Raw genomic sequence first — 57,153 nt, 5'->3', positions numbered from 1 at the left:
ACGCGCTGCACAAGGCCGATCCGTATGCCAAGGCATTGCATGCGCGCATGCCGATGATCGCCATCTGGGATGACCATGAATTCGCCAACAATGCCTGGATGGATGGCGCCGAAAACCACAACCCGCTCACCCAGGGCAGCTGGGCTGCGCGCAAGGCGATTGCCAGCAGCGTGTACCACGAATGGATGCCGATCCGCTCGCCGGATCCCGCCAACCTGTTGAAAATTTACCGCTCCTTCGACTTTGGCAACCTGCTCTCGCTGCACATGCTCGACACCCGCATCATCGGCCGCGAGCACCAGCCCGACCGCAGCTTCGATGCCCAGGGCCGCGACATCGCCGACCCCGCCTTCCTGCCGTATGCCTTCAACCGCAGCAAGCAAATGATGGGCAGCACCCAGCAGAGCTGGCTGGACGCGCAAATGACCGCCTCGAAGGCGACCTGGCAAATTCTCGGCAATCAGACCGTGATGGCGCGCATCGTGCTGCCAGCGTCGGTACTGGCAGCGAACCTGAGCACAGCGTCCGTCAGCGCCTATCTGACCGCCAAGGGCACCCCGGCGCAGCTTCGCACCAGTACCCAGAACGACTTGCTCGACCCGGCCAAGAATCCGAAAATTTCGTACAACTTCGACAGCTGGGAAGGCTACACCGACCAGCGCGAGCAGGTGCTCGCCTCGGCAGCCAAGCAAAAGGCGGCCGGCAAGAAATTTGCCGTGCTGTCGGGCGACAGCCACAACGCCTGGTTCAACAAGCTGACCCTGCGCGACGGCACCCAGGTGGGCGCTGAATTTGCCGGCATGTCGGTCACCTCGTCCGGCTTCGAAGGGGTGTTTCCACCGTCGGTGTTTCCACCAGCGACGCTGGCGGCCACCATCAAGTCGATGGTCGATGACATCAGTTATTTCGACAGCTCGCGGCGCGGTTACATGCTCATCACGGTGACGCCGGCGCAGGTCAAGGGCGACTATATCTATGTCAGTTCGGTGACCAGTTCGAGTTACACGACGGCGGTCGATACGCTCAGTTACGCGGGCTAAGGCCACCTGCTGCACTGCTGAGGAAACTTGGGACAGGCACGGGTGCCTGTCCCATTTTTCTCAACGGCAGAACGCGCGCTTACTTGTTCTTGTTATACACATCCAAAAACACCGCCGCCAGCAACACCAGTCCCTTGATCACCTGCTGGTAATCGATGCCGATGCCCATGATCGACATGCCGTTATTCATCACCCCCATGATGAAGGCGCCGATCACCGCCCCCATCACCTTGCCAACCCCGCCCGAAGCGGAGGCGCCGCCGATAAAGCAGGCGGCAATCACGTCGAGCTCGAATCCGGTGCCCGCTTTTGGCGTGGCGGTGTTGAGCCGCGCGGCAAAGATCAGCCCCGCCAGCGCCGCCAGCACGCCCATGTTCACAAACGTGGCAAACGTCACGCGCTCGGTCTTGATGCCGGAGAGCTTGCTGGCCTTTTCGTTGCCACCGACGGCGTACACGCGGCGGCCGATGACGGTGCGGTTGGCCACAAAACTGTAGGCGACGATCAGCACCGCCATCACGATCAGCACGTTCGGCATGCCGCGGTAAGTCGCCAGCAGATAACTAAAGTAGACGATGACGGCAGCGAGCAGCGCATTCTTGCCGAGAAAAACGGCGAGCGGCTCATCCACCATGCCGTGCCGCGCCTGCTTGGCGCGCGCGCGGATATGCATGACGATAAACACGCACACCAGCGCCACGCCCACCAGTAGCGAGGTCAGGCGCAGGTCGCCCATGTTGATGGGATCGGCAATAAAGCCTGAACTCAAGCGCTGAAAGCCGGCCGGGAAGGGCCCCACCGACTGCCCCTGCAACAGCGCCAAGGTCAAGCCCTTGAACACCAGCATGCCGGCCAGGGTGACGATGAAGGAGGGGATGTGAAAGAAGGCCACAAAGTACCCCTGGGCGCCGCCGATGACGGCGCCAGCGAGCAGGCAGACGGCGCCGGCGGCGAGAAAATTCATGTCGTAGTTGACGATCAAGACGGCGGCGAGGGCGCCAATAAAACCGACCACCGAGCCGACCGACAGGTCGATGTGGCCAGCGACGATCACCATCAGCATGCCCAGCGCCATGATGACGACGTAACTGTTTTGCAAAATCAGATTGGTCAGATTGAGCGGCTGCATCAAGGTGCCATCGGTCATGAACTGGAAGAAGCCCATGATGATGACCAGCGAGAGCAGCATGCCGTAGTCGCGCAGGTGGTCCTTCAGAAAACTGGCGTTGCTGCGCGCAGGCGGCGTCGGTGGTGTGGCAGCGGCGAGTTCGACCGCATGCAAGTCTGCTTGCTTGTGTTTACCCATGATGCACTTCTCCATTCTTTACAATTGCCCGCATAATTTTTTCCTGGGTCGCCTCGGCGGCGCTGAACTGCGCCACCCAGCGCCCTTCGTTCATCACGTAGATGCGATCGCACATGCCCAGCAGCTCCGGCATCTCCGACGAAATCATCAGGATCCCTTTGCCTTCGGCGGCCAGCTCATTGATGATGGTGTAGATCTCGTACTTGGCACCCACATCGATGCCGCGGCTCGGTTCATCGAGGATCAGCAGGTCCGGTTTGGAGAACAGCCATTTGGCGATCACCACTTTTTGCTGGTTGCCGCCCGACAGGTTAACGGTCTTTTGCAGCACGCCGGCACTGCGGATGCGCAGCCGCGTGCGAAAGTCGCTGGCCACGCCCGCTTCGCGCTGCTCGTCGATCACCAGGCGCGTCGACACCCCAGGCAGATTGGCCAGGCTGACGTTTTTCTTGATGTCTTCATCGAGCACCAGGCCGAGCCCCTTGCGGTCTTCGGTGACGTAAGCAATGCCGTGAGCAATGGCTTTTTGCACGCTGCTGACGTCGATTTCCACGCCGTTTTTGAGCACCGTGCCGGTAATTTTCCGGCCGTACGAGCGGCCGAACAGGCTCATCGCCAGCTCGGTGCGGCCGGCGCCCATCAAGCCGGCAATGCCGACAATTTCTCCCTTGCCGACGTGCAGGTCGATACCCTTGATGACTTCGCGCCCGGCAATCTCGGGATGCTGCACGCGCCAGTTGCGCACGGCAAAAATGGTGTCGCCCACGGTGGAGACGCGGGGCGGATAGCGGTCGGCCATTTCGCGGCCCACCATGTGGGCAATGATGACGTCTTCGCTGATGGGGTGCTGGCGGCAGTCGAAGCTGTTGACCGTGTTGCCGTCGCGTAGCACGGTGATCGCATCGGCGACCTTGGCAATCTCGTTGAGCTTGTGGGAAATGAGGATCGAGGTGATCCCTTGCGCCTTCAAGTCCAGCAGCAGCTTGAGCAGGGCATCGCTGTCGCTCTCGTTGAGGCTGGCGGTCGGTTCGTCGAGGATCAGCAGTTTGACTTCTTTCGACAGCGCCTTGGCAATTTCGACCAGCTGCTGCTTGCCCACGCCCAGTTTGCTGACGATGGTGGCGGGCGCCTCCGCCAGGCCCACCTTGCGCAACAGTGCGCGGGTGCGCGCATTGGCCTGCTCCCAATCGATCACGCCGTGGCGGCTTTGCTCGTTTCCCAAAAAAATATTTTCAGCGATGGACAGCAGCGGCACCAGCGCCAGTTCCTGGTGGATGATGATGATGCCGACCGCTTCACTGTCGCTGATATCGCGGAAGTGCCGCTGTTCTCCCTGAAACAGGATCTCGCCCGAGTAGCTGCCGTGCGGATAGACGCCGCTGAGGACCTTCATCAGCGTCGACTTGCCGGCGCCATTCTCGCCGACGATGGCATGGATGTCGCCACTGCGTACCTGTAAATTGACCCGGTCGAGCGCGACGACGCCGGGAAAGGTCTTGCGTATCCCGCGCATGTCCAGGATGGTGTTGCCCATATCAACCTCGTCATTCTTGGCGCCGCCGGGCGATCGCCGCGAGGCTGCTAGGCGCGCCGTGTTGTGCAGGGGCGGCCGCGGCCCGGCCCCTTGTCAGGCGGCCAGGCCGTCGATGCTGCCCACCCCGTCAAAAATTACTTGAACTGTGCTTCGGTGTAATAGCCACTGTCGGTGACCAGCACTTTTTTCCAGTTGGAGATGTCCACGCTGACCGGTTTGAGCAGGTAGGATGGGACCACCTTGACGCCATTGTTATAGGTCTTGGTGTCGTTCACCGGCACTTGCTTGCCGGTCATCATGGCGTCGACCATATTGGCGGTGACCTTGGCCAGTTCGCGGGTGTCCTTGAAGATGGTCGAGCGCTGCTCGCCGCGCAGGATCGATTTGACCGAAGCGACTTCCGCATCCTGGCCCGTCACCACTGGCATCGGCATTTTCGGGGTGCCGTAGCCGACCCCTTTCAGCGACGACAGGATGCCGATCGACAAGCCGTCATACGGCGACAGTACGGCATCGACGCGGGCGCTGCCGTAGTTGGCGCTGAGCAGGTTGTCCATGCGGGCCTGGGCAACGGCGCCGTCCCAGCGCAGGGTGGCGACCTTGTCCATGCCCAGCTGCTTGCTGCGCACCACCAACTTGCCTTTGTCCATATACGGTTTGAGTACCGACATGGCGCCGTTATAGAAGAAGAAAGCGTTGTTGTCGTCGCCCGAGCCGCCGAACAGCTCGATGTTGAAGGGGCCCTTGCCCGCTTTCAGGTCGAGCGCTTTTTCGATGTACGACGCTTGCAGCACGCCGACCTGGAAGTTGTCGAAGGTGGCGTAGTAGTCGACGTTTTTCGAATTGCGGATGAGGCGGTCATACGAAATGATCTTGATGCCCTTGTCGTGGGCTTTTTGCAGCGCATCCGACAAGGTGGTGCCATCGATGGCGGCAATCACCAGCACCTTGACGCCCTTGGTGATCATGTTTTCAATCTGCGCCAGCTGGTTCGGGATGTCGTCGTCAGCGTATTGGAGGTCGGGCCTGTAACCCTTTTCCTTGAATACCTTGACCATATTGTTGCCATCATCAATCCAGCGCGCCGACGCCTTGGTGGGCATGGAAATGCCGATCTGGCCTTTGTCCTGCGCCAGCGCGGTGGCGCTGGCGCCCAGTGCGCCGACGGTCAACAGGCTTACCAACAGTGTCTTTATCTTCATCCTTCGTCTCCAGATCGTTGTTTGATTTTTTAAAGGCGTACGCCTGCGTCCGCTAAGGAGCTACCTGGCAGTGATGCCAGGACCCACATGCTGCTGGCAATATTAAAGTGGCTAAACATATCTAACTAATCACTTTTTTAAGTCATTTGATATTGAAATGCGTATGCAACGTAGCTGCACATCAGCAAACCATTCAAAATCACAATATTATGAGGCTCGCAACATCATGCCGTCCACCGGCGCCCTGATAGCTAGCTGCCGTATGTCAAAACGGATATCAAAGACCAAAAAAAATTGATTAGAAAGATATCGAGGCCGCATTTAGTATTCGTCAATTATTGCTGTAACGCTAAGGCACCTCGCCTGGCGACAAGTGGTACGTAGAGGAAGTGGCATGCAAGACGACAACAAAAAAAGGGCATTGCGTTCGACGCAATGGTTTGGCGCGCACGACAAAAATGGCTTCATGTACCGCAGCTGGATGAAGAACCAGGGCATCCCCGATCACGAGTTCGATGGCCGCCCCATCATCGGCATTTGCAATACCTGGTCGGAACTAACCCCGTGCAACGCCCACTTCCGCAAGATTGCCGAACACGTCAGGCGCGGCGTGCTCGAAGCCGGCGGTTTTCCTCTGGAGTTTCCGGTATTTTCCAGCGGCGAATCGAATCTGCGGCCCACCGCCATGCTCACGCGCAATCTGGCCAGCATGGATGTCGAAGAGTCGATTCGCGGCAATCCCATCGATGCGGTGGTGTTGCTGGTCGGCTGCGACAAGACCACCCCCGCCTTGTTGATGGGCGCGGCCAGCTGCGACGTGCCGACCATCGTCGTCAGTGGCGGCCCCATGCTCAATGGCAAGCACGAAGGCAAGGATATCGGTTCCGGCACCGCCGTCTGGCGGTTACACGAGCAGGTCAAGGCGGGCACCATCAGCATCCACCAGTTCATGTCGGCCGAGTCCGGCATGTCGCGATCGGCCGGCACCTGCAACACCATGGGCACCGCCTCGACCATGGCTTGCATGGCTGAAGCGCTCGGTACGTCGCTGCCGCACAACGCCGCCATTCCCGCCGTCGATGCGCGCCGTTACGTGCTGGCGCACATGTCGGGCATTCGCATCGTCGAGATGGTGCGCGAAGACTTGCGCCTGTCCAGGGTACTCACGCGCGCCGCCTTTGAAAACGCCATCCGCGTCAATGCCGCCATTGGCGGCTCGACCAATGCGGTGATCCATTTGAAGGCGATCGCCGGCCGCATCGGCGTCGAGCTGGCGCTGGAAGACTGGACGGCGATCGGCCGCGGCACCCCCACCATCGTCGACCTGATGCCGTCGGGACGCTTTTTGATGGAAGAATTTTATTACGCGGGCGGCTTGCCGGCGGTGCTGCGGCGGCTCGGCGAAGGCGACCTGCTGCCGCACAAGGATGCGCTGACCGTCAATGGCCGCAGCCTGTGGGACAACTGCCGCGAGGCGCCGTCGTACAACGATGACGTCATCCGCCCGCTCGAGCAGCCGCTGGTGGCCGATGGCGGCATGTGCATCTTGCGCGGCAACCTGGCGCCCCGTGGCGCCGTGCTCAAGCCATCGGCGGCCACGCCGGCGCTGATGCGCCATCGGGGGCGCGCGGTGGTGTTCGAAGATTTCGATGACTACAAGCGGCGCATCGTCGATCCGGCACTCGACGTCGATGCCAGTTGCGTGCTGGTGATGAAAAACTGCGGGCCGAAGGGCTATCCCGGCATGGCCGAGGTGGGCAATATGGGCTTGCCGCCGAAGCTGCTGGCGCAGGGCGTGACCGACATGGTGCGCATCTCGGACGCCCGCATGAGCGGCACCGCCTACGGCACCGTGGTGCTGCACGTGGCGCCCGAAGCGATGGCGGGCGGGCCACTGGGCATTGTCGAGAACGGTGACTGGATCGCCCTCGACTGCGAGGTCGGCAGCCTGCAGCTGGAAGTGGCCGATGCCGAGATCGCCGCCCGGCTCGAACGGCGCCGCGCCACTGGCAGCGCGCAGCCGGGCGCGGGCAGCGGCTACCAGCAACTGTATATCGATCACGTGCTGCAGGCCGACCAGGGCTGCGATTTCGATTTTCTGGTGGGCCGGCGCGGCGCCGCCGTGCCGCGCCATTCGCACTAGAGAAGCAGAAAAAACGCAGTAATAAAACAAACCGTATACGCGATTAAAACAACACGCTGGAGACGCCATGTTATTAGTACAGTTTATCGACGAGCAGGGGCAGCGCCGCGTCGGCGTGTTCGATGGCGCCGCGCACAGCCTGTGGGTGCTGGCGACCTATCCAACCACCTACGCACTGGCACAGGCGGCCATTGCGGCGGGGCGCTCACTGGCCGAACTGGCCACCAGTGCGCTCGATGGCAGCAGCGTCGATTACGCCGGTGTGGCCGCCGCCGGCCGGCTGCTGGCGCCGCTCGACCATGTCGATCCGGCCCACTGCTTCGTCACCGGCACGGGACTGACGCACCTGGGCAGCGCTGACACGCGCGACGCCATGCACCAGAAAATCGGCGGCGCTGTCGAAGCGCTCAGCGACAGCATGAAAATGTTCCGCCTGGGAGTAGAAGGCGGCAAGCCGGCCAGCGGCATCGGCGTGCAGCCCGAATGGTTTTACAAGGGCGACGGCTCGATTGTGCGCGCGGGCGAGCAGCCACTTACCATGCCGGCGTTTTCGCGCGATGGCGGCGAAGAGCCGGAGATCGCCGGGCTGTACCTGATCGGCGCCGAGGGCCAGCCTTACCGGCTCGGCTTTGCGCTGGCCAATGAATTTTCCGACCACGCCACCGAACGGCAAAACTATTTGTACCTGGCCCATTCGAAGCTGCGCCAGTGCGCGGTGGGGCCGGCCCTGCTGGTGGGCGACTTGCCGGCCCACGTGGCCGGCAGCTCGCGCGTGCGCGGCGCCGACGGCGTGGTGCGCTGGGAAAAACCGTTCGTCAGCGGCGAAGACAATATGTCGCACACGGTGGCCAATCTCGAGCACCACCATTTCAAATACGATCTGTTCCGCCGGCCGGGTGACGTCCACGTGCACTTTTTTGGCACTGCCACCCTCAGCTTTGCCGACGGCATCGTGGTCGCCCCCGGCGAGCGCTTTGAAATCGACGTCGCCGCCTTCGGCCCGCCGCTGCGCAACCCGCTGGCCATCGACGACAGCGCGGCCGTTGCCGTGCGCGCCTTATGAAAGGAGCCAGCATGGACATTCTCGGTGAAGTATTGATTGGCGGGCGCGGTGTGCGCGGCAGCGGCGCCCCATTGAGCGCCATTGCCGCCGCTGACGGCGTCCTGTTGAGCCCGATCTTTCACGGCGCCGGCGACGAACAGGTGGCGCTGGCCTGCGAGCTGGCGGGCGCTGCCTTCGACAGTTTTCGCGCGCGCCCCGACAGTGAACGCGCCGACCTGCTCGACGCCATCGGCGCGCAGATCATGGCGCTGGGCGATACCCTGGTCGAACGCGCCATGCAGGAAAGCGGCTTGCCGCAGGCGCGCATCGTCGGCGAGCGTGCACGCGCGGTGGGCCAGCTGCAACTGTTTGCCCGCCTGCTGCGCGACGGCTGGTGGCGCCAGGTGACCATTGATAGCGCCTTGCCCGAGCGCACGCCGCCGCGGCCCGATATCCGCATGGGGCAGATGCCGCTGGGACCGGTTGCGGTGTTTGGCGCCAGCAATTTCCCGCTGGCCTTTTCGGTGGCGGGCGGCGACACCGCCGCAGCGCTGGCGGCCGGTTGCCCGGTGCTGGTCAAGGGCCATCCGGCCCATCCCGGTACGGGCGAACTGATCGGCCGCGCGATCCAGCGCGCGCTGCTCGAGTGCGCCATGCCGGCCGCCGTGTTTGCATTGCTGCCGGGCGCCGCCAACGGCGTCGGCGAAGCGCTGGTGCGCCATCCGGCGGTGGCGGCGGTGGGTTTTACCGGTTCGCGCCAGGGCGGTCTGGCCCTGCTGCGCATCGCCCAGGCGCGGCCGCTGCCGATCCCCGTGTACGCCGAGATGAGTGCGATCAACCCGGTGTTCCTGTTGCCGCACGCGCTGGCGGCACGGGGCGATGCGCTGGCGCGTGATTTTGTGGCGTCGCTGACCATGGGTGTGGGCCAGTTTTGTACCAACCCGGGCCTGCTGCTGGGCCTGCGCGGTGATGCGTTCGAGCGCTTTGGCGCGGCCGCCCAGGCGGCGCTTGCGGCTTGCCCGACTGGCACCATGTTAAGTCCGGCGATTGGCGCCGCCTATGTGCGCGGCGTCGGCCAGCTGGCCGCTGCCAGCGGCGTGGCGGCGCTGGGGCAGGGCACGGCAAGCCCGGTGGCGGGGCAGGGCGCCTTATTTACCACCGACGCCGGTAACTTCCTGGCCAATGCCGCGCTGGGTGCCGAAGTATTCGGCCCGGCCGCGCTGCTGGTGGCCTGCGACGATATGGCGCAGATGCGCCAGGTCGCCGAGCACCTCGAAGGGCAACTGACCGCCACCGTGCAGATGGACGCCGACGATTACGACAGCGCGCGCGCGCTGCTGCCGGTACTCGAGCGCAAAGTCGGGCGCATTCTCGCCAATGGTTTCCCCACCGGCGTCGAAGTGTCGACGGCGATGGTCCATGGCGGGCCGTTTCCGGCGACCGCCGATGGCCGCAGCACCTCGGTGGGCGCAGCTGCCATCTACCGCTTCGTGCGGCCGCTGGCCTACCAGAACCTGCCGCAGGAACTGCTGCCCGCGCCCCTGCGCGACGACGCCGAAATACCAGCCTGGCGCCGCCGCGACGGCGTGCTGACCCAGCAGTAAAAAAACGACAACCACAACGGAGCCTTAATGAATAAGGTAGCAACCATGGCCACCCATCACAGCCTCAGGGGCAAGCGGGTGTTCGTCACCGGCGGTGGCAGCGGTATCGGCGCCGCCATCGTCGAAGCGTTTGCCGCCCAGGGCGCGCAAGTCGCTTTTGTCGACATCGCCACCGCCGCCAGCGAAGCGCTGTGCGCCCGGCTGGCGGCGGCTGGCTTGCCGGCGCCGCTGTTTGCCCATTGCGACATCACCGACATCGGTGCCCTGCAGCGCGTGATGGCGGCACTGGCGGCGCAGGTCGGCGACTTCGATGTGCTGGTCAACAACGCCGCCAACGACCAGCGCCACAACGTTGCCGACGTCACTGTCGATGACTGGGACGAGCGCATCGCCGTCAACCAGCGTCCGATGTTCTTTACCTGCCAGTCGGTGCTGCCGGGCATGCAGAAAAAGGGCGGCGGCGCCATCATCAACCTCAGTTCGATTTCGTGGCACATCAAGGGGGCCGGCTACCCGGTCTATGCCACGGCGAAGGCGGCGGTGGTGGGCTTGACGCGTGGCCTGGCGCGCGAACTCGGTGCGCACGGCATCCGCGTCAACACCGTCACCCCCGGCTGGGTGATGACCGAGCGTCAGCTCGAGCTGTGGGTCGATGCCGAGGCGGAAATTGAAATCAACAAGAACCAGTGCCTGCCCGATCGCCTGATGCCCGGTCACATCGCCGCCATGGTGCTGTTTCTGGCGTCGGACGACGGCGCCATGTGCACGGCGCAAGAATTCGTGGTCGATGCCGGCTGGAGTTGATGGCCGGCCGCTGCAACAAGAATTTGGGCCGAAAGGGGAGTACCGGGCCCAAAAGCGGCGGGGATGCCGCGATTATTTTTTTATAAAACTGAGGAGACATGAATGATGAAGGCACGCTTAAAAAAATTGCCCGTCGCCCTGGCGATGTTCCTGGCGTTTACCAACGCCGGCGCCGCCACCGGTGCAGGTAACGATGCCGAGGGCTTTCACGGCTACGCCCGGGTGGGCGTGGGCACCAGTTCCACCCATGGTCCGCAAAGCTGCTACGGACTCGGTGGCAACACCATGAAATACCGCCTCGGCAATGAGTGCGATGCCTACCTCGAGGGCGGCTACACCGGCAACTTCGCCACCGTCGAAGGGGTCACTTACACCGGCACCATCTGGGTCAATACCTACAGCCCGAATTCGGATTTCGGCGACGCCAAGGTCGGCATCGTCAAGGCCTACGTGGAGGCAAAGAATATCGATGTCTTAAATGGCGGCACGGCCTGGATCGGCAAACGCTTCTATGTGCGTCCCGACATCCACATGCTCGACCTGCAGTACATCAATTTGAACGGCACCGGCGCCGGCGTCGACCAGGTCAAGCTCGGTCCCGGCCATTTCAGCTATGCCTTCTTCAAGGACAACGACGTCAATAACTTCGATCCGCTGACGGGCGCCTTCATCAACACCAGCGCGGCAATCCGCCAAAACTTCGTCTACCAGGATATTCCCGTCAATCCGGGTGGCACCATTGACCTCGTCACCAGCATCATCACCGCCCAGGGCAAGGAAGACCGCCACAACGGCTGGCAGGTATCGGCCTTCCACCGCCAGGACAAGGTGATGGGCAATGGCGGCAACACCTTCGGCGTGCAGTACGGCGTTGGCCCCGGCACCGGCATTGGCGTTGGCAATGACCGCATCGGCGCGGCCGGCAGTACCCTGCTCGGTTCGGACGTCACCCGCGCGCGCATTTTCAATGACCTGTGGGTGCAGCCCGCTGAAATGTTCGGCCTCGAGTTTGTCGCCCTGGCGCAGCGCGACAAGTCCGATGCCGGCGGTTCGTCGACCTGGACCACGCTGGGTGTGCGCCCCGTCTACGCGCTCACGCGCAACTTCAAGCTGGTGTTCGAACTGGGCACCGACCGCGTGACCGTGCCGAACGGCGGCCCCGCCCAGCGCCTGACCAAGCTGACCTTTGCACCGACCATTTCGGCCGGCCCTGGCCTGTTTTCGCGCCCTGAACTGCGTGCCTTCGTCACCTACGGCAAATGGAATGATGCGGCCACCGCGTCAGTCAATGCGGCCAACAACGCGGGACCGGTCTACAACAACCGCACCAGTGGGGCGTCGGCTGGCTTTCAGCTGGAAACCTGGTTTTAAGTTGCGCACTGTGTGGTTTGCGGGTGTGGTGACGCACCACCGGGACTGGCACCGCAGGGTGCCTGTCCCTTGAGTGCCTGACAGACTGTCAAGCGCAGCGGCCTACGACTGCGTCCGATACAGTTCAGCGCCGGCCGTGCGAATGGCGTCGAGCACCAGCGCCGCGCTCGGCGAGAGCAGGTGATTGCGCCGCGTGATGATGCCAAAGCCATCCATCTTGACCGGCACCTCGATTGGCACGATCGACAGGATGTTCAGCTGCGCATAGTAGCGCGCCACTTCGAGCGGCATCAGGTGCAGGCTGTCGGTGTGCAGCAGCAGCGACAGGATCAGCAGCAGGGCAGTGGTGTCGACGACGTTGTCGGGCGGCGCCAGGCCGGCGCTGCGGAACATCATGTCGCAGCGGTGCCGCAGCACGCTGCCGTTCGGTGGCAGCACCCAGGCGGCGCGGGCGATCGTCGCCAGGCTGAGGGCGTCGGCGTGTTCGAACGGGTGGCCGACGCGGGTCACCACGCAGACCGGCTCGTCGGCCAGTTCTTCGTATTGCAGTTCGGCGCCGCTGTCGTCTTCGAGGATGCGGGCGATGAGGAAATCGAGACTGCCGCGCTTGAGCCGCTCCAGCAAAATATTGCTGGTCTCGACTTCGACGCCGATGCGCATCTGCGGCGCCGCCTGTTTGACGCGGGCAATGGCGCGCGGCAGCAGTGCCATGCCGGGCGACATAATGGCGCCGATCGACACCTGGCCCGACAGGCCGGACTTGAGGGCGACGATGTCTTCATGCGCCAGCGACAGGCTGGTCAGCGCCATGCGGGCATGGCGGATCATGCTTTCGCCGTAAATGGTCGGCTCCATGCCGCGCGGCAAGCGCTCGAACAGCTTGACGTCGAGCATGTCTTCGAGGTCCTTGAGCTGCTTGGAGGCGGCCGGCTGCGTCATGTGCAGCTCGTCGGCAGCGCGGTGGATATTGCGCTGCTCGTCGAGGGCAATCAGCAGCAGCAGCTGGCGCGTTTTTAAACGGGCGCGCAGGAACCAGTTGGGATTGGTGTTTTGCGGGTTTATCGGGTTTATCATCAGTCAATCATATCAGAATTTACATACCGAAATCGGTATCAAAAACCAGAAATAACTTATTTGAAAGATATCTATACGCCTTTTATCATGGCGTTCCTGCTTGCCCCCTTGCCGTCATCACCATGCATACCGTCACCATTGATATGGGCACCACCAACACCCGCGCCAGCCTGTGGCGCGACGGTGTGCTGCTCACCCGCGGCGCCACCGCCATGGGCGTGCGCGATGCCGCCATCAGCGGCAGCAAGGATGGCTTGAAGCAGGCGCTGCGCGCCCTGATTGGCAGCGTGCGGGCCGAGGCGGGGATCGGCGCCGGCGAGATTGCGCTGGTGCTGGCGTCCGGCATGATCGGCGCCAGGGCAGGCCTGGCCGAGCTGCCGCACCTGCTGGCGCCGGCCGGTCTGGCCGAGCTGGCCGCCGGCATGCAGGCAGTGGCGCTGCCGGACGTTATCGACCAGCCCGTCTGGTGCATCCCTGGCGTGCGCAATCACGCGGGCGCAGTCGGCTTGCACAACCACGAGGCGATGGACATGGTGCGCGGCGAAGAGACCGAGATCATGGGCCTGCTGGCGCGCCTGCACCTCGATGAGCGCGCCATCATCGTGCTGCCCGGTTCACATACCAAGCTCGTAAGCGTCGATGAAGGGCAGCGCATCGCTGCTTGCGTCACCACCGTGGCGGGTGAATTGCTGCAGGCGATCAGCCAGCACACCCTGATCGCCGAATCGCTGGCCGGCGCATTTGCTCAGACGCTCCATCCTGAGCCCTTGCTGGCCGGTGCGGCGACGGCGCGCAAGGTGGGGCTGGCGCGGGCCTGTTTTAGCGTGCGCATTCTCGACCAGTTTAGCGACCGTGGCAGCAACCCGGGCAGTGCCGCCACGGCGCGCGATGCACGCGCCAGCTTTTTGCTGGGCGCCGTGCTGGCCGACGATGTGCTGGCGATGAAACACAGCAGCGCCATCCAGGCCCGCCCCGACAGCACCATCGTCATTTGCGGCAAGCCCATGCTGCGTGATGCGCTGGCCCTGCTGATCGAAGAAGACCATTATTTTTACGGTAAAAAAATCGTCGTCGACGATGCCCTACAAGCCGACATGGCGGCGGGCGGCGCCCTCGCGATTGCCGCCGCCCGCCACCTGATCCCTGGATAAAAATTATGACCGACAACAAAAACAACAAAAAAACGCCCTTGCGCTCGCAAGCCTGGTTCGGCGGCGACGACAAGGACAGTTTTATTCACCGCAGCTGGATGAAGAACCAGGGCCATCCGAACGACATGTTTGATGGCCGGCCCGTGATCGGCATCTGCAACACCTGGTCGGAATTAACGCCCTGCAATGGCCACTTCCGCGAACTGGCCGAGATGGTCAAGCGCGGTGTGCTCGAGGCGGGCGGCTTTCCCGTCGAGTTCCCCGCGATGTCGCTGGGCGAGACCAATCTGCGGCCGACGGCCATGCTGTTTCGCAATCTGGCCAGCATGGACGTGGAAGAATCGATCCGCGCCAATCCCATCGATGGCGTGGTGCTGCTGGTCGGTTGCGACAAGACCACGCCGGCGCTGCTGATGGGCGCGGCCAGCGTCGACTTGCCGACCATCGTGCTATCGGGCGGCCCCATGTTGAACGGCAATTACCGGGGCAAGCCGATCGGCTCCGGCACCGACGTCTGGAAGTTTTCTGAAAATGTGCGGGCCGGCACCATGAGCCTGTCGGACTTCAAGCAGGCCGAGTCGTGCATGTCGCGCTCGACGGGGCACTGCATGACCATGGGCACGGCCTCGACCATGGCCTGCATGGTCGAGGCGCTCGGCGTTGCCTTGCCCGGCAACGCTGCCATTCCCGCCGTCGATGCGCGCCGCAAGCTGCAGGCGCAGTTGACGGGACGGCGCATCGTCGCCATGGTGCAGGAAGACCTCAAGCTGTCGTCGATTCTGACGGCAGCGGCGTTTGAAAACGCCATCATGGTCAATGGCGCCGTCGGTGGTTCGACCAATGCGGTGGTGCATTTGCTGGCGATTGCCGGGCGCATCGGCATCGACCTCACGCTGGCCGACTGGGACCGGCTGGGCCGCGAGATCCCGTGCCTGCTCAACCTGATGCCGTCCGGTAAATACCTGATGGAAGACTTTTATTATGCGGGCGGACTGCCGGTGGTGATGCGCGAGCTGCTGGCCAGGCTGCACGGCGCGGCGCTCACCGTCACCGGCGCCAGCGTGGCAGAGAACGTCGCTGTTGCGGACAATTTCAACCCCGACGTGATTCACCCGCTGGCGGCGCCGTTCAAGGACAATGGCGGTATTGCCGTCTTGCGCGGCAACCTGTCGCCGCGCGGCGCCATCCTCAAGCCATCGGCGGCCGATCCGGCGCTGATGCAGCACCGCGGCCGCGCGGTGGTGTTTAGCAGCATCGAGCATTACCGGGCGCGCATCGATGATCCGGCGCTCGACATCGACGCCGACTCCATCATGGTGCTGCAAAACTGCGGGCCGCAGGGCTATCCCGGCATGGCCGAGGTGGGCAATATGGGGCTGCCCAAAAAGCTGCTGCAGCAGGGCGTGCGCGACATGGTGCGCATTTCCGACGCCCGCATGAGCGGCACCGCCTACGGCACCGTGGTGCTGCACGTGGCGCCGGAAGCGGCCATGGGCGGTCCGCTGGCGCTGGTGCAGGATGGCGACATGATCGAGCTCGATGTTGCCGGCCGCCGCCTGCACTTAGATGTTGCCGATGACGAGTTGGCGCGCCGCCGCGCACTGTGGCGCGCGCCCGAGCCCGCCATGCGCGGCGGCTACCAGTCCCTGTATATCAAGCACGTACAGCAGGCTGATCAGGGCGCCGACCTCGATTTCCTGGTCGGCTGTCGCGGTTCAAAGGTGCCACGGGAGTCGCACTGATGGCCGCCGCGCTGGCGCTGATGGTCGATGCGCGCAACGAGCTGGGCGAAGGGGTGCTGTGGTGCGAGCGCAGCGCGCGGGTGTTCTGGACCGATATCGAAGGGGCCCGTCTGCACAGCCATCACCCGCACAGTGGCGCCAGTGCCAGCTGGGCCATGCCGGAGCGGCTGGCCTGTTTTGCGCTGACCGTCGACGCCAATATTATTTTGCTGGGCCTGGCGTCGCAGCTGGCCTTGCTCGACTTGCGCACCGGCGCCGTCACCGCCCTGATGGCGGTCGAAGCGGCGCTGCCCACGCGTCTCAATGACGGCCGCTGTGACCGTCAGGGCCGTTTCGTGTTCGGCACCATGGACGAGAGCCCGGTGCGCACCGCCATCGGCAGTTTTTATCGCCTGCATGCCGATCTCAAGCTCGAGCGCCTGCCGCTGCCGCGCGTGGCGATCGCCAACAGCATCTGTTTTAGTGTCGATGGCAGCGTCATGTATTTTTGCGATACGGTGGAAAAAATCATTTATCGGTGGAATGGCTACGCCAGCGGCGACAGTGCCGACCTGAGCGTGTTCGCCGATGTACGGGGCAGCGCCGGCAGTCCCGATGGCTCGCTGATCGACGCCGATGACCAGTTATGGAATGCCGAATGGGGCGGTGGCCGCGTGGTCCGTTATGACCGCAGCGGCCGCGTTGAGCGCAGCCTGACGCTGCCAGCGTCACAGCCGAGCTGCCTGTGCCTGGGCGGGCCGCACCTGAATCAACTGTATGTCAGCAGTGCGTGGCAGCACATGAGTGCCGCCACGCGCGCGCGCGAGCCGGCAGCCGGTGGCCTGTTCCATGCCGATTTGGCGGGGTGGGCCGTGCGCGGTCTGGCAGAAGCGCGCTTTGGCGTTGCCGCCATCATTTAGAGACAGGAACAGCTATGCGAAAAATGCAATTACTCGACGCCTTGTTGCAACGCGCCATGGTGGCGATTGTGCGCGCCGATACGGCCGATGCCGCCCTGCGGCTGGCTGAAGCCTGCATCGCTGGCGGCATGACGGCGCTGGAAATCGCCTTTACCACGCCGGACACGCTGGCGGTGTTGCGCGCCCTGCATGCGCGCCACGGCGACGCGCTGCTGCTGGGCGCCGGCACCGTGCTCGACGCCGAAACGGCGCGCGCCGCCATTCTTGCCGGCGCCCGCATGATCATTGCGCCATCGGTCGACCTGGCCACCATCGCCCTGTGCCAGCGTTACCAGGTGTTGTCGATGCCGGGGGCGCTGTCGCCGACGGAAATTGTCAGCGCCATGCAGGCCGGTGCCGACATCGTCAAGATTTTTCCGGCCGAGATGTTCGGTCCCGCTTACATCAAAGCCGTGCGGGCGCCGCTGCCGCAGGCTGCCCTGATGCCGACCGGCGGCGTCACCGTCGACAACCTCGACCAGTGGTTTGCGCATGGCGCGGTGGCCGTCGGCATTGGCAGCAGCCTGACCGGTCCGGGCACCGACGGTGATGACGGCGCCGTGACCGCGCGTGCGCGGGCGTTTCAGGCGAAAATGGCGACGATCCGCGCCGCTGGCGGCGTCAATGGGGCTGCGTCATGACGGCCGGTGTGACCATCGGCCATGGCGAGCTGGTTCTGACGCTGGCGCCTGCCACCGGCGGCAGTGTTGCCGCCTTTTACAGTGAGCGCGCCGGCCGCCGCCACCACTGGCTGCGCCCGGCCAGCGCGGCCACCCTTGATGCAGGCGATCCGAACGGCATGGCCTGTTACCCGCTGATCCCGTTTTGCAACCGCATCCGCGACGGCCGCTTCGGCTTCATGGGGCGCACCATCGTGCTGCCGCCCAACGCGCTGCCGTCGCCCCACGTCTTGCATGGCGACGCCTGGCAACTGCCGTGGACCGTCACTGCCCACGACGCCAGTTCCGCCGTTCTGGTGCTGGATCACCCGCGCGCTGCCTGGCCGTGGTACTACCAAGCCGTCCAGCGCATCGAGCTGGACGGCGAGGGCGCCACCTTGAGCCTGCTGGTGCGCAATCTCGACAGCGAGCCGATGCCGCTGGGTCTGGGTTTTCACCCGTATTTCCCGCAGCGCGCCCGCGCGCGCCTGACGGCGCAGGCGGCCGCCATGTGGCACAGCGACAGCGAGCTGTTGCCCACCGGCCTGGCGGGCGCGCCCGTGCTGGCGCGTCTGCGTGATGGCGTGGCCGCCGCCGACCTGCTGCTTGACAATAACTTCACGGGCTGGGATGGCCACGCCCGCATTGATTTCGCTGCTGCCGCAGGCGCTCCGGCGCGCGCACTGACCTTGCGCGCCGAAGCGCCGCTTGATTACCTGGTGATTTATGCGCCGCTGGTATCGGATTACATCTGTGTCGAGCCGGTCAGCAACTGCACTGACTGGCCCAATTTCCCCGCGCAGGCCAGCGCCGATGTGGGCGGCGCCATCGTCGCGCCGGGCGACTGCGTGCGTGTGCAGATGCGTCTGCTGACCAGCTGGGAGGGCGAACAGGGCGGCATGGCATGAGCGCCAATGTTCTCATCGGAGAAATCTGCGGCAGCCCTCGCCATTTCTTGCCTGAGCGTATATAATATTTGCTCTTTTCCCTGATAGCTCAGTTGGTAGAGCGACGGACTGTTAATCCGCAGGTCCCTGGTTCGAGTCCAGGTCGGGGAGCCAGAATGTGAGGGCCACATCGCGCGATGTGGCCTTTTTTTTGCGCGCCCGCTGCGTGAAACTGCCCTGAATCCGCCAGCAGTCGGTCCCTACGACCTTCATGGCCCATCATTGTGCTGTTGCCGGCAGGCTGCCAATCAGTTTGCAGCCGCATTCCGTCACACAGCCCTCAACCGCGACCTGCACGCCATTGACGTCGACGGTGGGATGGGCCGTGACGATTTTGTTGACCCCATGCGGTTTTCCACCCGGGTAGAACAGCGGGCAGCTGACCTGATCGCCCAGTCTGGCGATTGCACGACCATGGATGGTGTGGACCGGCGAGCCGCTGATGACGGTGCCGCCGTGATCGGTTTTGTCGCCTACCGTGATGATTATCTTGGACATGTCTGCTCCTCGGACTAAGACAATGCTCGAAGATTGAATTTCTGTGTGTTCAATCAAGCGGCTATTTTCGTGAAATGCTGCTAAATCTGTCTCGGTTGTTCTTTGCTAATCTGGCATTCGAATTAAATATTCTTTTTGGCAAGATGAGATCGGTTGTAAGAATTCGGGGAAGAATATTACGTTGCGATCCTCTACCCAGATGCGATATGAAGTGGTTTTTAAGTAAAATTCGCATTCCTTATCATATATATTTAAAATAGCTTTACTGTCTTTAATCAAAGTTTCGGCCATTTCCTCGTTTAGCTGAATCAAATTATTATTAGTAAAAGCGCCGTTTGCAAGCTCGGCCTTCGGAAAAAGTATTTTAAATAAATTTTTTGGTTGAATTAAATTTCCGCTTATAAGAGAGAACACTCGTGCTTCCTTTGCAATGCTTGGGGATCCGGCGCACACGGTAAATTTTGAAAACACTACGCTCAAGTACTCCCGTGATCGAATGATTTTTTCAACAGCTAATTCGTATCCCCACGGGTGACCGTCGGCGGAGATACTGCATCGCTTTACCTCTCTTTCAAATTCAGTGGACATTGTCTTCAGTGCTGCGTTAACTTTTTTTATCGCCTTTGGATCAGCGTCTGCGATTTTTTCTACCAAAGCCGTTTGGATCGAAATATTTTTTGTTGCTTTAATTTTAATCGACTTAAAGGTTGCCGGTGAAACTGCAATGGACTCCGCCGATAAGAATAAGGCGCTCAACAGCGTCAATATTAATAATTTTTTCATAATATTTGTTTCTTTATGCGGTTTGTGAATTTTAGTCGCTCCGGGCCATTCGTGTCGCCACCGTTTATGGCGTAGGTCACGTTGGGGACATTGTCTGCATCCATAGCTGCTATGGTGGCTTTTCGAAACAAGGTGATATACCAGCAGCCTGAATCAATACAATTGAAAGTGGTTTCAATCAATCTCTCAGGTTTTTCCACTGGCGGATATCGTTTTGTCGTGTCCTGCTCCCATCCGATATCGAAATCAACGCCTTTTTTTAGCCATCCCTTGAAGCACCAGTACTCAGCATAGTTGTAGCGGCCGGTAAGTTGCTTAAAGCCACGACCTTTAAAGCGAGGACCGTCACCAGGTTGGCAGTTGCCCAGTTTCTTTGATTTTTCATAACCTGCTCCGGAAGCATCTTCTACCATCTTGTTAAGGCTCATACTTTCGATTGCGCCCTGTCCAAAAAAATGTGCTTGGCGAAGCCGTGAATTAACGCCGTAACGGTAAACGCATTTATTGATGTCAAGACGATATTTTTCGCGTATTTCGTCTGAAGTCCCATGGCTGATCTGCTCGCTCAAATTGCTTTTTTCAGGATAAATTAGTTGTAATTCATCTTTTGAGAGCCACAAGCATTTGGCGAGGTGCTCGATGAACTTGACCGGATGCGCATGCCACAGCGATGCCGGAGCAGGCAAACCAGGCACTTGCTCCCAAAAAGACAGTCGCTCGATATGCGCTGTTAGATTGGTAAACTGCTCCGCTGTCAATTTTGAGGCGCCGAAGTCCTCTTGCGTAACCCGCCCGAAGCGTTTCTGGCTACCCTGTTTGCTCCATTCCGTTGGGTGGCGTGCGATCAGGTGGCGAAGCTTGTCTTCAGTGTCTTCTCGGCCTGTCAGTTTCTTGTCAGCGCGATCCTGTTCGTATTTTTCAAACAGCTTCTGCATGCCATCGTCGTCGATAAACCCGTCTTGGCTGAAAGACCCTGTTTCTTCAAGTTTGAGGAAATCTCGCCAGTCAGCGTCACTGTAATAGTGAATTGCGGATTTTTCAGCCCAGTACAGATCGTTGGTCGCCGGGACATATACTTGCACCCATATTTTTTCGTTGACTTTTTCTTCACGAAATTCACCGGCTGTCATCCATAGATCGAGCGATGGGATCATTTTTGTGCCTGCCGCCAGAATAGTGTGATTCTTGACTGGATTTTTTTTGTAGCAACGCAGCTCTTTTCCATTCGCGAAGTAGTGGGTTTCCTTTATATTGATTTTTTTATTCTTTGGATGGGGTATGTCGATTTCAGAACTGGTCATCTGGTCGTCGCTCACCCAATATGATTTTTTATCAATGATGATTTTTTGAAAGCCATTGCCTGATCCGTCTTTGGCCGAGTTCAGCTGCTTGCCCGGATCGACAACGCTCGTCTCTGTGGGCAGCAGTTCATGGAAGACGTTTAGTTCGTTGGTCAGCACGCAGGCGCCCCAGACCGTTTTCATCGGGTTGTCCAGAAAAGTCACGTCATCGAAAAAAATCTCGAAATGGATGCCGCACGACGGTGTCGTCAGATTGTCCGGGATACTGCCGCAGTAGCCCAGGATGCCACCACGCTGAACGCGCGCATAGCGCTACCGCCATGACAAGCACCATCGGCGCTTGGCGCGACACATTCAAGGTGCGCCTTTGCTCCGGGTTTGCGCAGGAAATTGATCGCATTAGCGCTAGTCTTTCCCTTGACTTGCGCCCAAGCGTGCAGATGCATGTAAAGGGAATAAAAGGTGAGCGTTGCTGTGCCGAATGTGGTTTGGCCAAGCTTGGTTTTGTGCTTTAACAAAACGAAGCTGCGGGAGTATGGTGCTTTGTCGAAGTACGCATCGGTCGCATCGGTCTCGTCGTAGCGATAGGCCAGTAGTTCGCCGTCAGCGATCGCGCGGAGAGGGGCGGTTCGATCGCTCGGGATGACATCGCGAAAAGCGGCGTCGTATGACACGCCGCGCTGCTGCAGCGCGGCCAGCACGAGGTTGATGACCTGGGTGAACTTGAAACGCTGTGGCTGCGCCAGCAGGCGCGCGATCACAACAGTTTCAGGCTGCCGCTGTGTGGCTGGCATCGGATCAGTTCCTTTCCGCTGTGGTGTGACAGGATCACCAGTTCGACAAAGCTGTTGATGTGGACGGCCATGGCGAAAAACTGGTCGACCACTTGTGCAAACAGGTGCAGGCCGGTGCCGACAAAGGCATCTTCATCGATCGTCAAGCGGACCTCGCTGCCGTGCACCAGCGAGGTGCCGCGCTGGTGCCGGATCCATGCCGTGGCGTCGGTGCTGTCAACCGCAGCGATGCCGCTGATTTGCCGGCGCGACACGGGCGACTGCGTCAAGTCGTACAGGCCGAGTATTTCGCGCAGCGCTGCGCCGCCATCGTCGACCAGCGAATGGTGGTGCAAAGCCAGGTGTGAAATCAGGCGCCATTCGGTGTCGGCGCCGATGACCAGGCGCGCGGGCCGGGTCGGCCGGCGCAGGAAGCGGATCGGGTGATTCGCCGCGCCGCCAGAGACGAACAGGTCGCCATCACCATGCAAGGGCGCCAGCTTGATCGCACAGGGCAGATCGCGATTGGTGCAGGTCAGTTCAATCGACAGGGTGCTGCGGTCGATTGCCACTGCCGCCAAATGGGTGTCGACCAGGGTCAGCGTCTTTTCGTGGCCGGGGCTGCAGAGGGCCAGTGTTTCGTCATGGCGCATCAGTCAGTAGCGCCCGTGGTCTTCTTCCGGTCCTAGCTGGTGGTCGTGCTTGAGCGAATAGAAGGGCCGGAACTGGCTGATATAGGCATGATTCCCCGCTTGCTGCACCATGTGGACCTGGTCGACTGAGTAGACTTCAAACGCCTGCGGATAACTGCCGTGGGCGAGCACGGTGTAGTCGGCCGACAGCTGGTCCACTGAGATCGGCACGCCCGGCTGGCGAAACAGGTTGACCACCGGGGTGCAGCCTTGCAGCAAACTGGTGGACGACAGGCTGGCCAGCAAGCGCGCTTCTTCGCGGTGCGGCAGCAGGTCGGTCAGCACCAGGTGCAGTGTGAGCGTTGTCGCGCCGCTCGGTGCGCGCGCCAGCAGGCCGGCCAGGTCGACGTCGACAAAATTGAATTTCTCGGGGAAGGCGAAGTATTCGGCCAGTACCCGGTAAGCCACGTGCGACTGGGCGCCGAAGGGAATCAGGGCGTCGTCGTCGGCAAAGCCAACGGCAGACAGGGGCACGGTGGCCAGCCTGGCCCAGGGTCCGCTGTCTTCGTACTGTACAAAGGCGCAGGCCGTGCGCATGAACAGCGCGTCGCGCAAGGTGGCGCAAAATGATGGATCACCGTCGATATACAGGCGCGTTTTCGCCTGCGACCTCGACAGCGGCCCGCCCGCCTGGGCCGACGCCAACACCAGCGCAATCGAGGCCGTCGCACCGGGCGGCAGGCGGGTCGCTGGCGGCGCACCGACGACGGCATGAAAGTGCGCGCTGACCAGCACGATGGTCGCTGGCAGCACCTCGTAGACGGTGGTAAACGTGCAGGCGACGTCCTTGACCACGCGCGACTCGAGGCGGGTGCCGCGCGCGATGGCGACGGCAGCGCCAGCGGGCGCCGCCACGCGCACGATGGCGCACGAGGGAAACGGCCGCAGGTAATGGGGAAACAGCAGATTGAGCAGCGCCTCGGTGAACTGCGGATAGCCGTCATCGAGGCGCTTGGAGACGCGCGCGCACAACAGGGCGACGGCCTGGATCAGGCGCTCGACGTGCGGATCGTCGCAGGCCTCGCCACCGAGTTGCAGCCTGGCGGCCACCTTCGGATAGCGCTGGGCATACTCGCGGCACAGCGCGCGCAGGATGACCAGCTCGCGTTGATATTTGAGGAACAGGTCGTCCACCTTGCGTCCCCCTTAGCGCAGCTCTTCGATCGAATACTGCTGGAGCGACGGCCGAAACACGGCGTCGAACGTCAGTGCCGCATCATGCAGGCTGCCTTTCAGTTCGGCCGTGATGACGAATTCGATGCGGTTGATCGATCCTTTCTGGGGCCGCAGATCGACGCTCACCTTGTGCAGCCGCGGCTCGTGCCGTTCGATCGCCTGCCGCACGGCGCTGCAGATTTTTTGCTGGTCGCTGTCGCTCGTCATGCACAGGCCGGCAAAATCGATCAGGCCGTAGTTGACCACCGAGCCGGCGACCGCCGGATACGATTGCAAGGTATCGGCCTGCATGGCGCAGCGGGTGTTGAGCAGGGCGACCAGGTCGCGCATGATGCTGTGCCGGCAGGCGTCGCGCGCCTGCGCACGGGCGCGCTGGCGCGTTGTCGGTGCCGCTGCCGGCCCGTCTTCGTCAGCGAGGCGGTCGAACAGGCCGGGAGAGAAACTGCGCATGCCACACTCCTCGTGAGGGGCTCGATGGAGCCGCAGCGGCAATTATCAGCACTTGATTGCTAGCAAGTTTGCGATTGCGCAAAGGGCCGGGAATTCGTGCCAGGCGTGTGGCGGCTTGCGCCAGATCAAGCGGCGGTGGACAGCGCCGCATCATGCTCTGAGGAATCTGTGCAATCGGAAATTACAGGAGAGCAGCCATGCAAGCAGGGTCGAAACTATGTTGGTCGGAAGGATTGACGCTCAGCCCGCAGCATTTTCAGCTGCAGGACCGTTACCACGAAGCGCGCCTGCACACGGTCGCCTCGGCGCTGAACAGCCACTACTGGGGCGTGCGCTCGCTCCAGTGGAATGGCGAGGGACTGGGCCACGACAGCCTGCGCCTGGAAGCCATCTCGGTCATTTTCCCCGATGGCAGCATCTACGATGCCCCGGGCGCCGATCTGTTGCCCGAGGCATTCGACCTGTCATGCCTGCCGGCCGATACGCAAACCTTCACATTTTATCTGGCGCTGGCGGTGCTCAATCCGCACGGTGGCAATGCCGGCGGCGAAGGGCGCTACGTGCGGCACGACAGCGAGGCGCTCGACCTCTACAGCGAGGCGGTGCCGGCAGAGGTGCCGCTGCTGAAAAAACGCGCCCGCCTGCTGCTCGATGGCGCCGCGCGCGATCGACTCACCAGCGTCGCCGTGGTCAGGCTGCGCCGCACCGAGGATGGCGCGTTCGCCATCGATGAGGGTTTTTTTGCGCCCAGCGTGGCCGTGAGTGCCGCGCCAGGGTTGCGGCGCATGCTCGAGAACCTGATCAGCGCCCTGACCGCAAAAGTCGAGTCGCTCCGGCGCACCCACCGCAAGGCCACCGCCGACACCTATGAAATGTCGAAGGGCGATATGTCATCGTGGTGGATGCTCAATATCGTCAGCACGGCCAGCGTGTTGCTGACCCATATTGCCCGCTCGGCCGTCTATCATCCGCATGCCTTGTATGAACAGCTGCTGGCGCTGGCGGGCGGCTTGATGACGTTTTCCGACCGTTACAAGGCGGCCGATCTGCCGGCTTACCGCCACGATGCATTAGGCGATGTGTTTAGCGCCATCGATGCGCTGGTGCGCGAGCTGGTCGACACGGTTATCTCCACCAGGTATTTCATGATTGCACTGGTGGCCGATGCGCAGCGCCCGGCGTTCTACCGCGCCGTGCTCGATCCGGCCAAGGTGACCCGGGACACGCAACTGTGCCTGGCAGTGAGCGCCGACCTGCCGGCGCTCGACCTGGTGGCCGCCATGCCGCTCCGGCTGAAAGTGGCCAGCCCGGAAGACCTCGAAAAAATTCTGGGCGCGGCGCTGCCCGGTGTGCCGCTGATCCACATGCCGCAAGTGCCGGCGGCCGTGCCGGTGCGGCCCAACACCTATTATTTTTCGCTGTCGTCCAGAAATACCTTGTATGAACGGGCGCTGGCGCGGGGGACACTGGCGGCGTATGCCATGGATGGGATACCGGGGTTGCAGATGGAGTTGATTGCGATCATTTGAAGCTGGCACCCGCTTGATACCTCAGGCAGCCCGCGCGCCCCGCGCATGCCGGGCAAATTTCCTACAAACGAACGCTCGTTGCACTGACGGCCGTCGTCGCGCTTCCACGGCATGATTTTCTTCAATTGACTACCGGAGATCATCATGACATCGCCCAGCACCACCGCCTCGGTTGGCAACGGCGCCGACAACGACCGCAGCCCGCCATCGCAGCAAGACAGTGGCGGCAACGGTGGCGCCCAGCTCACCCAGAGCAATGCCCTCAGCGCGGGTGCGCAGTCGCAGTCGCAGTTGCCCGGCGCGCCGGCGCGCAAGGGCCAGTCCGGCGATGGACGTACCGATGCCACGGCGGCCAATCGCACGGCATCAGACACTGGTGGCGACCAGGCCGGCTCGACCGGCCACGGTCTGGGCGCCGCTGAAACGGGCGGCAACCAGGACGCATTCGACATGCCGAAAGCATAGTCTGCGGGGGCGACCTGCGCCTCGACGGCGCCGTTCTACCTCGGCCACGTAGCAGCGTGGCCTTTTTATTCCTTTGTTTATTGCAAACTTGCAAATAGGCGGCAACTGCGCCAAAATTTGTTCAAAGGAAAACATTATGCAAATAAAAGCAAAGCGCCTGCTTGTGCGCGTGGTGTTTGCTGCGACGGTGGTGGTTGTCGGTACGCTGGTGCGCCAGCGCAGCGTCGCCACCCACGCCACCGGCTGGCTGGCGGCGGGCTGGGTGTTGACGGCGCTGATGGTATGGCGGGTCGGCGTCGCCGTGCGGCGCGCTCTGCAGGGTGGCCGCCAGCACATGAAAGCGGGCGTCAATTTGGCCAGTATCGATGGCGCCGCCGCCGCCGCCATGCCGCCGTGCTTGCGTGGTCTGTACGCCATGGAAAAGCGCGCTTATCGTTTCGCCTGGCGCTCGCTCACCGCTGCGCCGGTGCGGCCGGCCGGGCCGTTTGGCGTCGCCGCCGGTCCCCTCGGCGGCAAGCGCACGGCGTCGCTGCTGTTGACGCTGGCCCTGTGCGCCGCGGCCGTCGGCTGGCGCTTGCCGCATCATGTGGCAGCGCGCTGGCCGCTGGCGGGCGCCTATCTGGCGCTGCTCGCTGCCGTGCTGTATGCGCTGGTGTGGATCGTTGGCGAGCGGCGCAGTCTGCACGAGGGCGGCCACCGCATTGCTGAAGGCACCCTGATGCTCGACCTCGGCTTGCGCGCCAGCGCCAGCGTGCCGCTGCGCGCCATCGACGCCTGTCTGGCCGTTGGCGGGCGCATCCGCCGCACCGACGCCCGCCGCCTGACGGCGGGCGAAGTAGCAACTGTGTCGATCGACGTTGGCCAGCCGTTCGAGGCCGTGATCTGCGGCACCCCGCAGCAACTCGCTGCCGGCCGCCTGTTGTTGTACGTCGACGACGCCGCCAGTTTTGTCGCCGCCGTCAACCGGGCGATGGCCGCCATCCGCCTGTCCGGCTGAGCGATTCAGCACCGCCGCGCCGGCTGGGATAGACTGGCTGTCTGAATTAACTCAGCAGGGAAACATGATGATCAAGGCAATTGTTACCGGGCACTCCAAGGGCTTGGGCGCCGCTCTCGCTGCTGATTTGCTGGAGCGGGGTATGGCGGTGCTGGGTATCGCCCGCGGCGCCAGCGGGCAGACCGGCGCGCCCGGCATGACCGAGGTGTCGCTCGACCTGGCCGACAGCGCCGCGCTGGCGTTCTGGCTGGGCGGCGACAGCCTGCGCAACTGGCTGGCCGATGCTGATACCGTGCTGCTGATTAATAATGCGGGCACCGTGCTGCCGGTAGGCCCGCTCTCTGCCCAGGACCCGCTGGCGGTGGCACGCGCGGTCGCCGTCAACGTGGCCGCGCCCCTGATGCTGTCGGCGGCGATGGTGCAGGCGATGCGGCCGGGCGCCGCTGGCCGCATCGTCCACATCAGCAGCGGCGCCGGCCGCAATGCCTACCCCGGCTGGAGCGTGTATTGCGCCACCAAGGCCGCGCTCGACCTGCACGCCAGCGCCGCCGCCCAGGACGCCAACGGCGACCTGCGCATCGTCAGCCTGGCGCCAGGGGTCATCGATACCGACATGCAGGGACAGATCCGCGCCACTGCCATCGAACATTTTCCATTGCGCCAACGCTTCGATGCTCTCAAGCAGGCCGGCGAGCTGGCGGCGCCAGCACGGGTCGCGCGCCAGCTGGTGGATTATCTGATGAGCAAAGACTTTGGCCGCGATCCCATCGCTGACTTGCGCCAGCTGAAAGCCGTTCGCAACTGAGTGCGTGCTGCGTACCGATCGCCCGATGGTTACGCAGCACGAACGGCCGCCGCCGTCACGCCCATGCACGTCGCCTGGAGTCATCAGGCAGCCCCAACTTCAATGAACGTCGGCCTACTGTCGCGATATCTGTGCAGGCCGTGTTCGTTTGCGCGAGCGCAAACGGAGCACGAGCCAAGGGCATAGCGTGAGGTCTGTAGCACCTGGACCTGCCCACGCTGAACACCACTGGCTGCGCCCGGGGCCTTGTGACGTTCACGTAGGGATACCAACCATGAGATTCTCCTCGGCACCCGATGAGCGCAGCGCGCACGACCGGCCGCCACAGCGTGAACGCCGGCGTGCCCGCACAGGCGTGGTGCTGACTGGCTCGTCGGCTGACGATGAGAGCGAACTGGCCGCGTACCTCAATCTGCTGGTCGATCACTGGCGCCTGCTGGCGCTCGTGTGCGGCACGACGGTGCTGGTGGCGCTGCTGTTTGCGCTATTGTTGCCGCCCGTGTTCGAGGCGAGCATGCTGATCTACGTGGAGGAGGCGACGCCATCGAATTCGCGTAACGCCCTCAACGATGTCGCTTCCATGTTCGATACCAAGCAAGCGGCCAGCGCCGAAATGGAGTTGCTGCGCTCGCGTGCCGTCCTCGGTCCCACCGTCGAGCGCCTTGGACTGGCCATCGAGGCGCGACCTGACCAGCCGGCTGTGCTGACAGCGCTGGCGGCGCTGCAGCGTGTGCTGGGCCCGGGCCTGTTCGGCACGCCAGCGGCCATCGAGGTCGCCCAGCTCGAGCTGCCGGCGGCCTGGAGCGGCCGCCCGCTGCGCTTGACGGCGCAGGGCGGCGGCACCTTCGCGGTGCTTGAACCGCGCAGCGGCGTGCTGGCGCAAGGCCGGGTCGGGCAACGCCTCACGGTCAGCACGGCAGACGGCACCCTGGCGCTCAAGGTGGCACAGCTCGACGGTGCGGCCGGCAGCGCCTTTGTGCTGGGGCGGCTGTCGTCCATGGCCGCCATTGCTGCCTTGCGGCGCGACCTCAAAATTAGCGAGCAGGGCCGGCAATCGGGCATCATCGAAGTCAAGTTCGAGGCTGAGGCGCCGGCCACTGCCTACGCCGTGTTGCGCGAAGTGGGGCGCCAGTACCTTGCGCAAAACCTGCGCCACAAGAGCGAGGAAGCGGAAAAATCGCTGGCGTTTCTGGATGCGCAACTGCCCAAGCTGAAAGCCAATCTGGAACGGGCTGAGAGCGACTACAACAATTTCCGGCGCACCCACGGCAGCGTCGACTTCGTCGAAGATTCCAAGCTGAGCCTGATGCAGGCGGTTGCCGCGCAAACCCGCCGCAGCGAGCTCGAGCAGCGCCGCACCGAACTGCTGACCCGCTTTACCAGCCGTCACCCGATGGTCATTGCGGTGACGGGGCAGATCGCCGACCTCGATCGGCAGCAGGCCAGCGTCGCCGCGCACATGAAGCAATTGCCCCTGCTCGAGCAGGAAGCGGGGCGGCTGGGTCGGGACATCAAGATCAATACCGATCTTTACACGGCGCTGGCCAACACGGCCCAGCAATTGCGCATTGTCGCTGTTGGCAAGGTCGGCAATGTCCGCCTGGTCGATGTGCCCATGGTCGACGAGGACGCGGTGCGACCGCATCGCAAGACCATCGTCGCCTGCGGCGCCGTGCTCGGGGTGCTGGCGGGACTGGCGGCCGTGCTGCTGCGTAAAAATTTCAGTGGCAGCGTCGATGATCCCTTGCGCATCGAGGCCTTGCTCGGTGCCAGGGTGGTGTCGGCCAGCATTCCGCACAGTACTGCGCAGGCCCGCCTTGCCAGGCGGGCGGCGCGCCACGGCACGGCGGCCCTGCTGGCGCGCGAACAGAGCGCCGACGGCGCCGTCGAAGCCTTGCGCAGCTTTCGCGCCGCCTTGCGTTTTTTACTGCCGCAATTTAAGAACAACGTGATCATGTTCGCCGGGCCCACCAGTGGCGTAGGGAAGTCATTTATCTCAGCAAATTTTGCGCTGGTGCTCGCTGCCAGTGGCAAGCGGGTACTGCTCATCGATGCCGATCTGCGCAATGGCTGCGTGCACCAGGTGTTCGGGGTGGCGCGCGGCGACGGCCTGTTCGAAGCGGCCAGCGGCGCCGTGCAGTCAGCCCGCACACCGGTGCGTCAAGTCTGTAGCAATCTCGATTTGTTGACCACCGGCAGCCCAAGTGGCGCGCGCGCGGATCCCATGTTGCCCGTCGACATAGGCGCGCTGCTCGAATCCTTGCGCGTTCACTACGATCTGGTGCTGGTCGACTCGCCGCCCGTGCTGGCGCTGGCCGATCCACTCGTCATTGGCAGCCATGCGGGTGCCGTGTTCCTGGTCGTGCGGTCGGGCAAAAGTACGGCGCGCGAAATCGCGGACGCCGTCAAACGGCTCAACGGCGCAGGCATCGCGCCGGCCGGTATCGTCTTCAATGACGTCAAGCCGCGTCTGTCGTACTACGGCTACAACTATGTGCAGCGGTATGGCGGGCAACTGGAGTTTGCCCAGTAGTTTGTGACGCCAGCGCCATCATGAAACGGTGTTTGAATCGGTTTATTGCAACATAGCCATTGTGCAGTGCGCGCTCGGGGTGGACGCCGATGTACTATCGGGTTGTAATAAGGCGTTGTAATATCTATATCTGATTGCGGTCACGATTGCATTCGCAAAATTCATACTAATAACTATTTTGGAGAACCACCCATGAACAAGAAGACATCCCGGGCCACCGTCACCTTCGTTGCCGCCATTGCCGCGATTGGCGCACTGGTCTCGATGACCGGCTGCGCGTCGATGAAAAATGAGGGCGCAGCCCCCATGGCGGTGGAAAAAACGGCAACTGCCATCGATCCGACGCCGATGCCTGCGGGCACGCCCGCGATGGCAACGTCCAACATGATGCTCAGCGGAGCCCAGGAGGTACCTGCCAATTCGTCGATGGCGACCGGCAAAAGCATGGTGCGCATTGGCGCCGACATGACCGTGACCGGCTCGATTGAAGTGATGGGCATGACGCCCACCGCTGCCCACATCCACGAAGCGGCAGCCGGCGCCAACGGCCCCGTCATCGTGCCATTCGCCAAGACGGGTGCCAACAGTTTTGCCCCACCGCTGGGCGCGCGGCTGACCGAGGCGCAATACGCCAGCTACAAAGCGGGCAAGCTGTATATCAATGTGCATAGCGCGCAGTTCCCGAATGGTGAAATTCGGCTGCAAATGTCGCCCAAATAAGCTGGCGTAACCTGCGATCGGGGAAGTGGTGCCAGCGCCTGTCGCCTGGCGGCGGCCTTCGCTGCGCTCGTTGGGGCACACGCACGCGGCGCCGCCTGTGCGCGTCGCCGCGGTCGCTGCATCCGTCCCTGCGGCGGCGCTGGGGCCACGTCGCTTGCAGGAGCGTTGATACGCTGGTGCGCTGACGCACCGCATCGGTCCCTGCGCCGGCGCTGGCGTCACTTCGCTCGCAGGAGCGCTGCTACGCTAGTGTGCGGGCGCACCGCATCGCTGCAACCGCTGCATCGCTGCACCGCCGGGTCGCCGTGCCGTACCACCCTGCGCCAGTGTCTCTGGCAGCGTCGCTGCCCGCACCGCGCTGCAACGGTGGTAAAATTTTTCTCCCGTCCTCACCACTGCTGCAATGTCGCCAGCTCAACCGATTCCGATTCGCACCGAGTGCCCGCCCGGCGCCTGCGTGTGCGAGCGCGAGCGCCTCGATGCGCCCGGCGCCGACCGGCGCATCCTGATGCTCACGCGCGAGGAAGAAAAAAAGTTGCTGGCAAAAATCGACGCGCTGACGACGTATGACGACTTGTGCCGCCTCGAGCGGCGCCTTGCCGATTTGCTCGGCATTACCTTGCGGATCGCACCCGGCCCCAACGAAGTGCGCACGGTGCGCGGCTTTCAGATTGAACTGGCGGCCCAGCCTGGCCTGTGCCGCAAGACCCGCCAGGCGATTCCCGCAGCGCTGCGCCGCTGCCTCGACCAGCACCCGGAGATGGCCTTTGCCATTCTCGACGCCCATGACCTGTTTGCCCAGGCCGATCCCATTTTTTTGCCACCACGCACCCCATGACCTTGCCCGCGCCCGACCAGTTCCCATCGCTGCCCCTGTACATCGCCACGCCACTGCTTGAAGGCGCCGCCATGGCGCGCCCCGGCCGGGCCGTCTGGCTGAAGATGGAAGCACTGCAGCCGGCCGGCTCGTTCAAGAACCGCGGCATCGGCCACGCCTGCGCCACCCATGCCGCGCGCGGCGCACAGCGCTTCGTCGCCTCATCGGGCGGCAACGCCGGCATCGCCTGCGCCTACGCCGGCCGTAAGCTGGGCATTGCGGTGACGGTGGTGGTGCCGCAAACGGCCTCGGCCCGTGCGATCGAGCTGATCCGGCGCGAGGGCGCCGAGGTGATCGTCCACGGCGCCTCGTTTCAGGAAGCCAATGAGTACGCGCAGTCGCAGCTCACTGCCAGCGATGCCTTCATTCACCCGTTCGACGATCCCTTGTTGTGGGAAGGTCACGCCAGCATGATTGACGAGGTGGCGGCCAGCGGTCTGCGTCCGGACGCCGTGGTGCTGTCGGTCGGCGGCGGCGGTTTGCTGGTGGGTGTCGTCGAAGGCTTGCGCCGGCACGGCTGGCATGACGTTCCCGTGCTTGCCGTCGAAACGGCGGGCGCCGCTTCGCTCGCCGCTGCCATGGCAGCAAAGGCGCTGGTGACCTTGCCGGCAATTACCAGCATCGCCACCTCGCTGGGTGCGAGAACAGTGGCGCAGGCGGCATTCGACGCCACGCTCTCCCATCCTGTGCGCAGCGTGGTGGTGAGCGACGCTGACGCGGTGGCGGCCTGCCTGCGGTTTCTCGACGATCAACGGCTGGTGGTCGAACCGGCCTGCGGCGCCGCGCTGGCGGTCGCCTACGATGGCGCTGCGCTCACCGCGTTCAGTACGGTGCTGGTGATTGTCTGCGGCGGCGTGACGGCGACGGTGGCGCAACTGCAGCGCTGGGGTGCCTGAGGGCAGGGCCGGCTGACCCTGCTGGCTCGCTGGCGAATCAGTGGGCGGCGCCGGCGCCGCCACCGACCGTCGCGCTGTCGGCCTTGCCGCCCGCGGTGGCGGCACCGGTAGTACCGGCAACTGCCAGGGTCATCGCGCGCTGCATGCGGTCATCATCGTCGCGCCACACCACATTGTTGTCCACTGAATACAGGCGGCAGCGCTGCCCCCCTTTTGCTTCGCAGGTGGCCAGCGCCCGCAGGTCCGGATCTTCGCCATCTTCAGCCCAGCACCAGGCGCCGTTGGCCGACAGCGCAAACGCCCGCGGACTTTGCTTGCCGAGGTAGTCGCGGTAGGCCGAGCGGCCCGCTTCGTGCAGGAAGGGCACGGCATCGACGTCGTCGAGTAGCGCAAAGTCAGTTTTCGGTAGCCCCGGCGCCGGCGCCACGGCATACAGCTCGGTGGTGGGCATGCCTATGCGGCGCAGAAACTGCTCGGTCTCGCGCCACCAGATTTTTTCGCCGTCGCGGCTACCGATCAGGCCGTGCGCGTCGCGCCGGAAGGCGGCGTACTCGACCAGGGTGGCCTCGCCACCGGCTCGCACATAGGCATCATGCATGCGGGTCACCAGTTCCGGATTGAACAGCGAATCGTTTTCGCCATACAGCCACAAGGACGGCAGGGTGCTGGCGCCGCCGTAGGTGGCCATCGCCCGCACCAGCTCGCTACGCCAGTCACAGCGCTCGGTGTTGTCGCGCAAGCCACCGGCAAAATTGATCAAGCCACGCACGCCAGTGGTCGTCTGCGCTCCCATGGCGAGGGTGGCCAGGCCGCCATACGACTGGCCAGCCACCACCATGCGCCCGCTGTCGATCCAGCTTTGGGAACGGGCAAAGGCGAGGGTATCGCGCACATCGCTGGCCTGACCGAGGCCGTTGGCCGTCATATTGCAGCCGTATTCCACATACGTGCCGCTGGAACCGGCAAAACCGCGCCGCATCGGCACCATCACTGCATAGCCGCGCTTGACGAAGGCCGTTGCCATATAAATAAAACGGTCGCGCGCCTGCTGGCGCGGGGCGCCGGCGTCCTTGCCGTGGTTGATGATGATCAGCGGAAAGGGACCGGGCCCATCGGGAAGAAACACGGTGGTTTGCAGCCGCGCATGGCCGCCTTTTCCAGCCGGCACCTGAACGATGTGTTCGTTAAGGCGATAATCGAGCAGTTGCACATGTTCAGCAGCCAACGTCGGCAGCAAAGTCAGGCAGACAATGCAGCCCAGTGTGCTGTTGCGAACAGATGGAAGAAGGCGAAGCATAGGAACATGGACACCGAGCTGAATTGAATTTCCGGGTGGAATAATTTAATTCTAAGCAGCGCATATTTCCATAGCAATACACAATTGATAATACTCCTAAGTAATTTTTCGTGCGTTGGCAGAACAATACAACGTGACGACTGACACCACTTGCGGGATTCCTTAACGGGGCAGAGAATGATTCACCATGGATAATTGCCATGAATAAATATGCCGTCGTCGAATGGGCGCCCGACGAAAAGCCGATGATGCCGGGCTCGCCGTCGACGCCCAATCATCCAAGCTGGTTGCGCATCTGCTATCTGCTGGTGGGCATCCTGGTCAGCCTCACGGGTGGTCTTGGCAATGCGCTGGTATCGGTCAACCTGGTCGCCCTGCAGGGCAGTCTGGCCGCCTACGCCACCGAGACGGCGTGGCTGCCGGCCGCCTATGTGATGACCAATGTGTCGATGAATTTACTGCTGGTGAAATTTCGCCAGCAGTTTGGCCTGCGCCTGTTCACCGAATTTTTCCTGGTGGTGTACGCGCTGGTGACGTTTGCCCACCTGTTTGTCCACGACCTGTATTCGGCGATTGCCGTGCGCGCCGCCCACGGCATGGTGGGGGCGGCACTGTCGACCCTGGGCCTGTATTACATCTTGCAGGCGTTTCCCAAAGTCATACGCCTGCGCGGCATGGTGGTGGCGGTGGGGGTGTCGCAACTGGCCTTGCCGATGGCGTATATATTTTCCAGCGACCTGCTCGAATTTGCCGAGTGGCGCGGCCTGTACCTGTTTGAACTGGGCTTGACCCTGGTGGCGCTCGGTTGCGTGCTGATGCTCAAGCTGCCGCCCGGCGACCGCGTCAAAACGTTCGAAAAACTCGATTTCGTCACCTTCGGCCTGTTCGCCCCCGGCATGGCGCTGCTGTGCGCGGCGCTGACCTTCGGCCGCCTGCTGTGGTGGTTTGAAACGCCGTGGCTGGGCTGGGCGCTGGCCGCCGCGATCGTGCTGCTGGCCGCCGCCATCTGCGTCGAGCACAACCGCGCGCGGCCGCTCCTCAACACCCGCTGGCTGGCCAGCGCCGACATTGTGCGGCTGGTGCTGTCGATGATCCTCATTCGCGTGGTGTTATCCGAGCAGGGCACCGGCGCAGTGGGCTTTTTTCGCGCGGTGGGGCTGGTCAACGACCAGATGCAGACCTTGTTCATGATCGTACTGGGGGCCACCGTGGCCGGTATTTTGACCAGCGCCGCCACCCTATCGCTCAAGCACCTGACCGCGCCGGTGGTGCTGGCGCTGCTACTGATGGCGACCGGTGCCTGGTTCGATGCCCACGCCAGTAGCGCCACGCGCCCCGAGCAGATGTACTTGAGCCAGGCCCTGCTCGCTTTCGGCGGCGCGTTTTTCATCGGTCCTTCGCTCATTGCCCTGATCGGCGGGGTGATCGCCAACCCCTCGAACCTGATCAGTTTTTCCGTGATTTTCGGCCTCAGCCAGAATGTCGGCGGCCTGATTGGCTCGGCCGTGCTGGGCACCTTCCAGATTGCCCGTGAAAAATTCCATTCGAGCGTGCTGGTCGAGCATCTCAGTTCGCTCGACCCGCAAGTGACAGCGCGCCTTGCTGCTGGCGCTGCCGCCTACGCGCGCCTGGTGCCCGACCCCGCCGCCCGCAGCGGCCGCAGCCTGGCGGCGCTGTCGGCCACCGCCACCCGCGAAGCGAACGTGCTGGCTTACAACGACGTGTTTCTGCTCATTTGCGTGATCGCGCTGGCCACCGCCAGCTGGATTTTCCTGCACGCGGCCTGGCTGCACTTCACCACCCCGGCGCCACTGGCGGCGCCGGCCACCACCCCTGAACCTGTAACGGACTGACATGAAAGCTCCTCTTCCTCCCGAAACCGCGCGCCGCAAGGTTCTCTTTAGCGCCCTCATTTTCGGCAGCATCGCCGTCGTCGGCGCGCTGGTGGTGCTGTATGCCTGGAACTTGCCGCCGTTTCACAGCACCATGCAAAGCACGGAAAACGCCCTGGTGCGCGGTCAGGTAACGATGATCAGCCCGCAGTTGTCGGGCTATGTCACCGAAGTGGCCGTGCAGGATTTTCAGCCGGTGCGGCAGGGCGCCCTGATCATGCGGCTCGATGACCGTATCTACCGCCAGCGGGTCGACCAGGCGCGCGCCCAGCTGGCAGCGGCCAAGGCGGCGCTGGCCAATTCGGCCAACGCCCGCGGCAGTGCTGAAGCGACCATCCGCCAGAGCGAAGCGGCGGTCGCCAACGCCGACGCCCAGGCGGCGCGCGCCGCTGCCGACGCCCGCCGTGTCGAAGAGCTCGCCGCCGACGGCTCGCTGTCGGCGCGCGAACGCGATCAAACCCGCGCCGCCCAGGCGCAAAGCGTGGCCGGCGGCGCCCAGGCGCGCGCCGCACTCGAGATCGCCCGCCAGAGCCTGCAAACGGTGAGCACCAGCCGCGGCTCGCTGGAAGCGGCGGTGGCCGGTGCCGAAGCGGCGCTCAAGCTCGCCGACATCGATCTGTCGAACACCAGCGTGCTGGCGCCGCGCGACGGCCAGCTGGGCCAGGTGACGGTGCGCCAGGGCGCTTACGTTAACGCCGGTGCCCAGGTGACCGCCATCGTGCCGACCCAACTGTGGGTGATCGCCAACCTGAAGGAGACACAAATGGCGATGGTGGCAGTCGGCCAGAGCGCCAGCCTGAGCATCGATGCCCTCAATAACGCCAGCCTGAAGGGCCATGTCGAGCGTATTTCGCCGGCCACCGGTTCCGAGTTTTCCGTGCTGGCGCCGGACAATGCCACCGGCAACTATGTCAAGATCGCCCAGCGCATTCCGGTGCGCATCAGCATCGACCCGCAGCAGCCGCTGGCCGCCGCGCTGCGCCCGGGGATGTCGGTGGTGGCCAATATCGATACCGCTGTGCGGCCCGCCGCCAGCGCTGGTCAGCGATGAGCGCGCCGCGCTGGAGGGATGTGCTCGCCTGGCCCGCAGTCCTGCTCGCACTCGCCGCTTGCACGCCCCTCAACACGGCGCCGCCGCCACCGTCGCAGCTCGACATTCCAGATAGTTTTCGCAGCGCCGCTGCGCCGGACCCGGCCCATGCGGCTGCCCCTGAGACGATCTGGTGGCAAGCCTTTGGCGACCCGGTACTGGCCCAGCTGGTGGCGCGGGCGCTCGCGCAAAGTGCCGATGTAGAGCTTGCAATTGCCCGTCTACAGGAATTCGAAGCGCGCATCCGCCTGGCTGACAGCGCCGGCTCGCCCACCCTCAATGCCGGCGTGTCGCCGGCGCGCGCGCGCGCCATCGGCGCTTTCGGCACGCCGGTCGAAGCCACTTCGCTGGCCGGCAACCTGCAAGCGAGTTACGAGCTCGATCTGTTTGGCAAAAATGCGCGCGCGCTGACGGCGGCGCGCGCCGATCTGCGCACGGCGCAGGCACTGGCGGCGGCCACCGCGCTGTCGGTGGCGGCGACCACCGCCTCCGGCTACCTCAACCTGCGCGGGCTGGACGCCCAGCTGGCGCTGGCCAGGGCCACCCTGGTATCGCGCGAACGCTCGCTGGCGCTGGCCAAGCGCCAGTTCGAGGTCGGCTACAGTTCGCGCCTCGACTGGTCGCAGGCGCAGGCCGAATACCATGTCACCGCGGCCGCGGTGCCGCAGCTCGAACGCAGCATCGCCCAGCAGGAAAATGCCTTGAGCGTGCTGATTGGCACCAGTGTCGGCAGCGCTGCCGCCGTGATTGCCCGCGGCGCCCCGCTCGAGCAACTGGCGGCGCCGGTGATTGCCGCCGGTCTGCCGTCCAGTCTGCTGCGGCGGCGTCCCGACATTGTCCAGGCCGAGCTGGCCATGGTGGCGGCCGACGCCAGCCTGGCCGCCGCGCGTGACCAGATGCTGCCCAGCGTGCGGCTCAATGCCTCGACCGGCTTGCAAGCCTATTCGCTGACCCAGTTGCTCAACGCCCCTTACCTGTTGTGGAGCGTGGGCGGCAGCATCCTCGCGCCGGTGCTCGATGGCGGCCGCCTGCAGGCGCAGGCCGACATCGTCGCCTCCAGCCGCGACCGCGCCATCCTCAGTTACGCCAGCGTGGTGCGCAATGCCTTTGCCGACAGCGACAACGCCCTGACTGCCGTGCACCGTCTTGATGAGCAACTGGCCGAAACGGTGCAGCGCCAGCAGGCGGCGGCCGAGGTGCTGCGCGTGGCCCACAACCGCTATGCGAATGGCTATGCGTCTTACCTGGAAGAACTCGATGCCCAGCGCAACACCTTCGCCGCCGACCAGGCCGTGCTGCAGCTGCGCGCGGCCGTGCTGGCGGCGCGGGTTGACCTGTTCCGCGCCCTTGGCGGCGGCTGGCAATCGAGCCTGCAAAGCCCGCCGTCGTGAGCGCGAATGTCACAACCGTGATGAAAAAGCCTTGATTTAATGCAACAATTTGGTGCGCGACGGTGATTTACTGCTACCATAAAGTTTCTTTAGACCAATCTCGTCGCGCCATGAAAAATCTCAATATCGGCCTGCGCCTGTCGCTCAGCTTTGCTGCCGTGCTCGCTTTGCTCATTTGCGTGAGCATCTATGCCATGGTGCGGATGGACCACGCCAGCGCGCTGACGGGCGAGCTGGTGCGTGATCAGGTACGCAATGAACGCCTGATGAATGAATGGCAGCAGGTGGTCGAAGTCAATGCGGCGCGCACCTCCACGGCCTACCTGGCGGGCGACAACGAGGACCAGGCCGCAGTCGAAGCGCAAATGAAGGCGTCGTCCGCGCGCGCCACCGAAGTGCAAAACAAGCTCACCGAAGTGCTCGACCAGCCGGCCGGAAAAGCCCGCCTGGCGGAGGTCCTGTCGACCCGCGTCAGTTACACCAGTGCGCGCGCGCGGGTGTTCAAGGAAAAGGCCGCTGGCAACCTCGACGCGGCCAAGCAAATCTACACCACCGAGATGGTGGGCAAGCGCAGCGCCTACCTGGCAGCGTTGAACAAGATGGCGGTCGAGCAGCGCCGCGAAGTCGACGACACCGCCGTCGCCATCCGTGCGCAGTACGAAAGCGCGCGCACGATGATGATCGCCCTGAGCGCCCTGGCGGTGCTCATTGGCGCGGCGTTCGCCGTGCTGATCACCCGCGCCATCACGATTCCCCTGCGCGCAGCGGTGCGGGTGGCCGAAACGGTGTCGGCGGGCGACCTCACCAGTGTCATCACGGTGTCCAGCGGCGACGAAACGGGGCAGCTGATGGCCGCCTTGAAAACCATGAACGACAGCCTGGTGCGCATCGTCGGCGAGGTACGCGAGGGCACGGAAACGATCGCCACGGCGTCCAGTGAAATCGCCGCCGGCAACATGGATTTGTCGGGCCGCACCGAACAGCAGGCCAGCGCGCTCGAACAAACCGCCTCGTCGATGGAAGAATTGACCTCGACCGTCAAGTTCAACGCCGACAATGCGCGCCAGGCCAACCAGCTGGCCATTACCGCCTCCGAAGTGGCCAGCCGCGGCGGCGCGGTGGTGTCGCAGGTGGTCGCCACCATGGGGTCGATCAATGAATCGTCGCGCAAGATTGTCGACATTATCAGTGTCATCGATGGCATTGCTTTTCAAACCAACATCCTGGCGCTCAATGCCGCCGTCGAAGCTGCCAGAGCGGGCGAGCAGGGCCGCGGTTTTGCCGTGGTCGCTTCCGAGGTGCGCAACCTGGCCCAGCGCTCGGCCGCGGCCGCCAAGGAAATCAAGACCTTGATTGGCGACTCGGTCGACAAGGTCGACGCCGGCTCGCGCCTGGTCAATCAGGCCGGCCAGACCATGGACGAAGTGGTGACCAGCATCACCCGCGTGACCGACATCATGAACGAGATCACCACCGCCAGCGAAGAACAGCGCGAGGGTATCGAGCAAGTCAATATGGCGATCACCCAGATGGACTCGGTGACCCAGCAGAACGCCGCTCTGGTCGAACAGGCAGCGGCAGCGGCCGGCTCCATGCAGGAGCAGGCGGCGCGGCTGACGGCGGTGGTGGGGGTGTTCAAGCTGCACACGATGGCGGCTTCGGCGCGCGCGACCACGACCATTGCTGCGGCCGCGCTGGCGCGCGCGGTGCCAGCCAAGCCCGTCGCAGCAGCGCCGCGCGCAGCATTGGCGAGCACGCCGGCGGCACGCAAGCGAGCCGCAGCATCAACATCGCCATCAGCATCAGCATCAGCATCAGCATCTCCATCAACACCGGCCTCATCGTCGGCATCGAAGGATGAATGGGAAGAGTTTTAAGGGCAGCGCCATTGCGCCCGGCAGCGCCGCTGGGTATGCTGCGCCGATGCCCAATCTGATCGCCTCACCGCCTGCGCGCGCCATCTGCGCCACCTGCGCGCGTGCGCAGACGAGCTGCATCTGTCGCTGGATCGCCGCCGTGCCCTTCGACACCAGCCTGTTAATCTTGCAGCATCCGCTCGAAGTGGCCAACGCCAAGGGCAGCGCCCGTTTGCTACACCTGTGCATTCCCGGCAGTGTCATCCTCACTGGCGAGACCTTTGACGGGGCGCTGCTCGACGCGCACCTCTATGCCGACGGCCGCACGCCCTGCCTGCTCTATCCGGGCGACGGCGACGCCACCACGACCGGCGCCGGCGTGCCGCCCAGCGCGCTGCGCCTGGTGCTGCTCGATGGCACCTGGCGCAAGAGCCGCAAGATGCTGCACCTCAATCCCCAGCTGGCCGTCTTGCCGCGCCTGGCGCTGCGCGATATGCCGCCTTCGCACTACCGCATCCGCAAGGCGCATGCGCCCGACCAGTTGTCGAGCTTCGAAGCTGCTGCCTATGCCTTGCGCAGCCTGCACGGGGGCGCCGCCGATGGGGCCGATGCGGCGCTGGCGCGCCTGCTGGCCGCCTTCGATGGCTTCGTCGACCAGCAGGCCGGCTACGCCGCACGCAACGCCCCTTAAAATTTCCTAAACTCATTGCTGCTAGCATAGTAACAGCGGCAATGCTTGAGCATGATCAGGCCCCGTGCCGATAGCGCCAAGCCGCCTCGCATGAGCCGCTACCATCGTCTCGCAGCTCCCTGATTTTTCACGAATGCGAGGATCAACATGAACAAAGCTCTGTGGGTGGCTGGCGCGCTGGCGTCGGCCTGCTTGATGGCCGGTGCTGGCCTGGCCAAGGCGGCGCCCGACCCGGGACCGGTCAGTAAAGCCAACACCATGTCGCAACTGTTACCCAATACCTACTGGACGGCGGCCCGCTTCAAGGCCGCCAAGCCGCTGGCGCTGCCGCTGGCGGCACCCGGTCAGCGCCACCAAAGCCTGGCGCCACCGTCGACTGCCAAGCCGCAGTCGAGCGATGCCGGCCTGCCCACCCTTGAACTGAACGCACCTGCACAAACGCTGTACGCGCCGCCCGATCAGCATGGCTCCACGGCTGGCCCGAGCGGCGGCCCCGTGCACAGTGCTGTTGAGGCGTCGCTGCAAGCGACCCCCACCGCTGCCGGCAGCTTCGGTGCCTATTACACCAGCAGCCGCGTGTTCCCCCTGTTCACCGGTGCAGCCGCACCGTTCTCCGCCGACCGCGCTTTCCCTTACCGCACGGTGGGCACCCTGTTCTTTTCGATCAATGGCTTGCCCTACCTGTGTTCGGCGTCAGTGATCCAGCGCCGGGTGGTCGCCACCGCCGGCCACTGCGTCCATTCGGGCAATCTGGCGACCGGCTTCTACAGCGATTTTGTCTTCGTGCCAGCCTACCGCGACGGCGTGGCGCCGTTCAAGGCGTGGAACTGGCGCTTCGTCAGCACCACTTATACCTGGGCCACCGGTAACGACGAAGTGCCCAATGCGGCCGATTACGCCATGATCGAATTTGACGACCAGCCCATTGCCAGCGGCGGGCCCGCCGTCAAGCTGGGCAGCGTCACGGGCTGGCTGGGCTGGCAAACCAACAGCCTGCTGCCGAACCACACCTCCAAGCTCGGTTATCCGTGCAACCTCGACGATTGCCAAAAAATGCAGGTCGTCGCCAGCGCCAGCTTCCAGGCCACCGAGCCGAACAACGTCGAATACGGTTCCGATGCGCGCGGCGGCTCCAGTGGCGGGCCGTGGGTGCAAAACTTCCAGCTTGTGCAAACGGGTGGCGGCAGCGGCATCCAGGCCGCCAGCAACCGCGTGGTCGGCGTCACCTCGTATGGTTATGTGAGCGAAGAGCCGAAAGTGCAGGGCGCCTCCATCCTCGACGCCCGCTGGGTGCAGCTGTTCCGTACCGTGTGCGGCGCCCGCAACGGCAATTGCAGCAATTGAGGCTGGTCGCGTAGCGCGCTTGAATTCGGTCGCGGGCAGGGGTACCACACTGTATAAATGTACAGTGTGGAGCAAGAAGTGGCCGATCAGCGAGAGCGTAGCGTAGAGCCCGTCTACGAGCAGGTGATGCTGCCACCGCGCCCCCTGGTCGCACGCAAGGGGCGTGGTGCGGTATCGAATGTGCAGGGGCGCTTCGAGGTTGATGCGCGCGAGCGGGTCGATGATGGCTGGGGCGACGGCGGTGATGGATGGCACGCAGGTGAGCACGCAGGTGAGCACGCAGGTGAGCACCCTGGTGAGCACGCACGCACTGACGGGTGCCGTGACGACGGCCACGGCAACGGCAACGACCGCGACAACGGCGCCGACGCGGCGGCGCCGCTGCCGACCATCGTCACCGAGGAATTTGCCAAAACCATTTTCAGCAGGAATACTTCGCCCGACGTTCCTTTTAATGTCTCCATCAATCCCTACCGGGGTTGCGAGCACGGTTGCATCTATTGCTTTGCGCGTCCTTCGCACAGTTATCTTGGCTTGTCGCCGGGGCTCGATTTTGAAACCCGGCTGTTCGCCAAGGTCAATGGCGCCGACCTGTTACGCCGCGAGCTGGCCCATCCCGCGTATGTGGCGCAATCGATCGCGCTGGGTGTCAACACCGATGCATATCAGCCGTGCGAACGGTCGCTGCGGCTGACGCGCCAGTTGCTCGACGTCTTGCGCGAATGCGCGCACCCGGTTGGCCTGATCACCAAGTCCTCGCTGATCGAGCGCGATATCGACATCCTGGCGCCAATGGCACAACGGCGGCTGGCCATGGCTGCCATTACCCTGACCACGCTCGACCCGGCCATTGCGCGCACGCTCGAGCCGCGCGCGGCCAGCCCGGCGCGCCGTCTGCGCACCATCCGCACGCTGGTCGATGCCGGCATCGCCTGCAGTGTCAGCGTGGCGCCCATCATTCCTTTTGTCACTGAGCCGGAGATCGAACAGATCCTGCAGGCGGCTGCACAGGCCGGCGCCAGCGGCGCCCATTACACCGTGCTGCGCCTGCCATGGGAAGTCAACACCCTGTTCCAGCAGTGGCTGCAGGCGCATTTTCCCGAGCGCGCCCAGCGCGTGATGAACCGCGTCCGTGAGATGCGTGGCGGCAAAGATTACGACGCCGACTTCGCCACCCGCATGCATGGCGAGGGCGTCTGGGCCGACTTGATTCGCCAGCGCTTTACCCGCGCCGCCGCCCGCTATGGCTTGAGCGTCAATGGCCGCCGCCATGAGCAGCTCGACTGTTCGCAATTTGTGCGGCCACGAGTGGTGCCGGCGGCAGCCAGGGCAGCAGGCAAGGGCGGCGCGCAGCTCGACCTGTTCTAACCGGCGCTATCACTGCCGCGCCCGGATGCTGGCCGCTGTTCAGTTCGCTGCGCGCGCCAGCTGTCCCAGGTCGCGCGTGCTGTAGCTGACGGCGCCGCTGGCCGACTCGGTGCTGAGCAGCTCGACCACACCCTGTCCCGGCAAGGACAGCCGCGACAGCCGACCCGCGCGCGCCTGTACCAGGGCGTGGACGGCGTCGACGATAAATCCAACCGGCGCTGCTGCGCCCTGCGCCACGATCACCGTGCCGCGCGCCGGCGCCTGATGGCCGGCCGCCGCCCGCAGGTCGCGCAAGGCCAGCGCCGCGCCGCGCCACGCCATGTGGGTGGCGCCGGCCGCCAGCGGCGGCAATGGCAATACCGCTTCGATGCCGTCGATCGGGGTCGATGCCATGCCGCCGGCGTCGAACACGATATGGCTGCAGGCATTGGTCGGGCTGGTGCTGGCGCCGCCGAGGCGGGCGCTGAGCGGACTGCCAAGGGCGATGCTGGCTGCATGGCTGAGCACGCGCTCCGGAAAACGGGCATACAGTGCATCCATGTCGACCAGCTGCACCAGGCCGCCGCCGTCATCGGTGATCGCACTGACCCCGGCGTCATCGGCAGTGACGGCCGCACCTGCGGCCACAGTGCCGATGACGGGCACCTGCTCGACCAGTATGCCCAGTGCCAGCCCATCGCGTTCGAACACGGCCAGCAGGGGCGGTGCTGCCAGCGCAACTGGCGCCAGCGCCAGCGCGGGCAGGCACTTGGCGATGCTGGTGACGGGCACATGGCGCCCGCGCCATTGCGCCACCCCTTCGCTCAGGGCAGACTGGATGCGCGCCAGCGGCGGCGCGTCAATCACCGCCATCAGATCGGTCACCGGAAAAGCGATCTGGCAGCCGCGGCCTGCGATCAGCGCACAGCGTTGCCGCTGCCTGGTCGCCGCCGCTGGCGCGCTCGCCCCCGTGGCAACCGCAGTGGCACCGGCATCGGCACTCCAGGTACGTGCCAGCGCCATCAGCCGTCCGATGTCGAGTAGATTAGCGACGTCACCGTCGGCGCAGCGCGCCACGCTGTGAAACAGCTCCTCGGCGTTGTCGTCGTGACTGAGTTGGGTGATGGCGTCGGCGCCGAATTTTTGCAGACCGCGCACGGCGTCGACGGCAAACGCCACCGTCAGGCCGGCATCGCGCACGATCAGCGCGCGCGGGTAAGCGTGCGAACGCGGGGCGCCGCCCAGCGCCAGCCAGCGGGCCAGATCGAGCATGGCCAACTGCTGGCCCTGGTATTCGAAAACGCCGCAGGCCGCACTGTCACGGCGCGGCAGCGGCGCCAGCCGTTGCGGCCACGGCAAACCATGCACCACGTGCTGTACCGGCACCGCCACCAGCACGGCGCCGATCTCGACCAAAACCAGATCAACGCGCTCAGCGGCGGCGGCCATCGCGCCGGTTTGCCCGGCGACCATCAGCGGGCCGCCAGCGCCGTGCGTTCGAGGTCGGCCAGCAGGGTGGCGGCGTCCTGGGTGGCGCTGTCCTGGGTGCTGGTGGCGTGATGGATCTGGCCGATCGAATTGGAGGTCGCTTCCACCGATTGCACGATGCGGCCAAAGGCCTGTTCGACATCGGCCGCCAGGCGGCTGCCCTCGTCGACCCGGCTGACCGTTTCGGTGATCAGCTTGGCGATTTCGCGCGCCGCCATCGCCGATTTTTCCGCCAGCTTGCGCACCTCGTCGGCCACCACTGAAAAGCCCTGACCATGCTCGCCCGCCCGCGCCGCCTCGATGGCGGCGTTAAACGCCAGCAGGTGGGTCTGGCCAGCGATGTCGCTGATGGTATCGATGATGTCGTGAACATCCTTCGACGACTGCTCGATGGCGGCGATCGCTTCGCGCGAGCGCGTCAGCAGGCGGGTGCCGTCGGCGGCCTGGTCGCGCGTCTGCGTGGCCATCTCGCTGGTGCGCTGCGAACTGGTGGCGATCGAACGCACCGATTGCGCCAGGCCGTCGAGCACCTCGCTCATGGCCTTGACCTTGTCGGCGATCAGCGTCTCGCGCGCCACTTGGTCGGTGATATCCATGGCGAACTTGACCACCTTGCAGGGCTGGCCGTCGCTATCTAAGATGGGATTGTAGGTGGCCAGGATCCACACCTCGCCGCCATGGTTGGCGCGGCGGCGAAAGCGTCCCGACTGGAACGTGCCCTGTCCCAGGTCGGCCCAGAAATGGCGGTACTGGCTCGAGCGTACCTGTTCGTCATCGCAAAACATGCTGTGGTGCTTGCCGATGACGTCTTCTTTCAGGTAGCCCATGACGCGCAGGAAGTTGTCGTTGGCGGCCGTGATATTGCCGCGCAAATCGAAATCGATCACCGCCTGCGAGCGGCCGATGGCAGCGAGCTTGCCCTCGATATCGTCATCGCGGCGTTTTTGCGCGCTGATGTCGGTGGCGTACTTGACGATCTTCCACGGTTTGCCGGCGGCATCGAAAATCGGGTTGTACGACGCCAGGATCCACACGTCGCGGCCATCCTTGCCGATGCGGCGGTATTGGCCGGCATTGAATTCGCCGCGCCCCAGCCGTTCCCAGAACAGCAAGTACTCGGACGAATGGGCAAATTCGCTGCTGCAAAACATGCGATGGTGCTGGCCCACCACCTCCTCGCGCGTGTAGCCGAGCGCCTTGAGAAAATTGTCGTTGGCATGCAGAATGCGACCGTCCAGATCGAATTCGACCACCGCCTGCACCCGGTCGATCGCCTGCAGCCGCCCTTCAACGTCGGCCGCATGCAACTTGCTGGCGCTGATGTCGGTGGCCACCTTGACCACCTTGAACGGCGTGCCATCGGCGCCGACGATCGGGTTGTACGACGCTTGCAGCCACACGGTGGCGCCCGACCTGGTCAGCCGCATGTACTCGCCGCCATCGGCTTGACCCCGTTTCAGGCCTGCCCACAGCGCGCGGTAGGCGGGCGACTCGGCATAGTCTGGTGTGCAAAACTGGCGGTGGTGCATGCCCTGCAGTTCGTCCAGCGCGTAGCCCATGGTGCGTAAAAAATTGTCATTCGCATGCAAGACGTTGCCGTCGAGGTCGAACTCGACCAGGCTTTGGCTTTGATTGATCGCGTAGAGCACCGCTTCCGCCATGGTGGCGGGCTGGCCAGGGTGGGCGCCAGCACTGGAATGGGTATCCATATCATTTCCGTGAATTTATTGATGAAATCACTCTCCCGCTACCGTTTTTGGCAATTTATGGCAGGGAAGATGGAGAATTTGGTGGTTATACATTACCATGGGGCAATCTAGAACGCCAAAAAATCGCCCTGAAATTGTGACTCCCGTTGCGGATTGCAGTATTTTTCGACACATTTTGTCGTCCCTCGCCAACGCCTGGCGTGCAACCTTGCGTCATTGTTAAAGCCGGTGCGCGCTGCCGTGGCGCAGCGCGGCAAAAAACCTTTGTATCATGGCCAGATTTGCACTCTAATAGCGGCACTTTGCACAGCCCGGAGACCTCGACCATGAATATTTCCCGCACCTTTGCCACGCGCGCCCGTCCCCTGGCGGCTCGCGCATGAAGCTCGCTACCCTGAAAGACGGCAGCCGCGACGGCGTGCTGGTGGTGGTCGACCGCAAGCTGCATGTGTGCCGCCGGGTACCGGCCATCAGTCCCACCCTGCAGTTCGCCCTCGACCACTGGGCCACGGTGGCGCCGCAGTTGCAGGCGGTGTACGACGCCCTCAATGCCGACCCCGCAGACGGCGACACCTTCATCGAATCGAACTGCCACTCGCCGCTGCCGCGGGCTTACCAGTGGGCCGATGGTTCGGCCTATCTCAACCACGTCGAGCTGGTGCGCAAAGCCCGGCACGCCGAGGTGCCGGCCTCGTTGTATACCGACCCCTTGATGTACCAGGGCGGCTCGGACGCTTTCGTCGGTCCGTGGGACCCGATTTACGCGCTCGACGCCGCCTGGGGCATCGACTTCGAGGCGGAGGTGGCGGTCATCACCGGCGACGTGCCGATGGGCGCCGATGGCGCCACCGGGGCCGCCGCCATCCGCCTGCTGATGCTGGTCAACGATGTCTCGTTGCGCAACCTGATCCCCAACGAGCTGGCCAAAGGCTTCGGCTTTTTTCAGTCGAAAGCGGCCAGCGCTTTCGCGCCGGTGGCGGTGACGCCCGACGAAGTGGCGGCGGCGTGGCGCGACAGCAAGCTGTGCCTGCCCCTGCACGTGTCGCTCAACACCATTCCATTTGGCAAACCGAATGCGGGCGACGACATGACCTTCAATTTTGCCCGCCTGGTCGCGCACGCGGCGCGCACCCGCGAACTGGCGGCCGGCACCATCATCGGCTCCGGCACGGTGTCGAACAGGCAGGGCAATCTGCATGGCTCGAGCATCGGTCATGGCGGCGTCGGTTACTGCTGCCTGGCCGAACTGCGCATGCTTGAAACGATCGAGAAGGGGGGGGCCACCACGCCGTTCCTTAACTTTGGCGACAATGTGCGCATCGAGATGTTCGATGAAGACGGCGCCAGTATCTTTGGGGCCATCGATCAGGATGTGGTGCGCTACGACGCTGCCGGTGTTGAGGATGGCCGGCCGATCGGCGCCCGCCTGTAGTGCAGATGGGGACTGGCACCGCAGGGTGTCTGTCCCACTATAAACCCACCTGAACCCACCTGAACCCCGGCCGTCCATGCACGACAGCACACTGCCCGCCTCCATCGTCGACGCCGTCGCCCTGGCCGACCCCGCCTGGCGCCCCATCCTCATCGACGGCTTGCACCGGGTCGCCGCCGCCGACCCCGCTTACCTGCCAGCGCTGGCGCTCGACAGCTACCTGCCCACCGAAGGGCGGCTGTTCGCCGCCTTTTGCCTGCCGCCGGCCAATGTGCGCTACATACTGGTGGGGGAGGGGCCGTACCCGCGCGCGCAGTCGGCGACCGGCGTGTGCTTCATGGATGGCGCGGTGGGCGCGTTGTGGAGCGAGGCGGGTTTGTCAAAAGCGGTCAACCGCGCGACGTCCCTGCGCAACTTCATGAAAATGCTGCTGGTGGCCGACGGCAGCCTGCACGCCGACGCCACCGCTGGCAGCGCGCTGGCGCCGGCGGCGGCGCGCGCCCGCGCCGGAGGCTCGATCGCCACCCTGGCGCAATTGCAGGACAATTTATTGGACGAAGGATTTTTGCTGCTCAACGCCGCGCTGGTGTTTCGTCCCCACGTGGCGCCCGCCATCGACGCCCGCGCCTGGCAACCGTTCCTGCGTACCGTGCTGGCCGCGCTGGTCCCTGGCGCTGCCCAATTGGTGTTGTGGGGAAAAATCGCGGAACAGCTCAAAAAGTTGCCGGAAGCACAGGCCCTGGGGCAGCTGTGCGCCGAACATCCGTATAACCTGAGCTTCATCAAGCACGCCGGCATGCAAGCGCTGTTTGGCCCCATGCAGCTGCTGCAAAAGCGTGCTGGCAAAAACGGCCCCTAAAAGACAAGCGCGCGGGGATTTGATATACTTGACTAATTCGATCAACTACTCAGGGCATCAGCACAGCGATGCGGGCAGTTGAGCGAAAGTTGTACCGAGCCAGGATTTTATCATTGACCCCGAGGAAGCGATGCGTCTGACCACCAAAGGCCGTTTTGCCGTGACTGCGATGATCGATCTTGCCCTGCGCCAGGGCAAGGGGCCCGTCACGTTGTCGGGCATTAGCCAGCGCCAGGCGATTTCGCTGTCGTATCTCGAGCAACTGTTTGGCAAGCTGCGCCGCCATGCAATCGTCGAATCGATCCGCGGTCCCGGCGGCGGCTACAGCCTGTCGCGTAGTGCCGACCGGGTCACCGTGGCCGACATCATCATCGCCGTCGACGAACCGCTCGATGCCACCCAGTGCGGTGGCAAGGGCAATTGCCACGGTGCCGATCTGCTCAGCGGGGCCCACTGCATGACCCATGAATTGTGGGCCACGCTCAACGAAAAAATGGTCGACTACCTCGATTCCGTCTCGCTGCAAGACCTGGTCGACCAACAGCAGCACAAGTCAAATGTAGAACAAGCCGTCGTGGTACTGCACCGCAATCACGCCGCCGCCGTACAAGAGTGAACCTGCAAGTTTGAGCATACTGGAGTAACAAAAATGAACGCGCCCTTCGACAAGAATCTCGAGCACAGCTTTGTGACCGCCCCGCATTTCCCCATCTACATGGATTATTCCTCGACCACGCCCATCGATCCGCGCGTGGCCGACAAGATGATCCCCTACCTGCGCGAGCAGTTCGGCAATCCGGCGTCGCGCAGCCACATGTACGGCTGGACGGCCGAGGCTGCCGTAGAAGAAGCGCGCGTCGAAGTGGCCAAGCTGGTCGGCGCCGACCCGCGCGAAATCATCTGGACCTCGGGCGCCACCGAATCGAACAATCTGGCCATCAAGGGCGCCGCCCAGTTCTACAAAACCAAGGGCAAGCACATTATCACGGTCAAGACCGAGCACAAGGCCGTGCTCGACACCGTGCGCGATCTCGAACGCCAGGGCTTTGAAGCGACTTACCTGGAACCGCAGGCCAACGGCCTGATCACCGTCGAGCAGCTCACCGCCGCCATTCGTCCCGACACCATCCTCGTCTCGGTGATGCTGGTCAATAACGAAATCGGCGTCATCCAGCCAATCGAAGAGCTGGCGGCCATCACCCGCGCGCGCGGCATCATCTTTCATTCCGATGCGGCGCAGGCGACCGGCAAAATGGTCATCGACCTGGCCAACAGCAAGGTCGACCTGATGACCTTCACAGCCCACAAAACCTATGGTCCGAAAGGCATCGGCGCCCTCTACGTGCGACGCAAGCCGCGCGTGCGCCTGGAAGCGCAAATGCATGGCGGCGGTCACGAGCGCGGCTTGCGCTCGGGCACCCTGCCAACCCACCAGATCGTCGGCATGGGCGAAGCGTTCCGCCTGGCGCGCGAAGAAATGGACAGCGAAATCACCCGCATCAAGGGCTTGCGTGACCGCCTGGCCAAGGGCTTGCTGGCAATCGAAGAGGTGTACATCAACGGCGACATGGACCACCGCGTGCCGCACAACCTGAACGTCAGCTTTAATTATGTCGAGGGCGAGTCGCTGATCATGGCGATCAAGGATATCGCCGTGTCGTCCGGTTCGGCCTGCACCTCGGCCAGCCTGGAACCATCGTATGTGTTGCGCGCCCTCGGCCGCAGCGACGAACTGGCGCACAGCTCGATCCGTTTCACCATCGGCCGTTTCTCGACCGAAGCCGATATCGATTTCGCCATCGAGCTGCTCAAGTCGAAGGTGCACAAATTGCGCGAACTGTCGCCCCTGTGGGACATGTTCAAGGAAGGGATCGACATCGCTTCGATCCAATGGGCAGCCCACTAAGCGACGTACACCAACACGCCGCGATCAGCGGCGCTTACCACTCAGGAGCATCAAAATGGCATATTCAGACAAAGTGTTGGATCACTACGAAAATCCCCGCAACGTTGGCGCCTTCGACAAGGGCGACGACAGCATCGGCACCGGCATGGTGGGCGCGCCCGCCTGCGGCGATGTCATGAAACTGCAAATCAAGGTCGGCGCCGATGGCCTGATCGAAGATGCAAAATTCAAGACCTACGGCTGCGGTTCGGCCATCGCCTCGAGCTCGCTGGTAACTGAATGGGTCAAAGGAAAGACGCTCGACCAGGCGCTGTCGATCAAGAACACCGCCATTGCCGAAGAACTGGCGCTGCCACCGGTCAAAATCCACTGCTCGATCCTGGCGGAAGACGCCATCAAGGCAGCCGTGCTGGACTACAAGACCAAGCACCCGGCTGTGGCCTGACGAGCAGCCAAGTACAGTAATAAACTCGCTGGAGAAACCATGGCAATCACACTGACCGAAAAAGCGGCCAAGCACATCAACCGTTTCATCGAACGCCGCGGCAAGGGCATCGGGCTGCGGTTCGGCGTGCGTACGACCGGCTGTTCGGGCCTGGCCTACAAACTCGAGTATGTCGACGAGTCGGCCGTCGAGGATCAGGTTTTTGAGTCGCACGGGGTCAAAGTCTTCGTCGACCCGAAAAGCCTGCCGTATATCGATGGCACCGAGCTCGACTTTACGCGCGAGGGTCTCAACGAAGGCTTCCGTTTTCATAACCCGCAGGTCAAGGATGAATGCGGTTGCGGCGAGAGCTTCCGCATCTAACGACTGGCCCATGCAGAACCATTTCGAACTGTTTAAGCTGCCGGTGCGTTTCGCTATCGATGCCGCCGCCCTCGACGGCGCTTACCGCGACGTCCAGGGGCAGGTCCATCCGGACCGCTTCGTCACTGCCGGCGACGCCGAAAAGCGCGTTGCCATGCAGTGGGCCACGCGCGCCAACGAAGCCTATCAAACCCTGAAAAACCCGCAAAAGCGGGCACGCTACCTGGTCGAACTGAACGGCATCGATTTGCAAACGGAATCGAACACGGCCATGCCGCTGGACTTCCTGATGCAGCAGATGGAGTGGCGCGACATGCTGGGCGAGGCGCGCGCGGGCGCGGACGTCGGTGCGCTCGAAGCGCTCGATGGCCAGGTGCGCCAGGCGCGCGCGGCGCAGCTGGCCGAGGTCGGTCGCCAGCTCGATAGTGGCGACTTTGTTGCCGCCGGCGAGGGCGTGCGCGCCCTGATGTTTCTCGAAAAATTCGGCGAAGAGTTACAGCACGCGTTCGACGCTGTCGACGTGTAAGGCGCTAGCGTCGTCCCAGTGCACGGCGCACCGTCGAACGGTTCGCCTCTTTCTTCGCCCACCTAAACACAATCACGATCGTCCCCACGTCTATGGCACTTCTGCAAATCTCTGAACCCGGCATGTCCACCGCACCGCACCAGCACCGGCTGGCCGTGGGCATCGACCTGGGCACCACCAATTCGCTGGTGGCCACCGTCCGCAGCGGCATCCCGGAAGTGCTCAGCGATGAAGACGGTCGCCCGCTGCTGCCGTCGGTGGTGCGCTATCTGCCCAATGGCCACGCGCACATCGGCCACAAGGCCCAGGCGCAGCAGACAGTCGACCCAAAAAACACGGTGGTGTCGGTCAAGCGCTTCATGGGCCGCGGCCTGGCCGATATCGCCCACGCGGAAAACCTGCCCTACGATTTTCAAGAGTCGCCCGGCATGGTGCAGATTCGCACCGTCGCCGGCGTCAAAAGCCCCGTCGAAATCTCCGCGCAAATCCTCGCCACGCTGCGCCAGCGCGCCGAAGATTCGCTGGGCGATGAACTGGTCGGCGCGGTGATCACGGTGCCGGCGTATTTTGACGATGCCCAGCGCCAGGCCACCAAGGATGCTGCCCAGCTGGCTGGCCTGAACGTGTTGCGCCTGCTGTCCGAGCCCACCGCCGCCGCCATTGCGTATGGGCTCGACCAGGGCAGTGAAGGGGTGTTTGCCGTGTATGACCTCGGTGGCGGCACTTTCGATATCTCCATCCTCAAACTGTCCAAAGGCGTCTTTGAGGTGCTGGCCACGGGCGGCGACTCGGCGCTCGGTGGCGACGATTTCGATCACCGGCTGTTTTGCTGGATCGTCGAACATGCCAAGCTGCCGCCGCTGTCGGATGAAGACACCGCCACCCTGATGGTCAAGTCGCGCCAGGCCAAGGAGCTGCTCTCGACCAATGGCGCCACCACCATCGATGCCATGCTCGATTCGGGTGACATGGTGCACCTGAACGTGACGGCCGAAGCATTCACCGAGATGACCCGCCACCTGGTCGGCAAGACCATGACGGCCATCCGCAAGGCCATGCGCGACGCCGCGGTGTCGGTCGACGACATCGACGGCGTGGTGATGGTCGGTGGCGCCACCCGCATGCCGCACGTACGCCGCGCCGTCTCCGATTACTTCAAGACCATCCCGCACGCGAATATCGATCCGGACAAGGTGGTGGCACTGGGCGCAGCGATCCAGGCCAATCTGCTGGCCGGCAACCGCGCCGCCGGCGACGACTGGCTGCTGCTCGACGTCATTCCACTGTCGCTGGGGATCGAAACGATGGGTGGGCTGGTGGAAAAAATCATCCCGCGTAACTCGACGATTCCATGCGCGCGCGCCCAGGAATTTACCACTTTTAAGGATGGCCAGACGGCGCTGGCGGTGCACGTGCTGCAGGGCGAGCGCGAGCTGGTGTCGGACTGCCGTTCGCTGGCGCGCTTTGAACTGCGCGGCATTCCACCGATGGTGGCGGGCGCTGCGCGCATCCGCATTACCTACCAGGTCGATGCCGACGGTTTGTTGTCGGTGGCGGCGCGCGAGACGCGCTCGGGGGTCGAAGCGCATATCACCGTCAAACCGTCGTACGGCCTGGCTGACGATGAAGTGGCGCGCATGCTGCAGGACTCGTACACCGAAGCGTCACACGACATGCGCATGCGCGCGCTGCGCGAAGAGCAGGTGGAGGCCGAGCGCATTTTGCTGGCGACGCAGTCGGCGCTCGATGGCGACAGCGGCTTGTTGAGTAGCGCTGAGCGTGCCAGCATCGAGACGCTGATGGCGAATGTACGCGCCGCGGCCGCGACGACGGAAGGCACGCAGGCGGCGCTGCATGCGGCGGTCGAGGCGCTGGCGCAGGGTACGGAAGAATTTGCCTCGCGCCGGATGGACCAGAGCGTGCGGTCGGCGTTGGCGGGCAAGACGCTCGACGAGATTTAGACGTCAGCAGAATCTGCGGGCGCCGGTGGTGTGAGAAAATGGCAGCTGAGAGTCGGGCACCGCAGGGTGCCTGTCCCATGCATGCAGCACACCAAAAAAAACACAACACAAAACACAACAGGCGCTGCTTGCCTTCGTTCGATCATTCCAAGAGGTTCCCCGTGCCGCAAATCGTCATCCTTCCCCATCCCGTGCTGTGCCCTGAAGGCGCCGTGCTTGAATCGCCCGCCGGCAAATCGGTGTGCGACCTGCTGCTCGAAAACGACATCGAGATCGAGCACGCCTGCGACCGCGTGTGCGCCTGCACCACCTGCCACGTGCTGGTACGCGAGGGCTATGCCTCGCTGAACGAGCCGCAGGAACAGGAAGAAGACATGCTCGACAAGGCGTGGGGCCTCGAAGCGGTGTCGCGCCTGTCCTGCCAGGCCATCATCGGCGAGACCGACCTGGTGGTGGAACTGCCGAAGTACACCATCAACCACGCCGCTGAAAAGAACCACTGATCGATGAAGCGTCCTGACCAAAAAGAAGCCAGGCCCGCCAGCGCGCTGGTCCTGCCGCCCGAAGTGCGTCCCGGCCAGTCGGTGGCGCTGCTGCAGGAACTGCACATTCTCACGCGCGACGGCAAGCTCAATCAGGACAGCCGCCGCAAACTCAAGCAGGTGTACCACCTGGTGCAGTTCATCGAGCCGCTGATCCGCGAGATCGAGCAAGACCATCCGCAGGTGTCGCTGGTCGACCATGGCGCCGGCAAGTCCTACCTGGGCTTTATTTTGTACGACCTGTTCTTCAAGCACCGCGCCGATGGTTCGCGCATTTACGGCATCGAGACACGCGCCGAGCTGGTGACCAAGTCGCAAGAGCTGGCGACCCGCCTCGATTTTCCCGGCATGCGCTTTTTGAACCTGTCGGTGGCTGAATCGACCGGCTCGAGCGCGCTGCCCGAGCGCATCGACATCGTTACCGCACTGCATGCGTGCAACACCGCCACCGACGACGCCATCGACTTTGCCCTCAAAAAGAAGGCAAGATTCATGGTGCTGGTGCCGTGCTGCCAGGCCGAAGTGGCCAGCGTGCTGAAGAAAAACAAGGGCCGCGATCTGGGCAAGAGCGCGCTGACGGAAATCTGGCGCCATCCGCTGCACACGCGCGAATTCGGCAGCCAGATCACCAATGTGCTGCGCTGCCTGCAGCTCGAGGCGCACGGTTACCAGGTCAATGTGACCGAACTGGTCGGCTGGGAACACTCGATGAAAAACGAGTTGATCGTCGCCAGCTACAAGGATCTGCCGCGCAAGCGTCCCAGCGAGCGGCTGCAGGAAGTACTCGCCACCCTTGGCCTGGAAGAAATGGGCCAGCGGTTTTACACCAAGCAACTGGAGCACAGCCCGGCATGAGCGAACACTGGATTGATCTGCGCAGCGACACCGTCACCGAGCCCAACGAGGCGATGCGCGCCGTCATGGCGGCCGCCCCCGTGGGCGACGACGTCTACGGCGACGACCCCACCGTCAACCTGCTGCAGGAGCGCTCTGCCGCCCTGTTCGGTTTTGAGGCGGGCCTGTTCGCGCCATCGGGCACCCAGACCAATTTGATCGCGCTGATGCTCCATTGTGCGCGCGGCGACGAATACCTGGTGGGGCAGGACGCCCACACCTATAAATACGAAGGCGGCGGCGCCGCCGTGCTGGGCAGCATACAGCCGCAGCCGATTGCCAACCAGCCCGACGGCAGCCTGGCGCTGGCCGATATCGCGCACTACATCAAGCCGGACGACCTGCACTTTGCCCGTTCGCGCCTGCTGGCGCTGGAAAACACCATCGGTGGCAAGGTGCTCAGCCAGTCGTATGTGCAGGAGGCGACTGCATTCGCCCACAGCCGGGGCCTGGCCACCCACCTCGATGGCGCGCGCATCTGCAATGCCGCCGTCAAGCAGGGCATCAGCCTGAAAGACGCGGTGCGCGGTTTTGACTCGGTGTCGGTGTGCCTGTCGAAAGGGCTGGGGGCGCCGGTCGGTTCAGTGCTGCTCGGCTCAAAAGAATTCATCGAACGGGGCAAGCGCTGGCGCAAGATGCTCGGTGGCGGCATGCGCCAGGCCGGCATTCTGGCCGCTGCCGGCCTGTACGCGCTCGAGCACAATGTCGCGCGGCTGGCCGCGGATCACGTCAATGCGGCGCGGCTCGCGTGCGGCCTGGCCAGCATCGCCGGCCTGACCGTGGCGACGCCGCAGACCAATATTTTTTATGTCGAGGTGCCGCCCGCTGCCGTCGACAGCCTGCGCGCGGCATTGCTGGCCGAGCGCATCCGCGCCAGCGTGGGGCAGCACACCCGCCTGGTCACCCATATCAATATCAGCGAGGCCGACGTCGATCACGTGATCGCCGTGTTCTCGCGCTTTTTCAGTGACTGGCGCAGCGCCCGATGAGCGATACCGAGTACAAAAAATCCACCGAGGCCGATGGCACCATCCGCCTGGCCAAGCGGGTCGCCGAGATGCTGCCCTG

At 63.6% G+C, this 57,153-nt stretch carries 50 protein-coding genes, 1 tRNA gene and 1 pseudogene (2 of these 52 only partly in view); 39 read left to right on the top strand and 13 right to left on the bottom strand.

Annotated features, from left to right (window positions below):
• Positions 1-1,040, top strand: the 3' portion of a protein-coding gene (locus ACP7BZ_RS01305; protein WP_426109836.1) for an alkaline phosphatase D family protein. Its footprint begins 679 nt before the window's first position; only the last 1,040 of its 1,719 coding nucleotides appear in the window; its start codon lies beyond the left edge, outside the window; it ends in the stop codon at positions 1,038-1,040.
• 79 nt (positions 1,041-1,119) lie between these two features.
• On the opposite strand, the gene mmsB is transcribed toward ACP7BZ_RS01305, so the two are convergent.
• The 3 genes from mmsB to chvE form a co-directional block, all read right to left on the bottom strand.
• The gene (gene mmsB / locus ACP7BZ_RS01300) at positions 1,120-2,346 is read right to left on the bottom strand and encodes a multiple monosaccharide ABC transporter permease (protein WP_426109835.1); all 1,227 of its coding nucleotides are present in this window, start codon (positions 2,344-2,346) and stop codon (positions 1,120-1,122) included.
• Entirely contained in the window at positions 2,339-3,880 is a 1,542-nt protein-coding gene (mmsA, locus tag ACP7BZ_RS01295; protein ID WP_426109834.1) for a multiple monosaccharide ABC transporter ATP-binding protein, read from the bottom strand. Before mmsA ends, mmsB begins: the two co-directional genes overlap by 8 nt.
• 134 nt (positions 3,881-4,014) lie before the next feature.
• The gene (gene chvE / locus ACP7BZ_RS01290) at positions 4,015-5,082 is read right to left on the bottom strand and encodes a multiple monosaccharide ABC transporter substrate-binding protein (RefSeq protein WP_426109833.1); all 1,068 of its coding nucleotides are present in this window, start codon (positions 5,080-5,082) and stop codon (positions 4,015-4,017) included.
• Positions 5,083-5,476: 394 nt separating this feature from the next.
• On the opposite strand from chvE, the gene ACP7BZ_RS01285 reads away from it, so the two are divergent.
• The 5 genes from ACP7BZ_RS01285 (at position 5,477) to ACP7BZ_RS01265 (ending at position 12,046) form a co-directional block, all read left to right on the top strand.
• Positions 5,477-7,225 carry an IlvD/Edd family dehydratase gene (locus ACP7BZ_RS01285; RefSeq protein WP_426109832.1) on the top strand — a complete coding sequence of 583 codons (1,749 nt, stop codon included), beginning with the start codon at positions 5,477-5,479 and terminating at the stop codon, positions 7,223-7,225.
• A 67-nt stretch (positions 7,226-7,292) separates the two neighbouring features.
• Positions 7,293-8,288, top strand: a complete 996-nt coding sequence (araD1, locus tag ACP7BZ_RS01280) for an AraD1 family protein (protein ID WP_426109831.1) — start codon at positions 7,293-7,295, stop codon at positions 8,286-8,288.
• 11 nt (positions 8,289-8,299) lie between these two features.
• Positions 8,300-9,871, top strand: a complete 1,572-nt coding sequence (locus tag ACP7BZ_RS01275) for an aldehyde dehydrogenase (NADP(+)) (protein WP_426109830.1) — start codon at positions 8,300-8,302, stop codon at positions 9,869-9,871.
• Positions 9,872-9,898: 27 nt separating this feature from the next.
• Positions 9,899-10,675 carry an SDR family NAD(P)-dependent oxidoreductase gene (locus ACP7BZ_RS01270; RefSeq protein WP_426109829.1) on the top strand — a complete coding sequence of 259 codons (777 nt, stop codon included), beginning with the start codon at positions 9,899-9,901 and terminating at the stop codon, positions 10,673-10,675.
• A 102-nt stretch (positions 10,676-10,777) separates the two neighbouring features.
• A complete protein-coding gene (locus tag ACP7BZ_RS01265) occupies positions 10,778-12,046 on the top strand; it encodes a maltoporin (RefSeq protein WP_426109828.1) in 1,269 nt (422 codons plus the stop codon).
• Between the two features lie 102 nt (positions 12,047-12,148).
• Here ACP7BZ_RS01265 and ACP7BZ_RS01260 read toward each other — a convergent pair whose 3' ends face one another.
• The gene (locus ACP7BZ_RS01260) at positions 12,149-13,120 is read right to left on the bottom strand and encodes a LysR family transcriptional regulator (RefSeq protein ID WP_426109827.1); all 972 of its coding nucleotides are present in this window, start codon (positions 13,118-13,120) and stop codon (positions 12,149-12,151) included.
• A 122-nt stretch (positions 13,121-13,242) separates the two neighbouring features.
• Between ACP7BZ_RS01260 and ACP7BZ_RS01255 the strand changes: the two genes are divergently transcribed.
• From ACP7BZ_RS01255 to ACP7BZ_RS01230, 6 genes are all read left to right on the top strand, one after another.
• Positions 13,243-14,271: a 2-dehydro-3-deoxygalactonokinase gene (locus tag ACP7BZ_RS01255; protein ID WP_426109826.1), complete on the top strand. Its 1,029-nt coding sequence runs from the start codon at positions 13,243-13,245 to the stop codon at positions 14,269-14,271.
• Between the two features lie 5 nt (positions 14,272-14,276).
• On the top strand, positions 14,277-16,013 hold the full coding sequence (gene araD, locus ACP7BZ_RS01250; protein WP_426109825.1) for an L-arabinonate dehydratase: 1,737 nt from the start codon (positions 14,277-14,279) through the stop codon (positions 16,011-16,013).
• Positions 16,013-16,912, top strand: coding sequence for an SMP-30/gluconolactonase/LRE family protein (locus tag ACP7BZ_RS01245; RefSeq protein ID WP_426109824.1), 900 nt, complete (start codon positions 16,013-16,015; stop codon positions 16,910-16,912). Before araD ends, ACP7BZ_RS01245 begins: the two co-directional genes overlap by 1 nt.
• 14 nt (positions 16,913-16,926) lie before the next feature.
• A complete protein-coding gene (locus ACP7BZ_RS01240; protein WP_426109823.1) occupies positions 16,927-17,592 on the top strand; it encodes a bifunctional 2-keto-4-hydroxyglutarate aldolase/2-keto-3-deoxy-6-phosphogluconate aldolase in 666 nt (221 codons plus the stop codon).
• On the top strand, positions 17,589-18,518 hold the full coding sequence (locus ACP7BZ_RS01235) for an aldose 1-epimerase (protein ID WP_426109822.1): 930 nt from the start codon (positions 17,589-17,591) through the stop codon (positions 18,516-18,518). The genes ACP7BZ_RS01240 and ACP7BZ_RS01235 overlap by 4 nt, the downstream gene beginning before the upstream one ends.
• Before the next feature lie 77 nt (positions 18,519-18,595).
• Positions 18,596-18,671: transfer RNA gene (locus ACP7BZ_RS01230), tRNA-Asn, on the top strand.
• 105 nt (positions 18,672-18,776) lie between these two features.
• Here the strand turns inward: ACP7BZ_RS01230 and ACP7BZ_RS01225 are convergent.
• The 6 genes and pseudogenes from ACP7BZ_RS01225 to tssE form a co-directional block, all read right to left on the bottom strand.
• On the bottom strand, positions 18,777-19,055 hold the full coding sequence (locus ACP7BZ_RS01225) for a PAAR domain-containing protein (protein ID WP_426109821.1): 279 nt from the start codon (positions 19,053-19,055) through the stop codon (positions 18,777-18,779).
• 105 nt (positions 19,056-19,160) lie between these two features.
• Positions 19,161-19,838, bottom strand: a complete 678-nt coding sequence (locus ACP7BZ_RS01220) for a hypothetical protein (protein WP_426109820.1) — start codon at positions 19,836-19,838, stop codon at positions 19,161-19,163.
• The gene (locus tag ACP7BZ_RS01215; protein ID WP_426109819.1) at positions 19,835-21,322 is read right to left on the bottom strand and encodes a glycoside hydrolase family 19 protein; all 1,488 of its coding nucleotides are present in this window, start codon (positions 21,320-21,322) and stop codon (positions 19,835-19,837) included. The genes ACP7BZ_RS01220 and ACP7BZ_RS01215 overlap by 4 nt, the downstream gene beginning before the upstream one ends.
• Positions 21,323-21,387: 65 nt before the next feature.
• A complete protein-coding gene (locus ACP7BZ_RS01210; protein WP_426109818.1) occupies positions 21,388-21,933 on the bottom strand; it encodes a hypothetical protein in 546 nt (181 codons plus the stop codon).
• A pseudogene (gene tssF, locus ACP7BZ_RS01205) lies at positions 21,897-23,738 on the bottom strand (type VI secretion system baseplate subunit TssF). Before tssF ends, ACP7BZ_RS01210 begins: the two are co-directional and overlap by 37 nt.
• A 12-nt stretch (positions 23,739-23,750) precedes the next feature.
• Positions 23,751-24,230: a type VI secretion system baseplate subunit TssE gene (gene tssE, locus ACP7BZ_RS01200; RefSeq protein WP_426109817.1), complete on the bottom strand. Its 480-nt coding sequence runs from the start codon at positions 24,228-24,230 to the stop codon at positions 23,751-23,753.
• Positions 24,231-24,427: 197 nt separating this feature from the next.
• Between tssE and tssK the strand changes: the two genes are divergently transcribed.
• The 8 genes from tssK to ACP7BZ_RS01160 all read left to right on the top strand — a co-directional run bounded on the left by tssK (position 24,428) and on the right by ACP7BZ_RS01160 (position 33,052).
• Positions 24,428-25,759 carry a type VI secretion system baseplate subunit TssK gene (gene tssK / locus ACP7BZ_RS01195; protein WP_426109816.1) on the top strand — a complete coding sequence of 444 codons (1,332 nt, stop codon included), beginning with the start codon at positions 24,428-24,430 and terminating at the stop codon, positions 25,757-25,759.
• Between the two features lie 144 nt (positions 25,760-25,903).
• On the top strand, positions 25,904-26,224 hold the full coding sequence (locus ACP7BZ_RS01190) for a hypothetical protein (protein ID WP_426109815.1): 321 nt from the start codon (positions 25,904-25,906) through the stop codon (positions 26,222-26,224).
• 136 nt (positions 26,225-26,360) lie between these two features.
• Entirely contained in the window at positions 26,361-27,221 is an 861-nt protein-coding gene (locus ACP7BZ_RS01185; RefSeq protein ID WP_426109814.1) for a hypothetical protein, read from the top strand.
• A 67-nt stretch (positions 27,222-27,288) separates the two neighbouring features.
• The gene (locus tag ACP7BZ_RS01180; RefSeq protein WP_426110496.1) at positions 27,289-28,026 is read left to right on the top strand and encodes an SDR family oxidoreductase; all 738 of its coding nucleotides are present in this window, start codon (positions 27,289-27,291) and stop codon (positions 28,024-28,026) included.
• A 274-nt stretch (positions 28,027-28,300) separates the two neighbouring features.
• On the top strand, positions 28,301-30,559 hold the full coding sequence (locus ACP7BZ_RS01175) for a GNVR domain-containing protein (protein ID WP_426109813.1): 2,259 nt from the start codon (positions 28,301-28,303) through the stop codon (positions 30,557-30,559).
• Positions 30,560-30,751: 192 nt separating this feature from the next.
• Entirely contained in the window at positions 30,752-31,279 is a 528-nt protein-coding gene (locus tag ACP7BZ_RS01170) for a CHRD domain-containing protein (RefSeq protein WP_426109812.1), read from the top strand.
• Between the two features lie 403 nt (positions 31,280-31,682).
• Positions 31,683-32,117: a hypothetical protein gene (locus tag ACP7BZ_RS01165; RefSeq protein WP_426109811.1), complete on the top strand. Its 435-nt coding sequence runs from the start codon at positions 31,683-31,685 to the stop codon at positions 32,115-32,117.
• Positions 32,118-32,146: 29 nt separating this feature from the next.
• Positions 32,147-33,052, top strand: coding sequence for a pyridoxal-phosphate dependent enzyme (locus tag ACP7BZ_RS01160; RefSeq protein WP_426110494.1), 906 nt, complete (start codon positions 32,147-32,149; stop codon positions 33,050-33,052).
• Between the two features lie 37 nt (positions 33,053-33,089).
• Here ACP7BZ_RS01160 and ACP7BZ_RS01155 read toward each other — a convergent pair whose 3' ends face one another.
• Positions 33,090-34,277 carry a dienelactone hydrolase family protein gene (locus ACP7BZ_RS01155; RefSeq protein WP_426109810.1) on the bottom strand — a complete coding sequence of 396 codons (1,188 nt, stop codon included), beginning with the start codon at positions 34,275-34,277 and terminating at the stop codon, positions 33,090-33,092.
• A gap of 272 nt (positions 34,278-34,549) precedes the next feature.
• On the opposite strand from ACP7BZ_RS01155, the gene ACP7BZ_RS01150 reads away from it, so the two are divergent.
• From ACP7BZ_RS01150 to ACP7BZ_RS01120, 7 genes are all read left to right on the top strand, one after another.
• Positions 34,550-36,202, top strand: coding sequence for an MFS transporter (locus tag ACP7BZ_RS01150; protein ID WP_426109809.1), 1,653 nt, complete (start codon positions 34,550-34,552; stop codon positions 36,200-36,202).
• A 1-nt stretch (position 36,203) separates the two neighbouring features.
• On the top strand, positions 36,204-37,292 hold the full coding sequence (locus ACP7BZ_RS01145; RefSeq protein WP_426109808.1) for an HlyD family secretion protein: 1,089 nt from the start codon (positions 36,204-36,206) through the stop codon (positions 37,290-37,292).
• A gap of 20 nt (positions 37,293-37,312) precedes the next feature.
• Positions 37,313-38,722, top strand: a complete 1,410-nt coding sequence (locus ACP7BZ_RS01140) for an efflux transporter outer membrane subunit (protein WP_426109807.1) — start codon at positions 37,313-37,315, stop codon at positions 38,720-38,722.
• Positions 38,723-38,832: 110 nt separating this feature from the next.
• Positions 38,833-40,599, top strand: a complete 1,767-nt coding sequence (locus ACP7BZ_RS01135) for a methyl-accepting chemotaxis protein (protein WP_426109806.1) — start codon at positions 38,833-38,835, stop codon at positions 40,597-40,599.
• 46 nt (positions 40,600-40,645) lie between these two features.
• The gene (locus ACP7BZ_RS01130; RefSeq protein ID WP_426109805.1) at positions 40,646-41,269 is read left to right on the top strand and encodes a tRNA-uridine aminocarboxypropyltransferase; all 624 of its coding nucleotides are present in this window, start codon (positions 40,646-40,648) and stop codon (positions 41,267-41,269) included.
• Positions 41,270-41,416: 147 nt separating this feature from the next.
• Positions 41,417-42,613 (top strand): hypothetical protein, encoded by a 1,197-nt coding sequence (locus tag ACP7BZ_RS01125; RefSeq protein WP_426109804.1) that lies wholly within the window; start codon positions 41,417-41,419, stop codon positions 42,611-42,613.
• 126 nt (positions 42,614-42,739) lie between these two features.
• The gene (locus ACP7BZ_RS01120) at positions 42,740-43,981 is read left to right on the top strand and encodes a PA0069 family radical SAM protein (protein WP_426110492.1); all 1,242 of its coding nucleotides are present in this window, start codon (positions 42,740-42,742) and stop codon (positions 43,979-43,981) included.
• A 39-nt stretch (positions 43,982-44,020) separates the two neighbouring features.
• Here the strand turns inward: ACP7BZ_RS01120 and ACP7BZ_RS01115 are convergent, their stop codons facing one another.
• Both ACP7BZ_RS01115 and ACP7BZ_RS01110 read right to left on the bottom strand, forming a co-directional pair.
• The gene (locus ACP7BZ_RS01115) at positions 44,021-45,433 is read right to left on the bottom strand and encodes a chemotaxis protein CheW (protein ID WP_426109803.1); all 1,413 of its coding nucleotides are present in this window, start codon (positions 45,431-45,433) and stop codon (positions 44,021-44,023) included.
• Positions 45,433-47,157, bottom strand: coding sequence for a methyl-accepting chemotaxis protein (locus ACP7BZ_RS01110; RefSeq protein WP_426109802.1), 1,725 nt, complete (start codon positions 47,155-47,157; stop codon positions 45,433-45,435). Before ACP7BZ_RS01110 ends, ACP7BZ_RS01115 begins: the two co-directional genes overlap by 1 nt.
• 379 nt (positions 47,158-47,536) lie before the next feature.
• Between ACP7BZ_RS01110 and ACP7BZ_RS01105 the strand changes: the two genes are divergently transcribed.
• The 12 genes from ACP7BZ_RS01105 to ACP7BZ_RS01050 form a co-directional block, all read left to right on the top strand.
• Entirely contained in the window at positions 47,537-48,589 is a 1,053-nt protein-coding gene (locus tag ACP7BZ_RS01105) for a fumarylacetoacetate hydrolase family protein (protein ID WP_426109801.1), read from the top strand.
• Positions 48,590-48,665: 76 nt separating this feature from the next.
• The gene (locus tag ACP7BZ_RS01100) at positions 48,666-49,448 is read left to right on the top strand and encodes a uracil-DNA glycosylase (RefSeq protein ID WP_426109800.1); all 783 of its coding nucleotides are present in this window, start codon (positions 48,666-48,668) and stop codon (positions 49,446-49,448) included.
• A gap of 130 nt (positions 49,449-49,578) precedes the next feature.
• Entirely contained in the window at positions 49,579-50,064 is a 486-nt protein-coding gene (gene iscR, locus ACP7BZ_RS01095; protein WP_426109799.1) for a Fe-S cluster assembly transcriptional regulator IscR, read from the top strand.
• Between the two features lie 33 nt (positions 50,065-50,097).
• Complete coding sequence (locus ACP7BZ_RS01090) at positions 50,098-51,354, top strand: IscS subfamily cysteine desulfurase (RefSeq protein WP_426109798.1); 1,257 nt, start codon at positions 50,098-50,100, stop codon at positions 51,352-51,354.
• A 55-nt stretch (positions 51,355-51,409) separates the two neighbouring features.
• A complete protein-coding gene (gene iscU / locus ACP7BZ_RS01085) occupies positions 51,410-51,799 on the top strand; it encodes a Fe-S cluster assembly scaffold IscU (protein WP_426109797.1) in 390 nt (129 codons plus the stop codon).
• Positions 51,800-51,838: 39 nt separating this feature from the next.
• Positions 51,839-52,162 (top strand): iron-sulfur cluster assembly protein IscA, encoded by a 324-nt coding sequence (iscA, locus tag ACP7BZ_RS01080; protein WP_426109796.1) that lies wholly within the window; start codon positions 51,839-51,841, stop codon positions 52,160-52,162.
• 10 nt (positions 52,163-52,172) lie between these two features.
• Positions 52,173-52,688, top strand: coding sequence for a Fe-S protein assembly co-chaperone HscB (hscB, locus tag ACP7BZ_RS01075; RefSeq protein WP_426109795.1), 516 nt, complete (start codon positions 52,173-52,175; stop codon positions 52,686-52,688).
• 92 nt (positions 52,689-52,780) lie between these two features.
• Complete coding sequence (gene hscA / locus ACP7BZ_RS01070) at positions 52,781-54,649, top strand: Fe-S protein assembly chaperone HscA (protein ID WP_426109794.1); 1,869 nt, start codon at positions 52,781-52,783, stop codon at positions 54,647-54,649.
• A 161-nt stretch (positions 54,650-54,810) separates the two neighbouring features.
• Positions 54,811-55,152, top strand: a complete 342-nt coding sequence (gene fdx, locus ACP7BZ_RS01065; protein ID WP_426109793.1) for an ISC system 2Fe-2S type ferredoxin — start codon at positions 54,811-54,813, stop codon at positions 55,150-55,152.
• Between the two features lie 3 nt (positions 55,153-55,155).
• Positions 55,156-56,046: a class I SAM-dependent methyltransferase gene (locus tag ACP7BZ_RS01060; RefSeq protein WP_426109792.1), complete on the top strand. Its 891-nt coding sequence runs from the start codon at positions 55,156-55,158 to the stop codon at positions 56,044-56,046.
• Positions 56,043-57,074 (top strand): low-specificity L-threonine aldolase, encoded by a 1,032-nt coding sequence (gene ltaE, locus ACP7BZ_RS01055; RefSeq protein ID WP_426109791.1) that lies wholly within the window; start codon positions 56,043-56,045, stop codon positions 57,072-57,074. Before ACP7BZ_RS01060 ends, ltaE begins: the two co-directional genes overlap by 4 nt.
• A protein-coding gene (locus ACP7BZ_RS01050; protein ID WP_426109790.1) for an rRNA pseudouridine synthase crosses the window boundary here: on the top strand, positions 57,071-57,153 show its 5' end (the start). 664 nt of this gene lie beyond the right edge of the window; only the first 83 of its 747 coding nucleotides appear in the window; the start codon lies at positions 57,071-57,073; its stop codon lies off the right edge, out of view. Before ltaE ends, ACP7BZ_RS01050 begins: the two co-directional genes overlap by 4 nt.

The sequence above is a fragment of the Massilia sp. PWRC2 genome (assembly GCF_049896725.1).
GTDB lineage: Bacteria > Pseudomonadota > Gammaproteobacteria > Burkholderiales > Burkholderiaceae_D > JAFCUW01.
The sequence above is the reverse complement of the archived record's forward strand: the minus strand, read 5'-3'. Positions and strand labels throughout refer to the sequence as shown.

Excerpts from the sequence above, each read along its gene's own strand:
- mmsB (WP_426109835.1), bottom strand. The coding sequence starts at position 2,346 with ATGGGTAAACACAAGCAAGCAGACTTGCATGCGGTCGAACTCGCCGCT.
- mmsA (WP_426109834.1), bottom strand. The coding sequence starts at position 3,880 with ATGGGCAACACCATCCTGGACATGCGCGGGATACGCAAGACCTTTCCC.
- chvE (WP_426109833.1), bottom strand. The coding sequence starts at position 5,082 with ATGAAGATAAAGACACTGTTGGTAAGCCTGTTGACCGTCGGCGCACTG.
- ACP7BZ_RS01285 (WP_426109832.1), top strand. The coding sequence starts at position 5,477 with ATGCAAGACGACAACAAAAAAAGGGCATTGCGTTCGACGCAATGGTTT.
- araD1 (WP_426109831.1), top strand. The coding sequence starts at position 7,293 with ATGTTATTAGTACAGTTTATCGACGAGCAGGGGCAGCGCCGCGTCGGC.
- ACP7BZ_RS01275 (WP_426109830.1), top strand. The coding sequence starts at position 8,300 with ATGGACATTCTCGGTGAAGTATTGATTGGCGGGCGCGGTGTGCGCGGC.
- ACP7BZ_RS01270 (WP_426109829.1), top strand. The coding sequence starts at position 9,899 with ATGAATAAGGTAGCAACCATGGCCACCCATCACAGCCTCAGGGGCAAG.
- ACP7BZ_RS01265 (WP_426109828.1), top strand. The coding sequence starts at position 10,778 with ATGATGAAGGCACGCTTAAAAAAATTGCCCGTCGCCCTGGCGATGTTC.
- ACP7BZ_RS01260 (WP_426109827.1), bottom strand. The coding sequence starts at position 13,120 with ATGATAAACCCGATAAACCCGCAAAACACCAATCCCAACTGGTTCCTG.
- ACP7BZ_RS01255 (WP_426109826.1), top strand. The coding sequence starts at position 13,243 with ATGCATACCGTCACCATTGATATGGGCACCACCAACACCCGCGCCAGC.
- araD (WP_426109825.1), top strand. The coding sequence starts at position 14,277 with ATGACCGACAACAAAAACAACAAAAAAACGCCCTTGCGCTCGCAAGCC.
- ACP7BZ_RS01245 (WP_426109824.1), top strand. The coding sequence starts at position 16,013 with ATGGCCGCCGCGCTGGCGCTGATGGTCGATGCGCGCAACGAGCTGGGC.
- ACP7BZ_RS01240 (WP_426109823.1), top strand. The coding sequence starts at position 16,927 with ATGCGAAAAATGCAATTACTCGACGCCTTGTTGCAACGCGCCATGGTG.
- ACP7BZ_RS01235 (WP_426109822.1), top strand. The coding sequence starts at position 17,589 with ATGACGGCCGGTGTGACCATCGGCCATGGCGAGCTGGTTCTGACGCTG.
- ACP7BZ_RS01225 (WP_426109821.1), bottom strand. The coding sequence starts at position 19,055 with ATGTCCAAGATAATCATCACGGTAGGCGACAAAACCGATCACGGCGGC.
- ACP7BZ_RS01220 (WP_426109820.1), bottom strand. The coding sequence starts at position 19,838 with ATGAAAAAATTATTAATATTGACGCTGTTGAGCGCCTTATTCTTATCG.
- ACP7BZ_RS01215 (WP_426109819.1), bottom strand. The coding sequence starts at position 21,322 with ATGAAAACGGTCTGGGGCGCCTGCGTGCTGACCAACGAACTAAACGTC.
- ACP7BZ_RS01210 (WP_426109818.1), bottom strand. The coding sequence starts at position 21,933 with ATGCCAGCCACACAGCGGCAGCCTGAAACTGTTGTGATCGCGCGCCTG.
- tssE (WP_426109817.1), bottom strand. The coding sequence starts at position 24,230 with ATGCGCAGTTTCTCTCCCGGCCTGTTCGACCGCCTCGCTGACGAAGAC.
- tssK (WP_426109816.1), top strand. The coding sequence starts at position 24,428 with ATGCAAGCAGGGTCGAAACTATGTTGGTCGGAAGGATTGACGCTCAGC.
- ACP7BZ_RS01190 (WP_426109815.1), top strand. The coding sequence starts at position 25,904 with ATGACATCGCCCAGCACCACCGCCTCGGTTGGCAACGGCGCCGACAAC.
- ACP7BZ_RS01185 (WP_426109814.1), top strand. The coding sequence starts at position 26,361 with ATGCAAATAAAAGCAAAGCGCCTGCTTGTGCGCGTGGTGTTTGCTGCG.
- ACP7BZ_RS01180 (WP_426110496.1), top strand. The coding sequence starts at position 27,289 with ATGATCAAGGCAATTGTTACCGGGCACTCCAAGGGCTTGGGCGCCGCT.
- ACP7BZ_RS01175 (WP_426109813.1), top strand. The coding sequence starts at position 28,301 with ATGAGATTCTCCTCGGCACCCGATGAGCGCAGCGCGCACGACCGGCCG.
- ACP7BZ_RS01170 (WP_426109812.1), top strand. The coding sequence starts at position 30,752 with ATGAACAAGAAGACATCCCGGGCCACCGTCACCTTCGTTGCCGCCATT.
- ACP7BZ_RS01165 (WP_426109811.1), top strand. The coding sequence starts at position 31,683 with ATGTCGCCAGCTCAACCGATTCCGATTCGCACCGAGTGCCCGCCCGGC.
- ACP7BZ_RS01150 (WP_426109809.1), top strand. The coding sequence starts at position 34,550 with ATGAATAAATATGCCGTCGTCGAATGGGCGCCCGACGAAAAGCCGATG.
- ACP7BZ_RS01145 (WP_426109808.1), top strand. The coding sequence starts at position 36,204 with ATGAAAGCTCCTCTTCCTCCCGAAACCGCGCGCCGCAAGGTTCTCTTT.
- ACP7BZ_RS01135 (WP_426109806.1), top strand. The coding sequence starts at position 38,833 with ATGAAAAATCTCAATATCGGCCTGCGCCTGTCGCTCAGCTTTGCTGCC.
- ACP7BZ_RS01130 (WP_426109805.1), top strand. The coding sequence starts at position 40,646 with ATGCCCAATCTGATCGCCTCACCGCCTGCGCGCGCCATCTGCGCCACC.
- ACP7BZ_RS01125 (WP_426109804.1), top strand. The coding sequence starts at position 41,417 with ATGAACAAAGCTCTGTGGGTGGCTGGCGCGCTGGCGTCGGCCTGCTTG.
- ACP7BZ_RS01120 (WP_426110492.1), top strand. The coding sequence starts at position 42,740 with ATGCTGCCACCGCGCCCCCTGGTCGCACGCAAGGGGCGTGGTGCGGTA.
- ACP7BZ_RS01115 (WP_426109803.1), bottom strand. The coding sequence starts at position 45,433 with ATGGTCGCCGGGCAAACCGGCGCGATGGCCGCCGCCGCTGAGCGCGTT.
- ACP7BZ_RS01110 (WP_426109802.1), bottom strand. The coding sequence starts at position 47,157 with ATGGATACCCATTCCAGTGCTGGCGCCCACCCTGGCCAGCCCGCCACC.
- ACP7BZ_RS01105 (WP_426109801.1), top strand. The coding sequence starts at position 47,537 with ATGAAGCTCGCTACCCTGAAAGACGGCAGCCGCGACGGCGTGCTGGTG.
- ACP7BZ_RS01100 (WP_426109800.1), top strand. The coding sequence starts at position 48,666 with ATGCACGACAGCACACTGCCCGCCTCCATCGTCGACGCCGTCGCCCTG.
- iscR (WP_426109799.1), top strand. The coding sequence starts at position 49,579 with ATGCGTCTGACCACCAAAGGCCGTTTTGCCGTGACTGCGATGATCGAT.
- ACP7BZ_RS01090 (WP_426109798.1), top strand. The coding sequence starts at position 50,098 with ATGAACGCGCCCTTCGACAAGAATCTCGAGCACAGCTTTGTGACCGCC.
- iscU (WP_426109797.1), top strand. The coding sequence starts at position 51,410 with ATGGCATATTCAGACAAAGTGTTGGATCACTACGAAAATCCCCGCAAC.
- iscA (WP_426109796.1), top strand. The coding sequence starts at position 51,839 with ATGGCAATCACACTGACCGAAAAAGCGGCCAAGCACATCAACCGTTTC.
- hscB (WP_426109795.1), top strand. The coding sequence starts at position 52,173 with ATGCAGAACCATTTCGAACTGTTTAAGCTGCCGGTGCGTTTCGCTATC.
- hscA (WP_426109794.1), top strand. The coding sequence starts at position 52,781 with ATGGCACTTCTGCAAATCTCTGAACCCGGCATGTCCACCGCACCGCAC.
- ACP7BZ_RS01060 (WP_426109792.1), top strand. The coding sequence starts at position 55,156 with ATGAAGCGTCCTGACCAAAAAGAAGCCAGGCCCGCCAGCGCGCTGGTC.
- ltaE (WP_426109791.1), top strand. The coding sequence starts at position 56,043 with ATGAGCGAACACTGGATTGATCTGCGCAGCGACACCGTCACCGAGCCC.